This window comes from Gilliamella sp. B14384G12, assembly GCF_016101825.1.
Lineage (GTDB): Bacteria > Pseudomonadota > Gammaproteobacteria > Enterobacterales > Orbaceae > Gilliamella > Gilliamella apicola_N.
Genome location: NZ_JACFPU010000012.1, coordinates 26833 through 84503 on the forward strand (window position 1 = coordinate 26833; position 57671 = coordinate 84503).

Here is a 57671-nt window from a genome sequence, read left to right on the forward strand (position 1 = left end):
CCAATTGATTGTTTTTTAGATAACACTTACTTGAGTTTATTCATGTTTATCTGTAAAAATAATTCAGGAGTCTATACCGTTTCATTAAGTTTTGAATATAAGAAAAGGATTATAAGATAAAAAAGTTGATAAAGATTCACTATACTTTTTAATTCAAAGTTATTTTAGGCAGTGACATTATTCTTCATTGTTGTCAGCAAATATCCCAATTGATTGTTTTTTAGATAACACTTACTTGAGTTTATTCATGTTTATCTGTAAAAATAATTCAGGAGTCTATACCGTTTCATTGAGTTTTGGATATGTGAAATGAGCGTTACCTGTTTTGATTGTCGATTTGATATTTTATATCAAAACAGATAACGCCCTCTGTTGTTAGCTTTTTATCCAGTTCAATCTAAACTAACACATTAAATTATTATTACTTAGTTATTTTACTGCCTTTTTCTTTAATAATATCAGATCCTTTTTCTACCTTAATTGTCGTTTTACTGAACTCTACGGAGGCATTACGAATTTTAAAACCAAGTTCAGATTCAATATTAATGTTAGAAAATTTGATATTATCAAATGGTTTTTCAGGGGTTCCAATGATAAAACCTGCATAATTGGTTTTACCTTTAACTGTAAGATTATTAAAGCTTATGTTATTAAAGTAAGGTGTTTCGTTTTCTTTATACTCTTTCGGTTGTTCATTATCAGCAGGATAGATTTGGTCGCCTAGCATAAATCCACCTGCAAATTCGCCTTCTTGCAACGCTTTCACTCTCGCATCTTTAGTTGTTGGTCCTCCTTTATAATAAGCTGACAGTACAATTGGTGTTTTTACATTAATCATTGTGTTGTTGTTATATTGAATATCTTTGACTTCGCCACCTTTACCTCGAGGAGATTTTATTCGAATACCATACATTGCATCGGTGAAAGTATTATTTTCAGCAAGCAGATTACTCACGCCACCATTTGTTTCTGAGCCAATAGATAACCCACGCCCAAGCATAAAGTTATTATCAGCAATATAAAAATCATGGCTAAGGTTGTTTACGGTCGCTTTGATTGCAACGTGATCATCGCCAACACTAATATTGTTTTTGGTAATGCTGACTCTTCTACTATTCATTGGATCAATTGCATCAGTATTTTGCCACCAAGCAGGAGCGGATATGGTTGTTTTGTTAATCGTAATATCTTCTACATTTTTAAAAACGATATGAAAACTTGGTGAATTCTGTATAGTGACGCCTTCAATTAAGATATTATTTGCGTCTTTAAATAAAAGTAAACGTGGACGATTTGTTGGTCCTTTTTTTCCTGCCTTACGAGTCTCCGCGCGATATTTTTCTAAAAGCGTTGAACCCTGTCCATCAATAATACCTTCACCAGTGATAGCAATATTCTTTTCTTCTGCAATATTAATAAAGCCAATCCATTGTTCAGCCAATGGCAATGATTTAGCCGAGCTTGACCATTTTTGTTGTTTTTCTGTGGGATGATAAGCACTTTCTTCAGCAGAAGCTTGTAAAACAGCACCTTTTTCTAAATGAAATTCAATATTACTTTTTAAAAAAAGGGGTTCTGATAAGTAATAACCTTCAGGGACAATAATTTTACCTCCGCCTTTTTGAACACAATCATCGATAGCCGCTTGAAATGCTTTTGTGTCATACCAAATACCTGTTGCTTCAGCACCATAGTCTCTAACATTACATTGTTTATTAGGAATATTTAATTTTTCTAAAGTAACAGGGGAAAATGAAGGCGATGCAAAAACACCAAAACTAGCTGTGAGGGATAATAGACCAATAGATAATCCATTTTTTATAGTTAACCGATACATAATTTTTCCTTAATCAAAAGTAAAAAAGACAAAATAGTGAATATACAAATGATTATCTAGGTTAACTGTAAAAGAATCTGTTAATAGAATCACAAAACAGGAAAATAGTTTATAAAAATTGAAATGAAGTTTTATTTTTTGATGTATGTTAACTATCTATTCGATTATCTAATGGCTTAATTAGCTAATTGATTGGCCATTTCATCACTAATGACTAATATATCAATATAATTTGCATTTAACGCCGCAATCAAACTATTGAGTTTTTCCGCATCACCACTCGCACATATTTTTAAAGGAATTTTTTTGAGATTTTCTAAGGTAACACCAATGATTTGATCATGAAAAGGGGTTTGTAATTCCTTACCGTTTTTATCGTAAAATCGTGACAAAATATCTCCGACAATTTTTTTGTTAGTAATTTTTTGAAAAAGTTCACCATAAAAACCATACCAAATGGAGTTTTTGGATATTGCAGGACAGCCTATACTAAATAAAGCAACGGTAATTTTATTCCACCAATTATTAAGTTCCTTCATATGCTGAGTTTTTTCGATTTCAGTTTTCAAATTAGCGGTATCGACGATGGCAGGGTAGTCAATTAATATCGCGTTACTTTTAAGTTTATCCGAAAGTTTATAAGCTATATTATTTACATGGTATTTTGTTTCGATCTTGCCAGATGGGCCACCAATCATTGGTACGATGGTAACGTTTTCGAATGTAGCATTATCATTTTTTAAGCTATTAACTATATAATTGATCGATCGACCCCAAGACACACCAATTACATCATTCTCGGTAATATTTTTGAGTAGAACATTTGAAGCGACATTACAAACAATCTGATTTTTACTTTCATTGTCTATATCAAGATTGACTGGTACGACAATAACTTGTTTTAAATGATATTTCTTACGAATTTTTTCTTCTAACGCGATATCGGGTAACAAATTATAATTAATCGAAATCGAAACAATACCGAGCTCGCGTATTGTTTTTAACATGCGACTAATGCTTGAACGATGTATATTCACAATTTTTGCTATTTCTGATTGTGTTTTATTTTCTTCATAATACAACTGAGCAATCTTAATTAACATCTTGTGTTGTTCAAACTCGTCGTTGCGAAAATTTTGATTAATCATAGTAGCGTTATCTTATTATTTTTAGTTATTAAAAAACTCCGTGTTTTTATTCACATCAAGAAGTCATTTTTGTATGACAACTTGAAGTGAATAGAGTATACCAAAAAATCAAGAATCGATATCAGGAAAATAGTTTAAAACATAATCTTCGGCCTCTTTTGACCAAATGCCATGATTTTTAGACAATATCTTGTGTAAAGCAACATCATCTGCATCATCATTTAATGATTCCAAATTTTTAAGATCAAACTTTTTATGAGTATAAACTAATTTTTTTCCTCCTTTAATCTGGTCTTGAATTTGAGTGATGTTACTGGCGTGATCAATACCCATAATATGCGATACGATTTTTGCCACATCGACTGCTCCCGATTCAATAAGTTTAACCGCTTCGCGCATGTCATTAGTATTACCGCCTGAAGTGCCAACGATATGGGTAAAGTTATAATGAACATCGTAGAAATTAATTTCAGCAGAAAAGTTTTTGTCTTGTGGACCGGCAAAAAAGTTAAGGCAACCGTCAATTGCCAATAATTGAGAGGCAAGTTGAATCAACTCTTGCGAAGGTAAGAAAACAAAAACATCATCGAAACTGCCTGTTGTTGATTTATTTTTTAATAGGGTAACTTGATCATCGGTCTTTGAGATATCCACAAATTCTAATTCAATACCATTGCTGGATTGGTAAAGGGTTTTTAAGTGTTCTATTTTTTCTTTACTGCGACCGGTTACGACTATCTTTTTAGGTGCAATAGGACCACCTAATGCATAATCTATTGCCAGCATTCCCATCGGACCGGTACCACCTAAAATAATCAAATTACCATTAGGTTTTATACCCATAATATGTTCATAACTATTGGATTTTAAGTGAAAATTAGCATTAAATGCGCCAATAATACATGATAAAGGTTCAATTAATGCACCTTCGAAATAAGTTTGTCCATCATAAGGAATCAAACAGTCTTGTTTTAATACATCATGGTTGATTATCATGTACGTTGCACAACCACCAGTATAAGGATAGGAGTATCCTACGCAATATGGACTATCCGTCAGTTGCAAATTGGCTTGAACAACATATTTTTGTCCGGGCTTAAATTTATGTTGCCAATTTTTTCCAACCTGTATAATTTCACCACAACATTCATGGCCAATAATGATTGGATTATTTTTTAAATCAGGTGGTGTCTTTTTATGATTTTCACCTTGATTGACTAGTTTTAATGAAGACATACACATACTATCAACAATGACTGTCACTAGAATTTCATCATCAGTAATTTTGGGAAGTTCAAATGACTCCAATCGCAAATCATTTTTTCCATATAGTCTAACTGCATGAGTTTTCATATATTCCTCTTATTTTTAAAATTGATTAAATTTGCTCAGTAAAAAAGGTTCAAAGTAACTGTATTACTGGTTAAAAATTAGTGTTATCCGATCACTTTGTAATGACTTTGAACCTGTTAATTAATTTTGGGCGGTGAAGTTTTTGTTTTGAATCTATCTTTTAACCAAGAATACCTAAACCATAGCCAATAATGCCTACCGCAAATAATGCAAAGATTAAAGTTATTGGACTAACTTTTTTTCTTAATAATTTCATCATTAACAGTGTTAATGCTAAAGGGAGTAATCCTGGCACCAGATCGTTAAGGATGCCTTGTACTGTCATAGTGACCTCTTCACCATTCATGCCCGTAGTTTGTGACACAATAAGTGGGACATTAATCGAGGTCCATTTGGTGACCAATACGCCCATTATGAATAACCCTAAAATAGATGCACCTTCAGTTAATTTTGGAAGAATATTACCGGATAGATCTTTAACGATTCCGATTCCTTTCGATAACCCATAAGTTAAGCCATACCATTTCATCGCAATTCGAATTAAGTTAAAGAGGATAAAAAACAGTAATGGACCAGCGATATTTCCAGTAAGCGCTAATGATGCACCAAGAGCGGCGGTAATTGGACGTAATGTGCCCCAAACTAATGGATCTCCCACACCCGCTAAAGGCCCCATAAGACCAACTTTTAAACTGTTAATCGTGCCATCAGAAATATCTGCGCCATTTGCTCTGGCCTCTTCCATTGCCATGGTGACGCCTAAAACAGGCCCACACATTGCAGGTGTTGTATTGAAAAAGGTTAGATGTCTTTTTAATGCTTCTCTTTGCTCTTCTTTTGTTTTGTATACCCGTTTAATTGTCGGAATCATATCGACACAAAAAGCTAAGGCATGAATTCGTTCATAGTTGAAAGATGCTTGTTGAAAATTAGATCGAATAAATGTGCTGACAATATCTTTCTTTTGTATAGTATTTAATACTTCTTTCATAATAAAACCCTTTACTTATTAATCATCTAATTCATCATCAGCAATGATTGAATGGTTATTGGTCACGACATTAATGTTTGTTTCATTACTTTTAGTTGTATTAAATTTAGAATTTAATTGAACATAAATAATGGCAAAAATGACGCCTAAAATGCCAAATGACAGTAAACTAAAATTCAAATACCCACCAAGAACAAACCCTAAATAGAAGAAAGGGGCCAGATATTTAACCATCATCATGTTCAAGACCATTGCATAACCAACCACAACAATAAAACCACCGGCAACAGCAAGACCTCCCGTCACAATATCTGGTAACAGATTTAATAAGCTTTTGACGGTGTTTGCATCAACATAAATGGCAACTAAAGTTGCAGGTATTGCCACTCGCAATGCTTGTACAAACAGCGCACTAAAATGCAAAAGCTCTATTTTTTTGAATTGAACTTTTTCAGCAGCGTTATCCGCTTCATGTTGAAAGGCAACCGTGATGGTTCTTGCAAATACCGTTAAAACTTGTCCAGCGGCAGCAACGGGTAGGGCGATTGCAATTCCGGTTTGAATATCTTGTTTACCAACGACAACTAAAATTGCTGATATAACACTAGCGAGTGCTGAATCGGGTGATTGAGCGGCACCTATATTCATCCAACCTAATGCTATCAATTCAAGCGTACCGCCCAAAATAATACCTGTTTTTATATCGCCTAAGATTAAACCTATCACGGTACAAGCAATTAATGGCCGATGGGTTTGAAACTCATCAAGTACACTTCCCATTCCTGCGATACAAGAAAAAATAAAAATTAATACAATTTGAAATAATGAAATTTCCATTTTCTACCTCCTTATTTATTACTAATGATGGTTGTTAATATGGAAATTCTTGGTCAAGCAATTTGATAAAATCGACGGTAGGATCGGTAATCACCACTTTTAAGCACAGATCAACCCCCATCTGATGCATTTTTCTAAATGCTGATACATCGTTTTCATCGAGTGAAACAGCTTTAGTAATCTGCTTTTTGCCTGTTTTGAAAGACATACCGCCAATATTGATACTTTTAATTGGTACACCTTCTTCAATCAGTCGCATGACATCTGTTGGGTTGGTAAAAAGATAAAACACCGTATCATTTTCATATTTAGGGTTTTTATAAACAGCCGCCGCTTTAGCAATACTCACCACAGAAACTTTAATTCCAGGAGGAGCCGCTTGTTTAACTAAAGTGGAACGAATTTCGTCATTAGCCACTTCATCACTAACAACAATTATTCTTTCTGCTTTGGCCTCTTTGGTCCAAACAGTCGTGACTTGACCATGTATTAAACGGTCATCAATACGGACTAAATTTATAATCATTTAAAATTCCTCATGTTTAGCGATGTTTTTGGATAGTTGACTGAAAGATTTGATAAAATCTGCTTTCATGTCGTTAAGTTGTTCAAAAGTTTCTTCTAAGCTGATTGAGGCGTAATCAATATGTAATAACGCTAAACAAAGTGGTAAGGATAAGCCACTGATGACTTCAATATTGCCATTTTGCATTGCCAACATTGCCGCTGCGTTATAGGGGCTACCGGAAAAGATATCAGTAATAATAATGAATGGTTGCTCAGTTGATTGACTAATAATTTTTAGGTATTTATCTTTTAAACTCTCAATACCTTCACCTAATTGAAAAGTAATAGCATGTAGGTTTGCATATTCTCCAGCTATCATTTCAATACTCTTCTTCATTTCAATAGCAATGTTTCCATGGCCAGCTAATATAAAGTTCATATCACACCTCTTTCACAAATTCTCTTGTTGCTTCACAAATGTTTAGGTGAATTTATATTCACAAATAATCAAAGTAAATCACAAATGTGAAGAAATGTGATTTAGATTTGATTTTCTTGCAAAATAAAAGAAATTTCTTTTATGGTGATATAAAAAAGTAGTAATTTGTAAGGTTAAACTTTATAAAATTGAGGGGGAAAATTGAATTATGATTATTCTTTAATAAAAGAAAATGTTGCGTTTTGTAGAATCTGTAAAGTAAAAGATTTTTTAAGATAGAATCCTCTTGGACGTGTTAGGATAATTTGTCCATTTTCACCAATCGCTTCAGTTAATGCTTTTCCATTTGCTGCTTTAGGTCTGATTTGTAGATAAGTACCATAGCGAGCGGTAATCTTTTCCACTTGACCCAGTGCTATCATATCCATCAATTCTTGCCAATCTTGCTTAAGCTGTTGCTCTTGTTCGTGCGTTGGTGTCCATAAAATAGGATGCCCCACTTTTCTATCTGCAAGAGGAATGGTTCTTTCTCCTTCAATTGGGATCCAAAGTACTTTACTGAGTTTATATTTGACATGACTCGTTTCCCAAATCACACCATGATTCGCCATTAATGGCGTAACACTAACAAAGGTCGTTTCTAATGGTTTACCTTGTTTGTTGATTGGAATTGTTTTTAGTTCAATGCCTAAATTAGCAAAATCGCGTTCCGCTTTACTTCCAGCATTCGCACCTAAAAAGGTCTCAATAAGATTACCCGCCCAGCCTTTTTGCTTATTAAGATTATTCGGTACCGGCATATTGAGATAATGGGCTATTTCACCAAACGTATAACCCGCAACTAATTGGGCACGGTTTAATAATTGTTGTTCATTGGTTGGAAAATAAATTGTTGTCATGTCAAAACTTTATCAATTGCAAAATAAACCCACAGTTAATTAGAACTGTGGGTACTCAATAAAACATAATTAACTTAACTTTTCAACCCAATGTGCATAACTGTTGATAATAGCAAAAAGAAATTCTTTGGTTTTCTCGTTCATATTCCCATTTTCATCAAAAGCGTTATTAATATTTCCTATATAGGCCTCAGGTTGTTGTAAGGTTGGCATATCAAGAAAAACGAATGATTGTCGTAATTGATGATTAGCACCAAAACCGCCTATAGCGCCTTGTGATACAGAAATTACCGCCGCAGGTTTTTTGGACCAAACACTTTTACCATAAGGACGAGAGCCGACATCCAAAGCATTTTTAATTACGGCTGGTAAACCTCGGTTATATTCTGGGGTAACAAAAATTACACCATTACAATTGGCAATTTCTTGACGAAAACGAACGTAGGATTGGGGTGGGGTGTCTGTATCAATATCTTCATTATAAAAAGGTAAATCGCCGATCTCGATAATATCGAGTGACAGTGATTGTGGTGCAATTTGCTTAAATACCTTCGCTACTTTTAAATTGAAAGAATCTTTACGTAAACTACCAACAAGTACAGCTATTTTTTTACTCATTTGTAATTCCCCTTAATAGAAAGATAAAGAGACACAATAGTGTGTCTCTTATTAGGGATAATGATTCAACATTACTAAATTTTTAGTGACCTGAAGAATCCAATTTACGACTGGTTTCAAACAAAAACCAAGCACGTTTTTCAGTTTGATCTATCCACTCTTCAATTAAACTTGCTGTTGCCGAATCGTTATATTTATCACAAATATCATGTGCAACCCGCATACGAGTGGTAAGTTTAATATTATCTTGGCAGAGTTCAGCAATCATATCTGACGGTTCAACAAAATCCGCATCATTATCAGAAATACTTTGTAATTTTGAAATGTGACCAATAGAGCGCAATGTTGTGCCACCTAATTTACGCACACGTTCAGCAATTGGATCGGTCATTGCGAATAATTCGTCACCATGATCATCTAACATTAAGTGATAATCACGAAAATGAGGACCACTTACATGCCAATGAAAGTTTTTAGTTTTTAAATATAAAGCAAATACATCTGCTAATACAGAGTTCATTGCGCCGGAAATATCTTTTGATGCTTTTTGACCTAAATCAGTAGGGAACAAAATTGCTGCTTGCTGTAGTTTCTTTGCGCTAGCTGCTTTTTTAGATTTAGAAGAGGTAATACTTTTAGCCATGATATTCTCCTTAAGTTGAAAAACAAAATAAGTGTGTATTTACAAATTACGCTAACTGACAATCAAAGTCCAATCAAAATGAGCTATTGTTGGCTATCACTGCTATTTTAGCAATCTATGGATAACACTCATTTCATACACTTTCCTTTTTTTAATTATTTTCTAATAAATTTCTTTCACAATAAAAGAAAATATTTCAAAATGTGATCAAGTTAAAAGTTATTTGTTTTTGAAGTTGATAGTATTTAATCGAAATTTAACTCAATAGGAGACATTATGATTGATGCTATTTCATTTGGTGCCGAATGGTTTATTGGTTTATTCCAAGAAGGAGGCAAAGTTTTTGTGGGGATGGTAACGTCGATTTTACCATTATTAATTTCATTACTCGTTGTGATGAACGCACTTATTAAATTTATCGGACAAGAACGTATCGAACGTTTAGCTCAAGCTTGTGCTGGTAATCCTGTTTCTCGTTATTTAATTTTACCGTTAATCGGTACTTTTGTGTTTTGTAATCCAATGACATTAAGTTTAGGTCGCTTTATGCCAGAGTTTTATAAACCAAGTTATTACGCTGCTTCATCTTATAGCTGCCATTCAATGAATGGTTTATTTCCTCATGTTAACCCTGGTGAACTTTTTGTTTATTTAGGGGTCGCAGCTGGCTTAACCACTTTAAATTTACCGTTAGGTCCTTTAGCGGTTAGCTATTTCCTTGTCGGTTTAGGCACCAACTTCTTTAGAGGTTGGATCACAGACTTTTGTACTGCCATTTTTGAAAAAAAAATGGGCATTAAATTAGATAGAAAAGTGCATTTATAACAATGGTAAGGAACACAAAATGGCTAAATTTATTCGTATAGAAAAAGGTGAATCGGGTTGGGGCGGACCTTTAGAACTTCCTATCATTGCAGGAAAAAAAATCGTCTATATTGCAGCCGGTACGCGACCAGCAATCGTTGACACACTCACTCAATTAACAGGCTGGCAAGCAATTGATGGTTTTAAAGAGGGAGAACCACCTAAAGAAGAAATTGGCGTGGCGGTTATTGATTGCGGTGGCACATTACGTTGCGGTATTTATCCAAAAAATCGTATACCAACGATTAATATTCATGCAACGGGCAAATCCGGGCCTCTTGCTCAATATATTGTTGAAGACATCTATGTTTCAGCCGTAAAACCAAACAATATCACATTAATTGAAAAAGAGGGGGATGCTGTTAACCAAGCTGCATCGCAAGCGAGCAAAACCACTTCTGAATTTAAAGATTATGATAGCAGTAAAAAAATTACTGAACAAAGTGATGGTTTACTAGCAAAAATCGGTATCGGAATGGGATCGGGTGTTGCCGTTTTCTTCCAAGCGGGTCGTGACACTATCGATACCGTACTTAAAACCATTCTTCCCTTTATGGCGTTTGTATCGGCATTAATCGGAATTATCATCGCATCTGGGTTAGGCGACTTTATTGCACATGGTCTTGTGCCATTAGCTAATAATCCACTTGGTCTAGTTATATTGGCGCTAATCTGTTCTTTCCCTTTGCTTTCACCGTTCTTAGGACCGGGCGCGGTTATTGCACAAGTTATTGGAACCCTAGTTGGGGTGCAAATAGGGCTGGGTAATATTCCACCTCATCTCGCTTTACCAGCATTATTTGCCATTAATGCGCAAGCAGCATGTGACTTTATACCGGTTGGTTTGTCACTAGCAGAAGCTAAGCAAGATACCGTTAGAGTTGGCGTACCTTCGGTACTTGTTAGTCGCTTTTTAACGGGAGCACCAACCGTATTAATTGCTTGGGGCGTTTCATTATTTATCTATCAATAAACCGATTAAAAAATGGGATTGCGCATCCCGTTTTAAGCTAACAATCGCAATAAAAATGAGTGTTTAGTACAGAAAATAAGAAGGTTAAGAATGTCAAATGTTATCTATCAATCAAACATTAATCAAATTGGTGAATTTGCGTCAGAAGCATTAGCTGATGGCATGCTAATTCTATTTAAAACCGGTGCGCCAGCCGATTTAGCCGATTACTGCTTTATTCATAGTCATGATGTTTTAAAGCAGGATTTACAAGTCGGACAAGTGATTCATTTAGGTCATCATATTTATAACATTACAGCGGTAGGTGATGTAGCAAATGTTAATTTTCAACAATTAGGACATATCACAATAAGGTTTGATGGTAATCGTCAAGCTGAATTACCCGGAACGGTGCATGTAAAGGGTGAAATCCCTGAAAAACTTTTTGTAGGTGATGAAATTAAAATTTTAAATAATTAAGGAAAATAAAAGATGAAACAAGTAGCAGTTATTGTAGGTGGTGGTCAAACTTTAGGTGAATTTTTATGTAAGGGTATTGCTGATGCTGGATACAAGGTTGCCGTTGCTGATTTAAATATCGCAAACGCCAATAAAGTTGCAGACGAGATAAACCAAAAGCATGGTGCAGGTACTGCTAAAGGTTTTGGGGTTGATGCAACAAACGAAGAAAGTGTTATTCAGTTGGCAAATGATGTTAATGATACTTTTAAACGTGCGGATTTAATGGTGTACAGCGCCGGCGTTGCTAAAGCTGCGCCAATTACTAATTTCGTATTAAGCGATTTTCAACTATCAGTGAATGTAAACCTTACTGGTTATTTCTTATGTGCACGTGAATTTGCTAAATTAATGGTAAATCATAAAATCCCGGGTCGAATTATTCAAATTAACTCTAAATCAGGTAAAGTCGGCAGTAAACATAACTCTGGATACAGTGCGGCTAAATTTGGCGGTGTTGGGTTAACTCAATCATTGGCGCTGGATCTTGCTGATTATGGAATTACAGTCAACTCATTAATGTTAGGTAATTTATTAAAATCGCCAATGTTCCAATCATTAATACCTCAGTATGCTAAAAAGTTAGGTATTGCAGAAGATCAAGTTGAGCAAGTTTATATTGATAAAGTACCCCTTAAACGTGGTTGTGATTATCAAGATGTACTTAATGTCTTATTATTTTATGCAAGTGACAAAGCCTCTTATTGTACAGGACAATCAATTAATATAACGGGTGGTCAAGTGATGTTTTAATGAGAATAAAGTGCGTAAGTTAATTTAAAACTTATCGCACTTTATTATTCAATTTATATAAAAAGGATTAATCATGAATATGACCAATACGCTAATTGTCATGGCATTGATTGCGTGGTGTATCCAAATTATTTTTAGTTGGTTTCAAATACGCCGTTTTAATCATGCTTTTTTATCCTTGAAAAAAGGTATGTACTTGGGAGTTGGTCGTAGTAAAAATAAACGTTTTAAACCCAGAGTATTAATTGCGATTTCGTTAGATGAAAATCAGGTAGTCATTGATTCAGTTATTATGAAAGGGATTACGGTTTTTGCTATACCCAAACCTATCTCACAATTACATGGATTGTCGGTTTTAGATATCATACCTGAAAAGATATTTCCTAATGAGCCATCTTCACAAAGTGCATTAACTGTCGCTTTGACTGCCAATAAATGAAAATTAACTTTTATTTTGAAAAGTATTTTCTTTCATTATAAAGTATAATAATTATATAAAATAAAAATTTTTATACGCTAGTTATAGTGATGGGATCCAAGCATGAAGGTAAGGCAAAGACAGACAGCTATTTTAGAATATTTGCAAAGTCATGGACAAGTTAGTGTTGATGAACTGGTTGAACACTTTAAAACTACTGGCACAACTATCCGTAAAGATCTTACACAACTTCATGAAAGTGGTTTAGTTTTGCGTACTTATGGTGGTGCTATGCTAAACCGCGAAATTGGTGACCGAGCCATCGATCATAAAACTTACATTAATACTGCTCAAAAAAAGGCGATTGCCGAAGAAGCCTCTAAATTGATCCATGAAGGTGATTCAATCATTTTTGATGCTGGTAGCACGGTTGCTCAAATGATCCCTATGCTTGCTAGATTCAATAATTTAACTATTATGACCAATAGCTTACATATGGTAAATGAACTGGTCGCTAATGATAATGACCAAACTATTATCTTAACGGGCGGAACATTTCGCCGTAAATCAGCCTCATTCCATAGCAATAATGCGTCCGCCATTGCTGCTTTTGAATCCTACACGTTTGATAAACTCTTTATGGGTGCAGATGGCGTAGATTTAGTTGGTGGAGTTACTACATTTAATGAAAGCTATCATGGTAGTGTTGCAATGAGTAAAGCGGCTGCGAAATTAATCTTATTAGCGGATTCTTCAAAATTTGGAAGACGCAGTCCAAATGTGGTGTGTGATTTAAGTGCTGTCGATACCATCATTACAGATAATAATTTAGATGATAAATATTATGATGCATTAATGCAAAAGGGCATTAAAGTAATAAAAGTAAAGCCGTTAACCAAATAAAAAATCCAGATAAAAAATCTTAAAAAGGGTTCAGCCCAAAGTTATGCATCAAACCTAATAATGAATATCAAAGCTTATTAAAATTGGTTTAATAATAAGCTTTGAGTCTTTAACCGTTTTAGATCATTTCCGACAGTATAGATATACGCTCAAACGTTTTTTATTCATTAAATCCTTTGAAAAAGGATCATTGGAACATATCGCTAAGATAAATTAAAATAATAATCTAGCTCGAATGGTACCATCTACATTTTTTAATTTTACTAATAACTCTTCGGCTTTGCTTTGTTCTACTCTATCGATATCAATAACAACATAACCAATTAAAGGATCGGTTTGCAAATATTGTGCTGATATGTTCAAGCCTTGTTCTGCAAATAACGTATTAATTGCTGTTAATACGCCAGGTTGATTGTGATGAATATTGATAAAACGACTTGAACCTTTTGCTGGAATTGGCAAAGCAGCTTTAGGAAAATTAACTGCGGAAAGTGTAGCCCCTGTGTCTGAATATTTAGCAAGTTTTGTTGCTACTTCAATACCAATATTTTCTTGAGCTTCACTGGTTGAACCGCCAATATGAGGAGTAATAATGACATTATCAAATTTACATAATGGCGATTCAAATGGATCACTGTTGCTAGCAGGTTCAGTTGGAAATACATCAATTGCTGCACCACTAAGCTTATTAGCTTCTAGCGCTTGAGTGAGTGCATCAATATCGATCACACTGCCACGGGAAGCATTAAGCAAAATTGCACCTGATTTCATCATATCAATTTCTGATTTGCCAATCATTTTAATTGTCGTCGCATTTTCAGGAACATGCATACTCACAATATCACTCATAGCAAGTAATTCTTTCATGGTTGCAATTTGTTTGGCGTTTCCTAATGGCAATTTGGTTTCAATATCATAAAAGTAAACATTCATACCTAATGATTCAGCAAGTACACTCAATTGACTACCAATATGACCGTAACCAATGATGCCTAAATTTTTACCTCGTGCTTCGTGAGAACCTGTAGCTATTTTGTTCCATTTGCCTTGATGAGCTCTAGCATTGGCTTCTGGTACTCGACGAAGTAATAAAATCGCTTCAGCTAATACGAGCTCTGCAACTGAACGAGTATTAGAAAATGGTGCATTAAAAACAGGAATTCCTTTAACGGTAGCAGCCTCTAGTTCAACTTGATTGGTTCCAATACAGAAACAACCAATTCCAGCAAGTTTAGGTGCAGCATCAATGATATCTTTTGTTAAATGTGTCCTTGAGCGAATACCAATAAATCTTGCATCTTTTAATACGTCTTTAAGTTCAGATTTAGATAATGCACCTTTATGATATTCAATGTTGTTATAACCTGCTGATTTAAGTGTTTCAACCGCACTAGGGTGGATCCCTTCAAGTAATACAAACTTGTTTTCATCTTTCGTTAACGCCTGAACAACCATTATTTCCTCTCTATCCATCAAAATATAATAGGTATTTACTATAATTTTTTAAAAATTAAATAATTTTATTTAACTCTTTTACACCTGAGCTGCATCCAACTAGTGCGATATCTGCCCCTCTATTGGCAAATAATCCAACGGTTACCACACCAGCAATATTATTAATACGATGTTCTAATTCCACCGGATTGGTAATAAGAAGATCATGCACATCTAAAATAACATTGCCATTATCGGTCACGACCCCTTGTCGATATATTGGTTTACCGCCAAGTTTAACTAACTCACGGGCAACATAGGAACGAGCCATCGGAATTACCTCTACAGGTAATGGGAATTTTCCTAATACATCGACAACCTTTGATTCATCCACAATACAGATAAACTGTTTTGCAAGTGCTGAAACTATTTTCTCACGTGTTAAAGCGGCTCCTCCGCCTTTGATCATTTGTAATTGTTGATTGATTTCGTCAGCGCCATCAACATATACATCTAAGCTATCAACATCATTACAGTCTAGTACTGGAATACCATAGCTCTTCAATTTTTGTGTCGAAGCTTCCGAACTTGAAACGGTGCCTTTAATCTGATCTTTGATTGTCGCTAACGCATCAATAAAATGAGATGCTGTAGAGCCCGTTCCTACTCCAACATATGAATCTGGTTTAATATATTTTAAGGCTGACCAGCCTACCGCCTTTTTTAATTCGTCTTGTGTCATGATATCATCCTATGTTAAGGATACTTTTTCTTAAAAAAATAAAATTTTAAAAGAAAAATTATTAAAGATATGGCATAGTACCCAATTGGAAAGCAAAAATCATTAGTATTTTAATAAATATATTAATTTTCGATAGGTTAAAAATTTTTACGATATTAAAGTAGCTTTAATATCCAAGCAATGATCAAATCATTAGTAAAGAGATTATGAAGCGTCCAGATTATAGAGCATTACAAGCATTAGATGCAGTGATAAAAGAACGGGGATTTGAACGTGCAGCTGATAAATTGTGTATCACACAACCAGCCGTATCGCAACGTATCAAACAATTAGAAAGCTTTTTCGGTCAACAATTATTAGTTAGAACGATACCGCCGAAAGCCACCAAGCAAGGAGAGCATCTTCTAGGATTATTGCATCAAGTTGAATTATTGGAACAGCAATGGTTAGGTGATAATGAACAAAACACAACACCATTGTCGTTATCGATTGCAATTAATGCTGACTCTTTAGCAACATGGCTTTTACCAGCTTTAAAGCCCGTATTGGATAAAAATATTCTTCGTTTTGATATTCAAGTAAGGGATGAAGAACATACTTTAGAACTACTGCGTTTAGGTACAGTAGTTGCAGCAATCAGTATTCAACCTAATCCATTACCTGGTTGCTTATCTGATTTATTAGGGGCACTTGATTATATTTTTGTGGCATCGCCTGAGTTTGCTAAAAAATACTTTCCCAATGGGGTAACTCGATCTTCGCTTTTAAAAGCACCTGCGGTTGCTTTTGACCATTTGGATGATATGCATCAAGCTTTTCTACAAGAAAACTTTAATCTAACGCCTGGTAGTGTAATTTGTCATATTACCAGTTCATCTGAAGCCTTTGTTCAGCTTGCTAAGCAGGGATCTGCTTGTTGTATGATACCGATGTTACAGGTTGAGCAAGAGTTAAAAAATGGTGAATTAGTCAATCTGACTGAAGGTTTATACCAAAGACGAATGCTTTATTGGCATCGGTTTGCACCTGAAAGTAGTGTAATGCAAAATATTTCTGAGACTTTAATTCGTTATGCACAACGTTCTTTATCTCAACCACAAGATAGGAAGTAGTAAGTAAAATTTAATGTTTTTTACTAAAACGTAATGCTAACCTGAAACTTTTTTACAAAGTGCAATAACCACTTACAGAGCAGATAATATGAGTCAATTAAAAAATGATCGTTATTTACGCGCATTACAGTGTTTACCTGTTGATTACACCCCTATTTGGATGATGCGGCAAGCCGGTCGTTATCTGCCTGAGTATCGACAGTTACGAGCCAAAGCGGGTGATTTTATGACGATGTGTCAAACACCAGAATTGGCATGTGAAGTGACATTACAACCTTTGCATCGGTTTGACCTTGATGCAGCTATTATTTTTTCGGATATATTAACCATTCCCGATGCAATGGGACTTGGATTGTATTTTGAAGCAGGCGAAGGCCCCAAATTTACTAAATCCCTATCTCAATTATCTGAGATTGAAAAATTACCGATTCCCGATCCGCAGTTATCTCTTGGCTATGTAATGGATGCAATACGTCTGACTAAAAAAGAGTTAAATGGCAAAGTTCCTTTAATTGGTTTTTCTGGCAGTCCTTGGACGTTAGCTACTTATATGATTGAAGGGGGGAGCAGTAAAACCTTTACCAAAATAAAAAAGATGCTTTATAGTCATCCCAAAGCACTGCATCTATTACTTGAAAAATTGGCGACGAGTGTTGCTTTGTATTTAAATGCACAAATTGAAGCGGGAGCTCAATCAATAATGATATTTGATACTTGGGGTGGCGTGTTAAGTCATCAAAGTTATCAAGAGTTTTCTTTAAACTATATGCAATTAATCTTATCAAAGTTAAAACGAGGCAATAAAACTCAGGATGTCACCTCATATGTGCCTGTTACTTTTTTTACCAAGGGTGGCGGATTATGGTTAGATAATATTGCTAACACTGGCTGTGATGCTATTGGTGTTGATTGGACAGTTAATTTGAGTGATATTCGACAAAAAGGTAAAATTGCCGTGCAAGGTAATTTAGATCCGTCAGTTTTGTATGCTGATAGACAAACAATAGAATCTAATGTTGATACTGTTCTTAAAGAATATGGTACTCATAATGGGCATATTTTTAATTTAGGGCACGGTATTCATCAAGATACTCCAGTAGAACATGTACAATATTTAATTGAGGCTGTACATCAACGCTCCAAAAGGTTTCATCATGATTAAAAATCCAGTTCAGTTAAGAATCGAAAAATTAGCATTATGGCAACAACGCTTATTCATGCTTTGTTTGTGTGAAAGAATGTACCCAAATTTTGTCTTTTACGCAAAACAACAGAAAAATGAGGAAGATGCTAAAAGTTATAAGAAAATACTTGATCTGATGTGGGAATCATTATTAGTTGAGAATGTAAAAATCAATTTTGATTTACAGCTGGAAAAGTTAGAAGTGATTATTCCTAGTATTACCGAAGATAGTCCTTATATTATTTACCCTGCTATTGATGCATGTCAGGCATTAAGTGAGGTTTTACACTCATATTTAACCGGTGAAGTAACCGAACACACAGCAAAAGTGAGTAGTATATCGGCAACAACCGTTGCAGAATTTGAAATGACAAAATCAAATATTGTTCTAAGTGAAGATGAACAACAAACTTTACCTAGTGTGATCGATGAATTTGATTTTCAATGGGAAATTTTTCGAATTTTACGAGATGAAAATAACGATATGATTGACTTAATAAAAGGTTTAAAAGCAGATATTCGAGAATCTGCAATAAGTAATATTGGTGTTTTTTTGAGCAATTAAGCTTTTAAATGTGTCATTTTTTTATTTTTTACCAAATTTTCCTTTAACATTGGAGGAATATAGACTACATTTAATAGCAATGTAATCTAACGTTGTTTACAGAAGCAAAGTTGATTTTCGGCATTGCTTATAATGTTAACTTTAACAATAAAATAATTATGTAAGGATATTTCCATGAATAAAACAGAACTTGTCGATGCTATTGCTAGCAAAGCAGATATTACAAAAGTTGCTGCAAAAACAGCTCTAGAAGCAACATTAGCTGCTATTACTGAATCATTAAAAGCTGGTGAGCCAGTGCAACTAGTTGGTTTTGGTACATTTAAAGTTAATGAAAGAAAAGCTCGTATTGGTCGTAATCCAAAAACTGGTAAAGAAATCAAAATTGCCGAAAGTAAAGTTCCAGCATTTGTATCTGGTAAAAGCTTAAAAGAAGCAATCAAATAAGTTTGTTTATTTCTTCCTATTTTATTATATTGATGGGATGTACTTTTGGTCATAAGACGTTGTCTTGTGGCCATGTTTTTTTATCTAATTTTTAACACACAGAGATTTATTAAAAAATAAAAGCGGATACAAGCAAGGTTAAGATTTTATCTCTACAAATTTTGCATTTAAAACTTTTGCTAAATCTTGCGCGATGAGTTCTATTTCTAATCCTCTTCTTCCTCCCGAAATAAACATTTTTTCTAGTTGAACTGCACTTGAATCAATAAGAGTGGGTAATTGCTTTTTTTGCCCTAATGGGCTAATACCGCCGACTAAATAACCTGTAGTTTTTTGAGCTAAATTAGGATCGGCTAACTCTACTTTTTTGCAGTTCAGTGCTTTAGCCACTTTTTTAAGATCTAAGTGATTATCAACCGGTAATACACAAACTGCTAACATTTTATCGTTACCATTTAAACTTACTATTAATGTTTTAAACACTTGTGTAGCAACTACGTTTAAACTTGGATCGAGTTTATTTAAAGCTTCTTGTCCATAGTATGTATCATTAGGATCATGCTCATATTGGTGAATTTTAAATGTGATATTTAACTTTTTAAGAAGCTTAATCGCAGGTGTCATAGTGATGTCTACTGTAATTAAATAAAATAGGTTAATGATTGAATTTTAGTTACCCTATTAACAAAATTAATAGGGTAACTAAACGTAATGGCTATTTTTAAATAATTAAACTGTTATTTTGCTCAGGTGGTTCAAGCGTTGATTTGTTACTTGTTAATAGCATATTCAAACGATAAAAGAAGCAAATTGTAAAAATATTTAAGATCGTTAATAGTGTTGAATAAATAACTGATAAAAAGATATTATTGTCCACAGCATTAAAAAGCGAAATAACTAAAGCCACAAGAAAATATATTAACATCATCGGAAGAGCAAAACGCCAATGAGTTAATGTAGATCTGTTACATTCAGCGAATTTTTCGAAAAAAGTTTTAGTTGTTGGTTGAGCAATTAATCCACAAAAATTGTAGTAAATCGCATTAAAAAATATGGCAAACACAATCGCGACGACTGCAAATAGGAAAATGACTAGGGTCTTTGGAATAATTAATCCCAAAATCATAAATATTAATCCCGCAAATAGGAAAATTATTGGCAATATGATTAAGAAAATCAACTCAAAACCAATCATATTTAGTACATTGGGTAGCATTCTGGATAATACTGTATTTAAATTAAGATATTCATTGACAGAATAGTTATAAATAACAGCAATTAAAATCGCATCAATTATTATAAATAACACTAATTTAATCACTAGCATTTTTAATAAAAGTGGAAATGCGTTTGGACTATTTGCTTGAAGTAATTGAGTAATAATTGTAGGATCAACAGTATTTTTTAAAATTAATGAAGCGACTATATTTAATAATAAACTGATTAGCGCAATTGACCAAAACCGATTTCGAATAAAATTAGTAGTCTGAGTAAAAACTATGGAAAAAGAGAGATCTGTTTGCATATTTACATTCTTACCTTATTAGTGGTAACCAGAAAGCTACCACTAAATATAATTAACGAAAGGGATATTATTGTAAAAGTGAAATATCAGCAACTTTTAAAAATAAATTTTGTAGTTTTTTCAAAAGAGCTAGACGATTAAGTTTCACTTGTTCATCATCTACCATCACCATTACATTTTCAAAGAAAGCATCAATCGGTGTTTTAAGTGCGGCTAATTCAACTAAAGCCTCTTGATAACGTCCATCGTTAAAGTAAGGAGCTAATTTATCCGTTAATATCGCTACATGTTTGGCTAATTCCCCTTCAGCACCCTCTACCAATAGGGCGGCATTAACATGTTCAGAAATAACACTGTCGGTTTTAGATAAAATATTAGAAACACGCTTATTGGCTTCCGCTAATGATGATGCTTCTGATAGTGTTCGAAAATGCGTTACTGCCTTGACTCTTGCATCAAAATCGGCAGGTTTCGTCGGATTAAGTGCTAATACCGCTTGAATGGTATCAATGGTAAAGCCTTGTTCTTGGTACCAAGCACGGAATCGACCTTGCATAAAGCTAACAATATCTTCAACAACATTTTTGTTATTTAGCTTCTCACCATATAGTGATACTGCATAAGTTGACAATTCGGCCAAATCTAATGGTAACGCTTTTTCGACAATAATACGTAGCACACCGATAGCCGCACGACGTAATGCAAATGGGTCTTTATCCCCCTTAGGGTGTTGACCAATACCGAAAATACCCGCTAAAGTATCCATTTTCTCGGCAATTGACACGGCGCATGATACGTAAGTGCTTGGCAATTCATCACCCGCAAAACGAGGTTTGTATTGCTCCTCAATGGCCGTTGCAACTTCAATACATTCCCCATCTTTAAGTGCTAGATAGCGACCCATTATACCTTGCGTTTCAGGGAACTCGAAGACGGTATTTGTCACTAAGTCACATTTAGTCAGTTTACCTGCACGTTTTGCTTGCTCAACGTTAGCGCCAATTTTGTCGGCAATAAAACCAGACAATGCTTCTATCCGTAACGCTTTATCTTTAACCGTTCCTAATTGTTGTTGAAATAGAACGGTTTCAAGGCGAGGTAAACGATCTTCTAAACGTTGTTTTAAATCAGTTTGGTAAAAGAATTCTGCATCGGCTAGGCGAGGGCGAACCACCTTTTCATTACCTGAAATCACCACTTGCGGGTCTTTTGATTCAATATTTGCCACAAAAATAAAATTCGGCAGCAGTTTGCCTTGCTTATCGTAAACTGGAAAATATTTTTGATCACCTTTCATGGTATAAACCAGTGATTCGGCAGGGACAGCCAAAAAGCGTTCTTCGAATTTAGCTGTTAATACAACCGGCCATTCAACTAAAGAAGAGACTTCCTCAAGTAAACTATCGGTTAAATCTGCTTTACCATTTAATTTCGTTGCGGCGTCTTGCGCTTGTTGTTTGATAATAGCTTTACGTTTATCATAATCCGCAATGACTTTACCTCGTTGTTCTAAAATATCTGGGTATTGATCTGCATTATCAATAGTAAATTCTTGCTCACCCATAAAGCGATGACCTCGAATCACTCGATTTGATTCAATGTCTAAAATAGTGCCAGGCACTAAATCTTCACCATAAAGCATTGTTACAGTGTGGCAAGGTCGAATAAATTCAACTTGTCGAGCCGCCCAACGCATTGGTTTAGGAATAGGTAATTTGCTTAATGCGTTTTTTACCATATCACACAATAAATTAACGACAGGCTGACCTTTTTGATTTTGCGTATAACAAAGCCATTCTCCCTTATCTGTTTGAATGCGCTGAGCCTGATCGACACTAATACCACATCCGCGAGCCCATCCTTCAGCGGCTTTAGTTGGATTGCCATTTGCATCAAATGCTGCGCTTACCGCTGGGCCACGTTTAACGATTTGGCTATCTGGCTGCGTGTCATTTAAATTTAAAACTTTTAATGCTAAACGACGAGGCGATGCATACCAAAGCACTTCACCATGTTCCAATTTAGCATTATCAAGTTGTTCAATAAAATTAGCTGCAAAACTTTCAGCTAATGTTCGGAGTGATTTTGGAGGTAACTCTTCAGTACCAATTTCCACTAAAAATGTTTTTTGCATAATCTTTAAATTCCTACTTTGCTGCGCTTGGGTTAGAACGTGAATTTTGGCACATAGGGAAGCCAAGAGCTTCGCGTGATGCATAGTATGCTTCTGCTACCATTTTAGTTAATGTTCTAATGCGTAAAATATATCGTTGTCTTTCAGTAACTGAAATTGCTTTACGTGCATCAAGTAAATTAAAACAGTGAGCAGCTTTTAAAATACGTTCATAAGCCGGTAATGGCAGTGGTTTTTCAAGTTCAAGTAAAAATTTAGCTTCTTTTTCATGTTGTTCAAAACAGTAAAATAAGAATTCGGTATTGGCATATTCAAAATTATAAGTTGATTGTTCAACTTCATTTTGGTGAAACACATCGCCATAAGTTGTTTTACCAAAAGCACCGTCACTCCAAACTAAATCGTATACGCTATCCACACCTTGAATATACATAGCGAGTCGTTCAAGACCATAAGTGATCTCACCTGTAACAGGTTTACACTCAAGTCCTCCAACTTGTTGAAAATAAGTGAATTGGGTGACTTCCATACCATTTAACCAAACTTCCCAACCTAGTCCCCATGCACCTAAAGTAGGATTTTCCCAGTTGTCTTCAACAAAACGAATATCATTAATTGTTGGATCAAGACCTAACTCTTTTAATGAACCTAAATATAACTCTTGAATATTGTCAGGAGAAGGTTTTAAGATAACTTGAAATTGATAATAATGTTGTAGCCTATTTGGGTTTTCACCATAGCGACCATCGGTAGGGCGACGCGATGGTTGAACATAAGCCGCATTAATTGGCTCAGGACCAAGTGCTCGTAAGCAAGTCATAGGGTGCGAAGTGCCTGCACCAACTTCCATATCTAACGGCTGAATCACCGTACAACCTTGATTAGCCCAGTAATCTTGTAACGTTAGTATTAACCCTTGAAAGGTTTTGACATTAAACTTTTGCATGATGTTATCTTTATGGTTGAATTGATTTTTTGGTAATTTAAATAGTGTTGTATTTTATACTTTTTATCCGTGCTTGTGAAATGTCTAATATACTATATGCCGTAATTATTCTTAAACTCGCTTAGATGGTATACATTTTGCATATTTAGTTATTTATATGTATAGTGGTTTATCTTTTACGCTTGATAATAAATCCTAATTACAATTCTATGGCTATTTATCAAAAATTTCTTATCCTTATTTTAATTGGATTAATGTATGCCAACCCTTTGTATGCGATTGATGATAATCAAAAATTACAAAATTTGCGCCAGTCAATTAAAGAACAAGAAATTCGTTTAGCTGAACAGAAAAAGGAAAGGACACAATTAGTTAATGATCTCAAACAACAAGAAACCGAGATAGCTAAACTGCTGACGTCAATTGAAAAAAATAATGCTACACTAAATAAACTTAATAAGGAAATTGCTCAGTTAATCAAGCAAATCGATGAGTTAAACGTTAAACAACAGCAACAAAGACGCGCATTGGCTAAGCAGCTTGAAACCGCTTTTAAGCTAGGCAAAAACACAGGCTTTGAGCTTATTTTTGCTAGTGAACAAAGTGAACGTAATGAACGTCTTATCACCTATTTTGGTTACATTAATGACGCCAGAGAACAACATATTAATGCTTTGCGTGAAACGCAAGTGCAACTCAACGAAAAAAAATTAGCTTTACAAAAGAAGCAAGTTTCTCAACAGGCATTACAAACAAAACGCAAGCAGGAGCAGGTTGGGCTTGAAAAAAATCGCCAAGATAGAAAAAAAACGATTACCTCATTAGAATCATCCATGCAAGTTAATCAACAAAAACTAGCTCAATTGCATGAAAATGAGGCCAAACTACAAGCAAAAATTGCTGAAGCAGAGAGAGAAAGCCGACGTATAGCAGAAGAAGAAGCAAGGCAAGCAAAAAATATTCAAGCAAAACAAAAAAATAATAATTATACTTTAAGCCCAGAAGAGCGATCGCTCATGGCTCGAGTTAGTGGCATTGGTAAACCTAAACGTCAATTTAATTGGCCAGTAAGTGGATCTGTCTTGCATCGATTTGGCGAATCATTACATGGTGAACTGTATTGGAAAGGAATGGTAATCAATGCTAAAGATGGTACACAAGTAAAAGCGATAACCGATGGACGCGTAATATTAGCAAGCTGGTTACAAGGTTATGGTTTTGTTGTTGCAATTGATCATGGTAAAGGTGATATGAGTTTGTATGGGTATAATCAAAGAGTGCTTGTGGCAGTCGGTGATAAAATTTATAGTGGTCAACCCATTGCGTTAGTGGGCTCAAGTGGCGGACAAAATAGTTCAGGATTATATTTTGAAATTCGTCGAGATGGAAAAGCTTTAAATCCTAGTGGATGGTTAAAATAGTGGTTCGTTTACTCATTTCAATGGCCATTGGTCTATTATTACAAACAAGCAATGTATGGGCAGCAGAGTTAGCAATTGTTATTGATGATTTTGGCTATAGACAACATAATGAAGAGCAAATTATTAAACTTTCGCCTAATATTACGGTGGCGGTGTTGCCTAATTCTCCAAATGCACATCGTATTGCCAATATTGCTCATGAGCATGGCAATGATGTGATGATTCACTTACCAATGGCTCCCTTTGGTAAGCAGCCGTTAGAGAAAGATACGTTGTATCCTTATATGGAAGAAGAGGAAGTTGATCGTATTGTAGCAAATGCGGTAGCGCATGTACCTTATGCAATTGGAGTTAATAACCACATGGGCAGCTTAATGACATCGAGCCAAATTGGAATGGAAAATGTTATGAAAGCGCTAAGTTACCACTCAATGTTTTTTTTAGATAGTAAAACCGTCGGAAAAACAGCCGTCAAAGAAGCGGCAAGTCTTTATAATATTCCAGTTGTAGAACGAGATGTATTTTTAGACGATAAGCAAAATGAGGCCATTATCAGTCAACAATTCGATTTAGCTATTAGAGTTGCACGTAAAAAAGGTTCTGCCATCGCGATTGGGCATCCACATCCACAGACGCTCAATGTGCTTAAAAATAAATTGGCTAACTTACCACCTGATATTGAACTAATCAAAATCAGTCAACTTGTGGCGCCATTAACAATAGAATCTAAACCGAAAGTAACATTAAAATATATTTTTGAAAACTGCATAAAATCTTTAGAAGATGCATGGAATTTCAATAATGATCTCAATAAATAATTACTTTTTTTCTAATGTTCGATGGCGAATTTGTATTTGTTTATTTTGTGCTTTAAAAAATTCAGCTAATTGCTCTGCAATGAAAACGGAACGATGTTGTCCCCCAGTACAACCAATCGCGATAGTTAAATAACTTCGATTATTTTTCTCTAACATTGGCAACCATTGTTGCAAATAATTAGCTGTTTGATAGATAAAATTGGTTACATCATCTTGTTTTGATAGATAATTAATTACAGGCTCATCTAATCCTGTCAAGGGTCTTAAATTGATATCCCAATGAGGATTAGGTAAAAAACGGACATCAAATACAAAATCGGCTTCAACAGGCAAACCGTGTTTAAACCCAAATGATTCAAAAATCATTGTTAATTCACGCTCTTTTTTACCTAAAATACGCGCTCTTAAAATATCAGATAATTGGTGAACAGAAAGATTATCTGTATTAATAACCAAACTGGCATGCGATTTTAATGACTCTAAATAACTTTCTTCAAGATCGATTGCTTCTTCAAGTGAATGCTTTTGATTGGCTAAAGGATGTATTCGTCTTGTTTCACTATAACGACGGATAAGAGTGTTACGGCTACAATCTAAGAAAATAATTTCAGGTGTTACTGATTCAGGAAGTTTTTGCAGTATATCGTAATCAAATTCGAAATTGATAGGCAAATTGCGAATATCAATGCTAACAGCGACAGGCGTATCATTGTTTTTTAATGAATCGGCTAATTGTGGTAATAAAGCGACAGGAATATTATCAACACAATAAAATCCCATATCTTCTAGCGCCCGTAATGCAATTGATTTGCCAGAGCCGGAACGGCCACTCACTATCATCAGAATCACAATTCAACCTCCATTATTGATGGTTTGTGTAAGTATATACTGTTTGTTTGTAAAGATACAATTTAGTAAATATAGAATACTGGTTTAATATTCGTTTTTAATCTTCGCAATAAGTTGTTTAAGCGCTTGTCCTCGATGTGAAATCTGACTTTTATGCTCTTTTGTTAACTCTGCAGCGCTACAATTTAGTTCGGGTACATAAAATAAAGGATCATAACCGAAGCCACCTTCACCTCGTGTTTCATTTAAAATGATGCCATTCCACTTTCCTAAACAAATAATGGGTGTTGGATCATTTTCATGTCGCATGAACGCTAATGCGCAATAAAAATAAGCGGTACGTTTTTCACTTGGTACATTTTTTAACTCTTGCAATAATTTTTGATTATTGCTTGCATCGTTACCATGTTCGCCTGCATAACGGGCAGAATAGATCCCTGGTGCGCCACCAAGCGCATTAACCACTAATCCAGAATCATCAGCGATTGCTGGTAATTTAGTAAATTTAGCTGTATGTCTTGCTTTTAATATCGCATTTTCAATAAAGGTTAAACCAGTTTCATCCACCTCAGGTACATTGAACTCTTTTTGTGCAACAACATTAAAACCAGCATCGGCTAACAGGTTTTGTAGCTCATTAACTTTACCTTGATTATTCGTTGCTAAAACAATTTTTTGCATTTTAATTTCCTTACCATAACTGGTTTGTCAAATATTACCATTAGTGAATTTTATGTAACAGCCGTTATTTAATATATGAATATTTTCAAAAATCAGGCTCGCATGTAAAAGTCATGCTTTCCCCTGTTTTAGGATGATTAATTGTCAGTGATTGGGCATGTAACAACAATCTTTGAGACATCGAAAATGCCTCAGGATGTGCATAAAATTTATCTCCCAAAATTGGATGCCCAATAGCTTGCATATGCACACGTAATTGATGTGAACGTCCCGTAAACGGAAATAATTTAACTCGGGTAGTATTATTCTCATTTCGTGAAATAACTTGATATTCAGTTAATGCATGTTTACCGTTTTCAAGATCCACCATTTGCCTTGGACGATTCGGCCAATCACAAATTAAAGGTAGTTCAACTTGTCCGGTATCTTGCTCAAGATGCCCATATACCACAGCAATATAGGTTTTTTTGGGGATCCGTTCACGAAATTGTTTTTTTATGTCTCGATCGGCTAATTTAGATAGCGCTGCAACCATAATACCACTGGTTGCCATATCTAAACGATGAACCGATTCAACATAGCTGTATTTTTGTTGTAACCGGTGAATAATACTATCAATAAATTGAGGTTTATTACCTGATACAGATAATATCCCAGGCTGTTTATTAACAACGACAATATGGTCATCTTGATGTAGGATAGAAAGCCAAGGGTCAATAGGGGGATGATATTCCAAAAGCATTTATATATGACAATTCTTAAAATAAAATTGTCATATATTCTAGCAAACTCAACAAAAAGCGCCAGTTTTATAAAAGCGGCGCTGGTTTCAAATTATATTTTCTTTGCTGGAAAGAATTGGGAAATTAATATGGTTAGACCGACAAAAAGATAACAAGCAAAAATAATAATCATCCATTGAGACATTTCGATGGTTAAAAAAGTCCAAATTTTATCGGCACATGAGCCATAGGCATTAAACATACTTGGTAACCATTGATTTAAAGGTAACCAAGATGGAAACTGAACATTAATTGCACAGGTATCACTGAAATTAGGTTCAAATTGTAAATGAGCGTGAAATGTTGCTAACATAAATCCTTTATACGCACTAAATAACCAAACCAAAATTCCGACTAATCGAAAAATATAATTATTAGGCTTAATTAGTCCGATAATACTTGCGATCATAATTCCAAAAATAGCACAGCGTTGATAAATGCATAATGTACAAGGGGCTAGATCTAACACATGTTGAAAAAAGAGCGCTGTTAATTCAAAAATAAAGGTAGAAAGGAATAATAAAAACCAAGCAGCTCTGCCATTTGAGTAATGATTGAGTAGTGATAACATACTATTTTATTCCTCCATATTCCGTTATAATTACTTATCTTTAATTATATCGAAAGTAATCTATCTAATTTTTAAGTGATGCTAGTGTAGTTTATTTTCGGATAATGTAAACGACTTTTATATATTGATGGCGGATTAATCACTTCTTATGGATTCAAACGTTCCACAAACAAAATTGCAAGTCTCATTTGTCACAATTTCTGAAGAAAATGCGACACAACGAATTGATAACTTTTTAATTACACACTTAAAAGGTGTACCTAAAAGTATGATTTATCGCATACTAAGAAAGGGTGAGGTGAGAGTTAACAAAAAACGCGTTAAACCTGAATATAAATTAAATAATGGCGATGAGATTCGTATTCCTCCTATACGAGTTGCTGAAAAAACAACACCCGAAATTTCAACTAAGCTTAATAAAGTTGCTGATCTGGAAAAAGCAATCATCTATGAAGATGATGTGATTTTAGCCATTAATAAGCCTTCTGGTATTGCCGTTCATGGCGGTAGTGGTTTAAGTTTTGGTGTCATTGAGGGGTTACGCGCATTAAGACCCGAAGCAAAGTTTTTAGAATTAGTTCATCGAATTGATCGTGAAACATCGGGTGTACTATTAATAGCTAAAAAACGTTCCGCATTAAAAGCGTTACATGAGCAGCTTAGACTTAAACAGATGCAAAAAAATTATTTGGCATTAGTAAAAGGAAATTGGCCGTCAGAATGTAAAGTGGTGCAGGCGCCATTACTTAAAAACGTATTAAAAAGTGGTGAACGTGTTGTCAAAGTTGATAAAGAAGGAAAGCCTTCTGAAACGCGATTTAAAGTTGAAGAGCGATTTGATTTTGCAACTTTAATTAAAGCCAGTCCAGTTACAGGACGTACTCATCAAATTCGAGTTCATACTCAATATGCTAACCATCCAATTGCTTTTGATGATCGTTATGGTGATAACCAATTTGATATGCAACTGGCAAATACCAAGCTTAACCGATTATTTTTACACGCGGCTAATGTGAAATTTATTCATCCGAAAACTTTACAAGAAATGCAGTTACATGCACCTATGGATGATAAGTTGCAAGCATGTTTAAATCAGCTTAGAAATGATAAATATCAACAAACAGAATCATTAAAATAAAAAGGTAGTAAGTGCGAATGAAAGATCTCAATTTATACTTAATTAGACATGGGCAAACAGAGTGGAATATTAAAGATCAGATGCAAGGATCGCAAAACTCTCCTCTTACAGAACAAGGCGTTTTAGGGGCTAAAATAACAGGGCAATATTTAAAAGATGTCCCTTTTTTGCAAGCATATTCCAGTACTCAACAACGTGCTATAGAAACACGTAATTATATCGCTAAGGAAAATATTAAAGATATTCCAACATTTGAACTGTCTGATTTGCAAGAAATGGATTTTGGTGATTGGGAGGGTAAACATGTACCGACTCTTAAAAAGGAAGTGCCAGAATTTACGACTTATTTAACCGATCCTGCTAATTTTGATGCTTCTGTCAATAAAGGTGAAAATTATCTTGATGTTCTAACGCGTATGAAACAAGGACTCAATACGATAATCCAAAATGCACCACAAAATACGGGTAATATTTTAGTCGTTTCGCATGGAACGGTATTGCGGTTATTACTTTGCGTATTAAATGGAGGTGATTGGCGTTTACACCGTGATGATCAATACTTTCCGCGCATGTTAAATACCAGCATAAGTGTTGTTAATTATCAACAAGCGGATGATGAGTCAGAAGGAAAATTTACGGTTAAATACTATAACAATGTCGATCATTTAACGGATAAATAATCGGTGATGTAAATTTTTTATTATCTCTCAAATAATGTGTTTAATAACATAAAATGAGAGATAATAAGCCTATCTAGCGTTTATCTTTTACTGTATTGTGCGTAACGTTGTTGTAGCTGTTGTAACTGTTTAATTCGAGCCTCAATCCTCGAAATCATGATTTGATCGCCTTTCGTTTGGTTTTTAGCGTTTTGTAATATTTGGATTGATCGTTGAAATTGTCCTTCAAGTGCAATCAGTTCTGCTTGAGCACTCATTTCTCTTGCTCTTGAATGCGATCCCCCATAAGCTAAAATCAGCAACTCCCAACCATTAGTATCATCATTGTGATCAAAAGTATATCGATGAAGTAGACTTATGGCTTGTTGATAATTTTTATTTTTCACATAAGCATTAGCCAAATTGAGTTGTAATGCTGAGCTATTTGGCGATTTTTTTAATGCCGTTTGTAATCGATTAATTGCATCATTATTGTTATTTGTACTTAAATCAATATCCGTCATTAAATCTATATACCAAATATTATTAGGATCATTATCTAATAATGGTTGCAGTTGTTGTTTTGCTCTTTGATAATTGCCACTTCGGTAATCTGCTAGTGCATAACCATAAACGATGGCAATTTTGCTTTGTTCATTATTGAGTTTTTTGTAATCTTCGAGTAACAATTTGCCTGTATTGATATTATTACTCATTAAAATAGCTAATCTTGCTTTAGCTAAATAATAATTGAGTGATGGGGCAATATCTTTTTTAGAATATTGCATTGAGCGATTTCGAATATCGGATAAACGGCTATTGGGTAATGGGTGAGTAAGTAAAATTTCTGGCGGCTTACTACTAAAACGAGTTTCATCAGCTAACTTTTGCAAAAACTCCGATGAAGCATATGGATCAAATCCTGCTTTAGCAAGTGTTCTTAGACCAACACGATCGGCTTCTTGTTCATTACTTTGTGTAAAACTAATCATGCTTTGCGTTGAACCCGCCATAGCACCTGTCATTACCATCATCCCAGCTTCTGGATTGGCTAATGCTAATAATAAAGAACCTAATGTGGCACCCCAGACATAAGGGCTGTTGCGATTTTGGTTTTCCATTGCCCTAGCTAAATGGCGTTGAGTAACATGACCAATCTCGTGAGCCATGACAGAGGCTAGTTGGCTTTCATTATTGGTATCCAATATTAATCTAGAGTGAATAACCACATTACCGCCAAAAAAAGCAAATGCATTAAGTACATTGCTTTTCATAATATAAAAGTGAAAAGGTGTTTGTACTGATTCCGATTTTAAAACTAATCTTTTACCTAAATCATTGATATATTGATTTAAAACAGGATCATTAATGATAGGGGCATCAGCGCGTAATAGCCGCATATAATAATCACCCATCTCCATCTCTTGCCCTATACTTAATGTTGAAGCAGCAGCAGTACCTATATCAGGAAGGTTGATGTTATCGGCATAAACTAATGGGGCATTTTGTAATAATAACGATGTAGATAGTACCAATGCGACTGCTTTTTTTAACATTGTTTCAACCTATAGAGATAAGAATATTAACTGATTACTATTTTAGCCGAAAAAAAGGACAATTTCACTTTGAATTGCTCATCAACTGTTAGGTATATCAGGGGTTAATGATAAAAAATAATAAATTATTGGAATACTGCGGCTCGAATTTTTTCGATATCAACATTTTCGATGTATTTGACAATATTAGGGTAAACATTATAGTGATGACCAAATTCAGGTTTCATTAATTCATTAATAGCTTGAGATTTTGACCAATTTTGGAAGACTATACGATACATAGCTACAGCAACACCCGTGCGATCACTACCATGCCAACAATGAATTAATATTGGTTTGGGCGATTGATTAATGGCTTTTAGTATCTCAATTATTTTTTCGTCAGAAATATTTCCTGCTCGTATTTTGATCCAAACTTCAGAAAGATCCGTATTTTCTAATTTATCGCGATCACTATGCAGTAACCGTAAGTTAATTATGGTTTTAAAGCCTAACTTTTCAAGATATTGTATCTGTTTTCTGGTTGGCTGTTCTGATCGTGAAAGATCATCGGATATTTTATAAAAATTATCGGGTAAATTATCACTCGGTTTCATATTAGATTGACAGCCTATTATCATCAAGCAGACACAACACAGCATTAATGAATTTGCTAATTTTACTTTGATAAAATCATAACAAGATCTTAATTGTTGTGTTGTGTATAGCATAAATAGATACAATTTATTAATTTTTAAGCCAATTGACGACGGTTTTGGATAAATTCAATGATGTTTTCAATTTTCACCATCTCTTTATCACCACCACAACGATGTTTATATTCCACTTCGCCATTATCCAGATTTCGTTCACCAATAACAATAGTATGCGGGATCCCAATTAACTCAGCATCTGCAAACATCACACCTGGTCGCTCTTTACGATCGTCAAACAACACATCAATACCTGTTGCTTGTAAATCCGCATAAAGTTTTTCTGCCGTTGCTTGTACTTTTTCAGATTTATGCATGTTCATAGGAATAATGACAACACTAAATGGCGCGATGGCTTCTGGCCATACAATTCCACGCTCATCGTGACATTGTTCAATCGCTGCAGCTACAATACGACTTACGCCAATGCCATAACAACCCATGATCATAACGTGGTTTTGTCCATCCTCACCTTGAACGGTTGCTTTCATCGCTTCTGAATACTTCGTTCCAAGTTGGAAAATATGCCCAACTTCAATGCCACGTTTAATTTGCAATGTGCCTTTACCATCTGGACTAATGTCTCCTTCAACCACATTACGAATATCTTCAATGCGCGGTAGGGCAACGTCTCGTTCCCAATTGATATTAAAGTAATGTTTATGATCAATATTGGCACCCGCACTAAAATCACTCATTACTGCGACATCTCGGTCAATAATGATTGGCATATTAAGGTTGATTGGACCTAATGATCCAGGGCCAGCATTGACAATAGCGCGAATTTCTTCGTCAGTTGCAAATTCTAGTGGTGAAGCAACAATGTCAATTTTTTCAGCTTTGATTTCATTTAAAGTATGATCACCACGTACCAATAATGCAACTAATTGATGACCACTTTCTTTAGTTGCTTTTACCATTAATGTTTTAACGGTTTTTTCAATTGGTAAATTGAACTGTTGAACTAATTCATCAATGGTTTTGGCGTTTGGTGTATCAACAATTTCCATTGTTTTAGTCGGTGCTGCACGGTTTTGAGTTGGCGCTAATGCTTGTGCCATTTCGATATTGGCTGCATAATCCGATTCAGTTGAAAAGACAATATCATCCTCACCACTATCAGCTAAAACTTGGAATTCGTGTGACCAATTACCTCCAATAGATCCTGTATCGGCGCGTACGACTCTAAAGTTTAAGCCAGCACGAGTAAACACGGCACTATAAGCTTTGTACATGTCATCATAAGTTTCTTGTAATGATGCTTGTGAAGTATGGAATGAATAAGCATCTTTCATAATAAACTCACGTGAACGCATTACCCCAAATCTCGGGCGAACTTCATCACGAAATTTGGTTTGAATTTGATAAACATTCAACGGCAATTGTTTATATGAACTAACTTCATTGCGTAGTAAGTCGGTAATTACTTCCTCATGCGTTGGTCCTAATACAAAGTCACGATTACCTCGGTCTTTAATACGTAATAGTTCTGGACCATATTGTTCCCAACGTCCACTTTCTTGCCAAATATCAGCAGGTTGAACAACAGGCATTAATACCTCAATTGCTCCCGCTTTATTCATCTCTTCTCGGACAATGTTTTCAACTTTTTTAAGTACACGATAACCAGTTGGCAACCAAGTATATAAACCGGCCGCAACTTTTCGGATCATACCGGCACGTAACATTAATTGATGACTAATTACTTCAGCATCAGCTGGTGTTTCTTTTAACGTAGAAAGAAGATATTTACTGGTTCGCATGAATTTATCCCGAAAAATAATTTACTTATAAATATACTAAAAATGCTTGCTAGTTTAGCAGTACCCAGCGCAACACTAAAGTAATTTTATCGTTATTTTTGATGTGAAATAGATAATAAGACCATCAAAACAGTATCAAACAAAGCAAGTTACTTGCGATAAACGCCAAATCTAATTCAAAAGTATCATGCATTATAAATTGGGGGGTATTGTGAAATTGCAGGCAATTTTATAAAAATTTAGTATTAAAACTGATACTTTAATTTTTTGGGACACAATAAGTATCAAAATAGATATTTTTTCAAAAATATATCATGTTGATTATATTAAATTTTTTTAGTGTTTGTGTGACGTAGATCACGTTGATAAAGAGATTAAATTGATATCATACGCGCAAAATTTTAGACAAAGGAGTAGTTCAATATGGGCCAATTAACCATTAACGAGGGTATAACAACTTCTAAAGAGGATGCTGCGTTATCTAAATGGCGTAAAAGCGATACTTTATGGATGTTGAGCCTTTATGGTACTGCAATTGGTGCAGGGGTATTATTTTTACCAATTAATGCAGGTGTAGGTGGTTTGATTCCATTATTAGTGATGTTAATTCTCGCTTTTCCTATGACCTTTTTTGCTCACCGTGCTTTATGCCGTTTTGTATTGTCAGGTAAAAGTAGAGACGGGGATATCACAGTCGTAGTTGAAGAAGCGTTTGGTCGCACGGCAGGAAATTGGATAACGGTACTTTATTTTTTTGCTATTTACCCCATTTTATTAGTATATAGTGTAGGTATTACTAATACCGTCGATAGTTTTATGGTGCACCAACTGGGTATGGCGTCACTACCAAGAGCTTTGTTATCATTTATTTTGGTCGCTTTTTTAATGTCGATTGTCCATTTTGGTGAAGAGCTTATTGTAAAAGTTATGTCCATTCTGGTGTTTCCTTTCATCGCGGTATTAATGATTTTGGCATTATTTTTAATTCCTGAATGGAATGGCGAAATTTTTAATAATATTTCTTTTAGCAGCAATGGTTACAGTGGACACGGTATTTTAATGACACTTTGGTTGGTTATTCCTGTTATGGTTTTTGCTTTTAATCATTCGCCAATCATTTCTTCTTTAGCTGTTGCTAAACGTAAAGAATACGGTGAAAATTATGCCGAATCAAAATGTACTAAAATTATTGCAGCAAGTAATATTATGATGGTTGCAACGGTGATGTTTTTTGTGTTTAGTTGTGCACTTTGTTTATCGCCTGCAGAACTTTTAGAAGCAAAAGCGCAAAATCTTTCAACGTTATCTTATTTAGCGAATCGTTTTAATTCGCCAGTTATTGAGTATATTGGTCCACCAATTGCATTTATTGCTATGGCTAAATCGTTTTTGGGGCACTATTTAGGTGCGAAAGAAGGATTTAATGGTATCGTGAATAAAGCTTTACGTAGTCGTAATAAAACACTATCTGAAAAGAAACTTGAAAAACTTGCTGTAACATTTATGTTTTTAACAGCATGGGGCATTGCAACGCTCAATCCAAGTATTTTAGGTTTAATTGAATCACTAGGTGGCCCAATTCTTGCAGTACTATTGTTTATAATGCCAATGTATGCAATTCATAAATTACCCGCATTAGCACAATATCGTGGCAAACTCAGTAATGGGTTTATTGTGATTATGGGATTTATTGCGATTTCAGCCGCTATTTATAATTTAGTTTAAAAGATCCCATTATTTATCATAGTTGATTTGATTTTTTATGAACAAAACCATCGGCATTAGCCGATGGCTCGTATTCTTTAATAGGCAAAATAGTTTTAATAGTAAATTTGCTCCTTGTCCATTTCGTTGCAATAGTAAATTTATGAAGATTTAAACTTACGCAACACAGTTGCGTAAGTATCAAAAAGGGAAAAATATGAGTTCGGTATTTGAAATATTTAAAATTGGTATTGGTCCTTCAAGTTCACATACGGTTGGCCCGATGAGAGCCGGGAAGGCATTTATTGATCAACTGATTAGTAATAACATGATGTCATCGGTAACCAAAATTGTGGCTGATGTCTATGGCTCTTTATCGCTAACTGGTAAAGGTCACCAAACAGATATCGCTATCATTATGGGACTTGCTGGCGAAAAACCTGATATGGTGAATATTGATAATATTCCATCTTTTATCGAAAAAATCAGTCAGACACATCGCTTACCGATTTATGATAATCGCTACGAAATCGATTTTCCTCTTGCTAGTTGTATGGTGTTTCATTCTAAATTTTTACCTCTCCATGAAAATGGTATGACGTTGAGTGCCTATAATGGTGAAACGCTCCTGTTTCAGAAAACCTATTATTCAGTAGGGGGCGGTAAAATTGTAGAAGAAGAACAATTTGCAAAGCAAAAAACCGAATCAGTAAAACTGCCTTATCGTTTTTCTTCTGCTGCACAATTATTGAAACATTGTGAAGATAATTCTTTATCAATTTCCAGTATTATGATGAAAAATGAGCTGCAATTTCATTCGTATGAAGAAATTGAAGATTACTTTTCACGCGTAGGGCAAACTATTTTAGAATGTATCAAACGAGGTATGAATACAGAAGGTTTATTACCTGGGCCACTTAAAGTGCCACGCCGAGCTTTTTCTCTTTATCGACAGCTATCTACAACCAAAGATCAGATCATTAGTGATCCAATGGTGATCATTGATTGGGTTAATATGTTTGCACTTGCTGTGAGTGAAGAAAACGCAGCAGGGGGGCGTGTGGTTACGGCTCCAACTAATGGTGCTTGCGGTATTATTCCAGCGGTATTGGGTTATTATGATAAATTTATTAACCCAGTTACGCCTGATATCTATATTCGATTCTTTTTAACTTGTGGTGCAATTGGTCAACTTTATCAAATGAACGCTTCTATTTCGGGCGCGGAAGTTGGTTGCCAAGGTGAGGTAGGTGTAGCTTGCTCAATGGCTGCGGCAGGATTAGCTGAGCTTTTAGGCGGAAATCCCGAGCAAGTTTGTATGGCTGCCGAAATTGCGATGGAACATAATTTAGGTTTGACTTGCGATCCTGTCGCTGGACAAGTGCAAGTGCCATGTATTGAGCGTAATGCTATTGCAGCGGTGAAAGCTATCAATGCCACAAGAATGGCGTTGAGACGAATAACGGCAGCAAAAGTAACTTTAGATAAAGTAATTAAAACAATGTATGAAACGGGTAAAGATATGAATGCTAAATATCGAGAAACATCTCGAGGTGGATTGGCAATTACGGTACATTGTAGTTAAGAGCCCATTTATTATCTTCGCCTTTTTTATAATTGGCGAAGATAAAAATTACGTTATATCCTTAGTTTTAGCGTTTTATTTTTTGAATTTTTTTTAGTATTTCCAGCGCATGGTATTCACTTTAGAGCGCAAAAAATCATTTTCAACAAGTACGTCAACGTTTTCTGTGTTTGTTGCTCGTTTTTTTCTTTTCCGTTTTGGTTGGTCTGCTGAGGTTTTGTGAATGACTTCGTTGTAGGCAAGTAAGTTATTAAGCTGATCGAGTTCGCCTAATCCTTTAAGAACTGAAATTAATGTTTGTAATGTGATTGATTCGCCTTGCTCAATACGTTTTATTGTTGCTATACCAATTTGAGATTTGTCGGCAAGTTCTTGTTGCGATAAATTTTTTTCGATTCTAGCCATTTTTATTCGGCGACATAACAATTTTATCATGTCGTTAATTTCATTCATGAATAATCCTTACTGGGTAAACTAAAATTTAAGGTTATTTTTATAGCTAAACATGTAATATATCATTTAAACTTTCAATGATATCACTGGCTAATAAACTATATTTATTATGTCTTTTTAAAGCAGCATCACCGGCTAATCCATGTAAGTAAACACTTACTGGGGCTGCTTTTGTCGGCGATAAATGTTGAGCGATAAGTCCTGCTATTATTCCCGTTAAAACATCGCCCGTCCCCCCGGTAGACATACCATTATTTCCGGATTGGTTAATATAAGTGGCGTGTTCAGGTATTGCGACAATGGTTTTTGCATCTTTTAGAACACAGATTACGTCAAAGTCTTGTGCAAATTTTTTAGCTGTTGTGATGAGATTAGATTTAATATTTTCAATCGGTAGATTGACTAACCTAGACATTTCGCCCAGATGTGGCGTGACAATAACCGTTGACTGAGCTTGTTGAAGTAATTTTAAATTGGTAGCCAAGGTATTAAGTCCATCAGCATCAATAATTATAGGAATTGTAGCGTATTGCAATACGTGCGCTAGGATTTTATGAGTATCATCGGATACGCCCATTCCTGGTCCAATCACAATGACTGAAGCCCAATTTATTAATTCTTCGAGGTTTTTTATATCAATTTTATTGGGAATATATGGCGTAAGTAATACTTCAGGTAGTTGTGTCAATAAAATATCACGATTGCATATTGGTGTGTAAATACGTACTAACCCTGCACCGGTTTTATAAGCGGCTTTAGCCGAAAAGAACGCCGCTCCGGACATATTTTCTGAACCAGCAATAATCAAAACTTTACCATAGCTACCCTTATGGCTATTATTTGAACGGCATGGCAGTAATTGACTCAACTCATTAGATTGATAAGTATAATGACTTGCTGGGGTATTTGCATAGATACCAATATCTGCAATCGTGACTTCACCAGCTAATTCAGCTCCAGGATAAAGTGATAAACCAATTTTTGAATAGGCAAACGTTACCGTTTGTTTGGCCTTGACTGCAATACCAAGAATTTTACCTGTATTGCTACAAAGTCCTGAGGGAATATCAACAGCAAGCACTTCAGCATTACTTTGATTAATCAATTCAATCGTATGAAGAAAGTCGCCAGTGACAATACGATTAAGTCCTATACCAAAAATGGCATCAACAATAGTTGTATATTTGGCAAACGAATCAATGGGTGATGTTACAAAGGTAATATTATAATGCTGGGCTATTTTAAGTTGCTGTAATGTTTCATCGGAAGCATTTTCTGGCTTACCAATTAAATAAACATCCACATCAATATGTTGCAATTTAAGTAGGCGAGCAACAGCAATACCATCACCACCATTGTTACCGTATCCACATACTACAGCTACTTTATTTAAATTATAGTTATTGAGTTGGTTCACAACGGCTAGTGCCGCGCGTTCCATGAGTACTAGAGAGGGTAAGCCAATTTCATTTGAGGTATAAGCATCGTAATGCTTCATTTCAGACGAGGTAACTAAGTATTGCATGATACTGCCTCTTTCTGTAAATGAGATGCCACATTAAGTGGCAAAATCATACAGGTAAATTAATCAATGATTAGATTAATGATTGTTCATTCATTTGCTTTTTTAACTGTTGTTTTTTTAGGCTTTCTAATATTTTATTATGTATTCCGCTAAAACCGCCATTACTCATAATTAAAATGGCATCAGTCGGTTTAGCCGATTTTGTTATCATTTCGACAAGTAAATCGATATCGCCAGACCAATATGCAGGCTGAATACAACCATCAACAACATCCGCTACTAACCATGGTAATTGTTCAGGTTGGAATAAGTAAACTTCATCAGCACGACCAAGTGATGGCGCCAACTCATCTTTTGATACTCCAAGCTTCATTGTATTTGAACGAGGTTCAAGAACGGCTAAAATTCGGCGATTAGCGCCAATTTTACTACGTAATGCTTCAAGTGTTGCCAAAATTGCAGTTGGATGATGGGCAAAATCGTCATATATTTCAATATTATTAACTTCACCATAAAGTTCTAACCGTCTTTTGGCATTGATAAATGAACCGAGTGCTGCACAAGCATCTGTCGGCTTAATACCAACATTATGAGCTGCAGCAATAGCCATCAACGCATTATGCATGTTATATTCACCGACTAAAGAATATTTTACTTCGCCCACTTTTTCGCTATTGTAATAAACCGCAAAATGGCTGGCATCACTGTTAATACGTTGCGCTAACCAACCTGTTTCAGATTCCGTAAAGCTTTGTTCGCTCCAGCAACCTTTAGCTAGTACTTGTTTTAAATTAACATCATCTTGTGGCGTGATGATAAGTCCTTTACTTGGTACTAAACGAACTAAGTGGTGAAACTGCTTTTGGATTGCAGCAAGATCATCAAAAATATCAGCATGATCAAATTCTAAATTATTCATGATTAATGTTTTAGGGCAGTAATGCATGAATTTTGAGCGTTTGTCAAAAAATGAACAATCGTATTCGTCAGCTTCAATAACAAAAAAATTACCTTCGCCTAATCTTGCCGATACATCAAAATTACCAGGTACACCACCAATAACAAAACCTTGCTTATAACCTTGTTTTTCTAAAATCCAATTGACCATTCCAGCAGTGGTTGTTTTACCATGTGTACCTGCAACCGCGATAACCCAACGATCGCGTAAGACATTGTCATGTAACCATTGAGGAGCTGAAATATAAGGAATATTATTATCAAGCACATATTCAACACAAGGGTTACCTCTTGATAACGCATTACCAATGATCACTAGATCAGGGGTAGGAGTCAGTTGTGAGGGATCATATCCTTCAATAATATCAATATGCTCTTTTTGTAAGAGTGTACTCATCGGCGGGTAAACATTTTTGTCTGAACCCGTTACGTGATGACCCTGCGAACGGGCTATTAATGCAATTCCTGTCATAAATGTGCCACAAATTCCTAGAATATGAATATGCATTTTTAGTCCTTAACTTTAATAAAATGTACTGATAATAATATCTGTTTTGTTATCACTGTCGTTTTGATTGGCAATTGGATGTAATTCCGAAATGTCCAGATAATTATAGTCGATTTTTATGGCTTATGCGATAGGCCATAAATATCGAATCAATAATTTTGCCATTTGATTACCTCGAAATTCATCTACCATCAGATGATAAACGATTTTGACATTTTTTAATGATTGATCTGGCCATTGTTGCAAATTAGCATTAAATAATATCCCTTCAATCACCGGTCCCCCTTTTTGGGGTTCCAAAACCAATCTAAGATGTTTTTCTGCAAATAAGCGCTGTTGATGAATGATAAATTCTCCATCAAAAATAGGCTCAGCAAACCCTTCTCCCCAAGGTCCTGCTTCTTTTATATGTTTTGCGATCGCATAATTAAAATCTTTACCATCAATTTCACCATCGGTTTCAATAATTGGTTCTAGTGATGTCTTAATTAATTTTGTATTGATTAACTCTTCAAAACAATTTTTAAATTGTTCAAAATCTTCTTCACGAATGGTTAAACCTACCGCCATTGCATGACCACCAAAACTTACAATTAAATTAGGGTATTTCTGATCAAATTCATCTAATAAATCACGGAAATGTATTCCTGCAATTGATCTTCCCGATCCTTTTAAAAAACCGTCTGATGTTGAAGCAAATGAGATAACGGGTCGATAATACTTATCTTTTAATCGGGCAGATAAAATACCAATAATACCTTGATGCCATTCAGGATGATAAACAATAAGTATGTCAGGAATGGCTGTTGCTTGATTTTCAATTTTTTGAATAAATGATAATGCTTCTTTATGCATAGTTTGCTCAATCAACTTGCGATCATTATTGAGCATATCAAGATTTTTGGCTTGTTCTAAAGCAGTATCAAAATCATCACAAAGTAACAATTCAACACCTAAAGACATATTATCCATTCTTCCTGCCGCATTTAATCGGGGGGCCACATAAAAAGCGAGATCGGTTGCAGTGAAAGAAGACTGCTCTTTTTTAGCAATTTGCAATAAAGCTTTTATTCCTTCACAACAATAGCCTGATCGAATTCGATTTATGCCTTGATGGACTAATATTCGATTATTGTGATCAAGTTTTACTACATCAGCAATAGTACCTAAAGCTACTAAATCGAGTAAATTAGTAACATTGTATGGCGTTAAATTTTTCTTTGTATACCAATCTTCCTTACGTAATTTTGCCCTTAATGCTAGCATAAAATAAAAGGCTACCCCGACGCCCGCCAAATGTTTAGATGGAAAAGCACAATCAGGTAAATTAGGATTGATTATGGCATCAGCATTGGGTAACTGTTCTGGACAGAGATGATGATCAGTAATAATCACCATTAAATTAGCTTGCTTTGCATACTCGACCGCTTCAACAGCAGCAATACCATTATCAACAGTGATAATTAAATCCGTGTGTTGTGAAATAGCTTTTTTTACTACGCTTATACTTAATCCATAGCCATCTTCAAAGCGATCTGGAATAATATAATCAACAAATTGACAGCCCATTTTTCTAAGTGCTGTGACCATTAATGCCGTACTTGTTGCCCCATCGGTATCGAAATCACCGACAACGACAATGCGTTTATTCTCTTTCATTGCCGAATAAAGAATTTCAACAGCGTTTTGTGTCCCATCCAATTTATCAAAATTGCATAAATTTTGCGTAGTATAATCAAGTTCATGCATGGTTTTAATACCACGCAATGCGTATATTCGTTGCAATAATCGCGGAATATCTTGTGATAACTCAGGAAAAATTTCAGGTAATTTTCGATGTAATATTTTGGTTTTATTCATATTATAAATGTTAGCGTCAAAACGCTAACATATGTCTTTATATTCGTTTTAATTAATGATTAAAATTGATTAGTTAAATATTACTTAACCGATTTTTTATTTAAAATAGTCAGTAATTTATCAGCAGGAACATAGCCAGAAACAAGTTGACCATCAGCTAAAACAATGGCAGGTGTGCCAGTAATACCAATTTGTTTGCCAACGTTAAATTGTTGGGTTACATAAGGTATCATACTGCTTGCCGGAGAGATAGGATTATCTTTGTAAGCATTTTCAAAAGCAGCTTTACGATCCGCTACACTCCAGATTGATTGCATGTTTTTCCCAACTTCGCTATCTGCACCAGCACGAGGAAAAGCAAAATAGTGCACTGAAATACCCGCATCTAAATATTTATTAATATTTTCATGCAATAACTTACAATAATGACAAGTATAATCGGTAAATACCGAAATAACATATTTTTCATTGTTAGCTTTATAGACAATAGCATCTTTCTCAATAGATTTAATTAATTTAACATTGTTACTATTGGCTATATTTTGTGGTTCATCACCTTGTACATCAAAAATAGGTCCTTGAGTTAAGTATTTACCATCATCAGAAACATAAAAAATACCATCAGGCGTAATCACGGTTTTAAATCCATTTACTGGACTATTCTCAATTTTTATATCTTTGGATTCATAACCTAATCGGTTTAAGCTTTTTGTAATATCTGTATTAGCTGCTAGTACTGAAGTTGAGATTAATGCCAAACCTATACTTAAAACTATTTTCTTCATTTAATTATCCTTATTTTGTTGAGAACTACGCTCGAGGATGATGTTTGCTGTGTAACTGCTTTAATCTTTCCGTTGCTACATGTGTGTAAATTTGAGTGGTTGATAAGCTACTATGACCGAGTAGCATTTGTACCACGCGCAAATCCGCGCCATGATTAAGCAAATGGGTTGCAAAAGCATGTCGAAGTACATGGGGGGAAAGAGCCTCAATATTAATGCCGGTTAGTATGGCATAATATTTGATTCTATGCCAGAAAGTCTGTCTGGTCATTTTTTTTCCTAATCTGCTTGGAAAAAGTACATCAATTGCACCATTTTTCAAAAGATCATTTCGAGCATATTTAAAATAATATTCTAACCAATAAATCGCTTCTTCACCAAGTGGTACTAAACGTTCTTTGTTACCTTTACCGATGATTCGAACGACACCTTGACGTAAACTGACATCACTTATTTCTAAATTAACCAATTCAGAAACACGTAAACCTGTGGCGTAAATAACTTCTAACATGGCTTTGTCGCGAAGCTCGATAGGGTCTTCAATACTAGGTGATTCAAGCAAAGCATCAACTTGTGATTCAGTTAAATCTTTAGGCAGTTTTTTGGGTAATTTAGGTGATGATAAAACTGCAGAAGGATCATCAGTACGATAGTTTTCTTGATAAAGATACTGAAAAAATCGTTTAGTTGCACTGAGTAAACGTGCAGAGCTGCTGGCTTTATACCCATCTTGAACTCTCTGCATTAAAAAATTCTGTAAATTATCCGTTTGTGCGGTCAATAACGTTACATCTTGTTGTTGCAGTGATTGACTTAATGCTATTAAATCAAGTTTATAAGATGCAATAGTATTTTCAGCTAAATTGCGTTCTAGCCATAGTGCATCTAAAAATTGTTGTATTAACAGTTTATTTTGTGCTGGTATATTTTTATCAGATATCAAAAGTCATCTCTACTATTAATTTATGATAATTATTATATACCAACTGAGGATAAGTTGCAGATAGGTTCAGATTATAGGCTGGTATAATACTTTTTCGATATTCAATTATTCTATTTACCCCATTTTTTTACTTAAACGTATAGTTAACCTGAAACTTTTTGACAAAATCATTTTATTAAGCGGGTTATACTAATTTTTGTAAACACATTAGCATCTATTTTTTTATTGTATACCATTAACTGCATAACGTTACTTAATGTCTAAAGTTTTAAAATAAACAGATCTAAAAAGTTTGATATCGGTTTTTTGTTCAAATATCATTACTTTTATAATTAATCCTTGCTAAGAACATCAATCTTTTCAATTCGAATTTTGTTACAGCATACCTTTTAGTAAAATGATCTATTTTGATTATAAACCCACATTTCGTAATATATTTATAGGTTCACTTACAGTTAAATTTATAAACAATTATCATTAATACTATTAAATAAATAATGATTTTTTTGAATCATTATTTATAACATTTATCTATAATAACTTTTTCTTCAATTGATTTTTCAGGGTTGTTACTTAAATCATCTAAAATTTCACCTAAACATTGACTGCGTTGCTTACTTACTTGCAGCATATTTTGTTCACTTAATGTTAGATTGCTCTTTTTCTCTAACATGATAATAATAATTTTATATATTTGAAAAATTCTTATATATTTATTAAATATTAAAGACTCAACATCATCAAAAGAAATTTTCGTTTTATTATATTCCTTTCTTTTATCATCTTCCTCACTCAATTGAAGGTCAGTAAACAAAACTTCAGGAGTTGGATAATTACGTAATAAAGGAATAAAAAACTCAGGGTAAGGGTAATCCTTTTTTATTTTCTCAAAATCTTTTTGAAAAGACTGTTTTTGTTCTGACGAAAGTGATGATATTTTTTCTTCAAAAAAATTTGCACATTCTTCAATATCGTAACTAACAACCAAATTCAGATTGCAATAAGAATGAGTGTGTGCAAATGATTGGTTATTAATAAAAACAAACAATAAGGGTATTAAGATTTTATTCATCAACTTGCAAAGTTGCGACAATATTATCTCCATTTATACTCACTATCAACACCCTTACTGTTCTATTCTAGATGGATAATGACTATCATCGTATCTTAAAATTTAACCTATTCATAAAATAATTCTTTATCTTTTGGTTGCCAAAAGAAAGCAAAGTAATTTTCACCGACAAAAAAGAGTTTATTGTCCATATAAATCGCCTGATTGCCATTCAATAAAAAATTAGTTAATCGGGTATTTTCAATATTTTGGAAAGTGATATATTGCAACTCATTACTTATATCAATACCTACTTTCTTAAAATTTTCAACCTGTTGTTGGTATAAATTTTCATTATTGAAAAACTTTTTAGCATTGATTTTATTCAGAGTTATTGGAAAAGACTGTTGATAATTGAGACAAAAAATATTTTCTTCAATATTTAGTGTCATAGTCATATCATAGAAATCATTTTTATCCTCAAGATAAGAGCGTAAATAGTTATTGGCTTGAAAGTTTGATAATAAAAGACTTTTTGAGGAGTGCTTATTTTTATCTTTAGGTGGAAATTGATTATAACATTCCGATGTCACAGGAATTTCTTTAAATTTCCCATTTTGGTTTACTTGATAATGTTGGATTTCAATAGTTTCATCTTCAAAACGTTGCCGACGTTCAATTGAATAGTTTTTATCTATGTTAAAATAACGATAGCCAACAGGAAGCCCGTATCCTCCAGGCCCGCCCCTTGTCGTGGTTATATAACTAAAAATTAATAGTTTATCTAACACGTTATCATTGTCTGAAAATAAATATAAATACGAATCCCTTTCTCCACTTTCCATAACATAACTAATAATATATGGATTAATATTTGAAGAAATTGAAGGTAATTTCGCTGCTAATATATCTTCTCCCTCGTACGAAGGAATATCCAAATACTTTTTATAATGGACAGGTATTTCTTTTAATGAGTCTTCCTTATCTAATTCATACAAATCATAATCATTTAAAGGAGTGTCAATAATCGGTAGTTGTGTCAACTCTTTTGAAAATGATTTGTCATTTGATTGAGAGAGATCTTTTTCTAAGTTTTCTGAAAAAATGAGTAAATATCCTGGTTTAGTCATGAAAACCATAAAATTACCTGTTTTTATTAAGTCTGTAAATTCCTCTTTAAAACAGGGATAATTTTCATTTTCATAGTTATTTCTTGTTACTTCTATTTGGTTTTCTAGTGGGATTTTTTCTTCTATAAAAATTTTTTTATACTTGTCTGTTAGTTCGGGAGATTTCCAATATGATAAAGGTGTTTCAATATCAGTCGTTGTCTCATGTGGCATAGTACAAATTTTATCTAATGTTAAATCGCCATCAATTAAGATTAGTTTAGTTTCTGAATATTTATCTATTAAACGCTCTCTTTCAGAATCTGATTCATAATCTAAAGCTGTATTTTTCGAAACTTTATAAAAATACCATGTTTCGGGTGGTTCGGTTGCATAGACAATGTTTATTGATAAAAATAACACCGTAATAATTTTTAAAAAGATTTTTTTTAATTTCATAATGGTTCTTTCATCGTAAATCATAGATTAGGTATATTTTGCTAAATAAACTCAATTAATATGTATTTTTACATACATGCTTTACATGTAAAGTAAAACTTTAATAAAACCAATTGGTAAGTTATTTATTATCTAACCCAAATTTTCCTGTTTCGGGATTAATTTTATATTTAATCCAACTTCCAGTAGTTGTGGATTCTAAATCATAAATAAAATACAGTGTCCATAAATTATAATCTTCTAGATAATACAGTTTTTCTACGGCCAAACTATCATTTGGATTATTTTTGTATTCATAACATATTAAAGAATCCACTTTTTTATTATTCTTATATGAGATTAATTCGATAGTTATTAAAAATTCGTTTTGAGTTTCTTCTTTTTTTAATTTTAATTCAATATTATTCTTAAGTTTCGATATAGTTATTTCATCATTGTTTAGGTCACGAAATTGCTGATAATAACTTTTTTTTATCTTCGAAAGAGTACATGTGTCATCATCTTCACAAGTTCTATTTACAGATTGTACAAATTCTTTACTTGATATTAATTTTTCACCAGCAAACGAATTGGTTATTAAGATTTCATTTTTTATAGTATTTGCAATTGCTTTATTAACGTTTACAAACACAATAAAACAGATAATAATCAGATAAATTAACTGTTTCATTCTTTGATTCCCTTAACTTTCTTCATATCATAATATTGAACATGTAAATAATGCTTGTGATTTGTAGTTTCTATTGGATTTTGGTTTAAAAAGTATACTTTACCCTTTATGGAGTAACTCCAACCTAACATTTTTTATCACTTAATATTGAGTGACCTAACAAATTTAATTGTTGATTTAATCCTTTAGCTGATAATAATCTGTCTTTTTCTAAGTTTTTCTAAAGAAATAAATATTTTGTTGGGTCATAAAAATCATAAAATTTACTTTTTTATCAATTACGTATTTCCCCATTTTTATCAATGTAATAATAAGTTACTTTAGTCTGTTCCGATAATAATCTATCATTTTCTTCTATATCTAAGCATTTTTCTTTTTCTATAATTTCAAAATTTCTATTTTTATATAAACGAATTCTTTTGTTAATTGAACATTCTGCTAAAGCTCCATCGACAACAATTATTTTGTCTATAAAATTATAATTTTTATCAAAAATCTGCATTTCGATTGTAAATAAATTTAAATATGAATCTTGTTCATCTGGATCTAAATATGCAAAGAGCAAAATTTTTAAATTTTTATCCAGATGTATTTCTTTAAAAAATTTAGCTTCACCTGTATAAGGCTTTCTATGATTAACCATACTATTCAATGGGGTATTTGGTTGAAAAAGTGAATTTAATGAATTATTTTCATCATATACAACATGATTATCATTGAAAAAATTTTTTAACGTATATTCAGGGGATGAGACCTTTGACGAATATTCTTTAAACTCATAAAGAATTTTATTACTAAATTTATCTTGAGCTTTAACTTGAAAAACTAATAAAGTTACTACAAAAAAAATACCAAACCGCTTAATCTTGATCATATTTTACACTTATATTATTAAAATTATTATATATCATTTATAGTTACACTTTTTATTCACTACCAGATAATGATTAAAACTACAAATAGAATTGACTGTAGGTGCTGAATAGTAAACAAAGTGCTACTAGATAATGTGAGTATTTCATCTGTTAACCGTTAATCCTTTCCTTATTTTTGAAAAAGTTGCGTTTAAAAATCACAACTTTTTCTCTGTAATCATCTAACTTACTGGCTAAAATATGATTTAATAAAAACACTACTAACCATTATAAAGTTTCGTATTTTTATATTAGTACGATCTAGACTCTAATAATTTAAAATGTCCAGTATTATCAATTTTATAATGCCTCCATTTTGTAACATGATGAATTGAATCATCCCCATAATAATTTAATAACCAAACATTTTTTAATTTTTTATCAATATAGTAATATTGTATGAAAGCGGCTGATTCTAAAATATTTTCCTTATAGATGGGTAAACGGTCTATTATTTTATTATTCTTTTCAATATTCAAATATATTTCGTATTCAAATTCTTTTATTTGATTTTTAGTAAAATAGAATTTATCTTTATTATTCTCAAAACTATATTCTTTTTCAGCTTGTAATTTGTTTATTACACGGACAAAATATATATGTAATTCTGTTAGTGGACATTTGTTATAACTATCATACTCATAAGTACCATCACCAGGAAAATTACACTCTTTATTCATTTTATTAACATTTTTTTTATCAATTAACATTGGGTGACCTAACAAATTTAATGGTTGATCTAATCCTCTATATGTGGCTGATGATAATCTGTCTTTTTCTAAATTTTTTGAAAAAATAATTATATATCCTGGTTCGGTCATAAATACCATAAAATTTCCTGTTTTTATTAAGGCGGTAAGATCCTGTTTAGAGCAGGGCGAACCTTTATCATTTAAGTCATTTTTTATTATGTGAATTTGGTTTTCGAGTGGGATTCTCTCTTCTGAAAAAATTTTCTGGTACTTATCTACTTGCTCTGGCGACTTCCAATACGATAATGGTGTAACGATTTCGTTCGTTGCGCCCTCTGGAATAGTGCAAGCTTTATCGATTACTACCTCTTTGTCGCTTATTGTTAGTTTCGTTTGCCAATATCTATATATTAATCGCTCTCTTTCAAAAGTTGGCTCTCCGCCCAAAACAGTATTTTTGGAAACTTTATAAAAATACCATGTTTCGGGTGGTTCGGTTGCATAGACAATATTTATTGATAAAATAAAAAACAAGACTAAATTTAGCAAAATTTTTATTTTCATAATTTTCCACAATTTAATTTATCGACTTTTACATCCATAGATAGTTATATTTTTATCAATTCAATAAGTAATTTCTTTTATTGAAGCAAAGTCAAACTTTTCTGAATGTAAATGAGAGTTATGTAAACCTAAACCATCCTTTGTACCCTTAAGGTCTTCAAAATCTGATTCATACATTAATGTACCAATTCTAAATATAGTAAAATGAAATTTATACAGAGCTTGTACAAATGCTCTGTCTTTATTCCAGTTTGATAAATTATTAACTTTTCGAATATATTTAGTATCAATACTTTGACCATTAATATGTAAAGCACTAGGAAAACAAGAACCTTGCTCGTAAGCACTACCTGTGACTAGAATATTTTCCTTAATCTCAGCTAGTGCGCCTATAAAACCCGCCATAATGTCAGGATTAGTATATTTTCGATAGGTTTCTGTTAGTTCACATTTAATAGTCACATCATCATTTTCATAATTTATAATTTCAGGAATTTTTATTAATTGAGCTTCCTCTTGTTGTTGAGTATATAATTTCCAAATGTTTCCTGGTTTTCCATTATTTGCTGTATCGTGAATCCCATATTCTGCAATATCACCATTAGCCATTGTAAGCCGCTGATAGATGCTAACTCCTTTTTCTTTAACTACCCATTCATGAATATCACCATTGGTGTATTTAGCTCTAGCAACCATATATCCGTCATTAACATTTGTTTTAGACTCTGATACAGTACCATGATTTGGATATGAATAAGTTCCTCCTGCTTTTGAAGATAAGATCTTCTTTTTAATAGTATGCCAATCACAAATGCATATTTCATGTTCATTATTCTTTTCATCATGATAAACATACTTATATTTTTGCTTGTAGTCTTTCGATATTTCCTGTGGTATATGTTTTTCAATTTTTCCATCGTGGTAAATATGATATGTCACTATACCTGGGCTTATAAATCTACCCATCACTGAGACTGGATGAATAAACCATGCTTTGCCATCAGCCGAAAGATTGCTTAGTGCGGGTGTTTGTGGTGTTTGGTTGTTTGATGATTGGGTTGCTTGAGATTGTGCTACTTCTCGCCACCAAAGGGAGGGTTTAATGCGTTGCTCTTTTTCCAGTTGCCAATATATTTTGGTTTCCTCGTGTGCTTCATCAACACTGTTTAAAGCTGAGTTTCGCTTATAAGGCATGGTTATGTTATTGTCATCTAACCATTTTTCAATTAATTTTTTTTGTTTCTGTGTTTCTTTCTCAAATAAACTATCTATTTCGTTCCATTTGGTTAGCGCTTCGTCTGCATACCATTCACTTTCATATTTTATTATTAAGTGACCTATCATTTCGGCTATCCAACTATTGCGTAGGCCATCTTTCAGAAATTCAATAGTAAAAGGTGGCAGTCCTTTTTTTCGCTGAACAGAATATAAAAGTGATTCAATTAAGATTTTATGCATAGCTTTCATTGAATCAGTATATTCTTTAATGTCCAATGTTCCTGCTCGGTTATCGTTTATTTTAGTATAAAATTCTCCCACACTAGCTTTTTCGATTACTGTCTCAAATCCTTGCCAATGCCAGGGACTGATTCGTTTAACGTGCTCTTGAGCATCTTTTTTGATGTTTACCCAACCTGTTATTGACCTACGCTCTTCATTTCCTGCGTAAACATTTTGACAATTAAACTTATTTACACACATTCATCTCTTTTCTTTCTTTAAAAAGATAATGACATTTAATGGATTCTTGTAATTTAAATTTGCCATTATTTTCTACTGAATATTTACCCCAAAAGTTTAGCGTTTGCCCTTCTTCTAATATATTAGAACTTAATACATAGATATAATTATCAATGAAATAGTATTGTGATTTTGCATAATAACTTTCCATATCATACTCATTAGAGTAAATGATTAGCTGATCAATTACTTTATCATTCATTTCTGTATATATTTTAACTTCATCATCTAATAAGTTTTTCGGATAATTTGGTTCTTTCGTTTTTTTTAAAAATAAATTGACACCGTTTATAGGTGTTAAATATATTTTTTCATTTAATTTTATATTGTCTACTATATTTTCATAATCAAAAGTCACCTTAGAAAAGATACATTTTTTTCTCTCTTCATTGATTTCTTTATCAATTCCTCCATATGGATGAGCCACATTGCAAGATAAATCTATTGTTTTAGCAAACTCTTTTTTACTTATAAGTTCATCACCTATGTAGTTCTTAGAATCGAGAATTAACTTAGATTTTATACTGGTATCTTTTATCTCTGCATGAATATTAAAGAAGAAAAAACAAAGCAACATTATAAATAGTTTTTCTTTCATAATTTATAATCCTTACACATAATTAATCATTAGAATAATTTAATCTCTTTTACTTTAGTATTATCAAAATCGCCTGAGTGTAAATGAGTATGGAGAAGTGCATCTTATTGTTTAGTATTATTATTTTTATTCTCTATAAACATCTAACTTTTTATTAAATAATGAGAAAGTGCTTTTTTGCTTTAGATTTTTTGACTACTAATGCCATGTTCTTTTTGCTTCTTTAAGATAATATGTAAAAGTATTTTTGCTATTGCATTAAATATCAAATTCTTCTAAATACTGTTGAACTGGGTTTTTATCGTAATCTGAATTGAAAAATACAATCAAATTATCAGGAAAATTTATTTGTACATTAAGGTTATTAACTTTTAATGCCCCATAAATTTATCCAACACCCTTCTCGGCAATGTCATGATCTAATAACCAAATATTAAGTTGCTAATAATTAACTAAATGCATATATAAAACTTAGATCATCGACTTTCTAATATTTAATCGATTTTTTCAATCCTTTTGTTCAATTGCTCGGTTAAACATTTAGTGATGGTAAAGGTAAAATTCTCTGCTTCAAAATGATCATCCGGCTCAGTTATTGATAAACATATTTTATTGATTTCCTTATCAATTATTTCTATCGATTGTTTATTATTTATATTTTTTTCTTTTAACTTCTCAAGTTTTTGAGACAAAATATTATGGTAAAAACGATACGAATCAATACTACAACGTGTCGAATATTCTTTTTGATAACATGTTTTTAATTTGTCAACTTCATAATTTGATTCTTCTAATGAACCTTCAAGAATTTTAAAATGATCTGGATAAATGATTTCATATTTATATCCATTATCGATCAACAGTTCTGAAAGTTTAAAATGTAAATTTTCTTTGTCTATTTGATAGTGTTTCCAAAATATAGGCTCCACATTACCATCTATATCCTTGACTGATAATGTATAAATATCCCCGCTATCACTAATATAATAATATTGATTGATTAACCAATAATAACCTTCCACATCATAATAACTCTTCGCTAAAGTAATTTTATCTATAAAATTTGTTTTATTAAAAATGGATAAATTGAGCGCTTTAATGGGGTATTTTATATTGTTAATTATTTTGGCAGAGGTAGTTTTCTCAATAATAAGATCTAGTTTCTCAGAACTATAAATATTTTTTTTATTGTTAATTGTTTCATATAAATTTTCAAAATAGAAAGCAATTTGATTAATTGGACAATTTTCTCTTATCCTTTCTCGTTCAGAATTTGTCATCTGCCAAAAATCAATTGTTTTACGGCAATCTTTTTCTAATTGAATTATATCCATTGAAGGAATATTAGATTTACCTTTATAATCATCCGCCACATTAAATTGCTCAGCATAGCTATTAAAAATAAGCAAATTCATTATCACCGCTATATATATTGATTTTTTCATAAACTACTCCTTTGTTGAATTAAAAATACCAGAAGGAGTCATTTGAAATTCTACAGTTTTGGTATCGATTTGATTATTTTTTGGCTCCTCATCGTCCTCAAAAAGGTTTTCTTGCTGATATTGAGTTATCAAAATTTTTCCATTTGGATTTATAATAAAGTCATTCCAGTATGATATTTCACCACCCTCAACTTTATAAAGTAATATTGCATCAATAACCTCCCCTTGATTATCATAACTATATAATTGAAAAGTAAAAACTTTACCATCATTTTCACCTGTCGCCATCTGTATAACGCCTTTATATAAAATATTTTTATAATAAAAATAACAATGAGGAAAATAAAATGTCGTTTTAGCGAGATAATCAAATAATTTAGGTTTATATGAAAATTCTTTATTAGTGAACCTGAGAGGAAACGGCATATCAGGAGACAAATACAACCCATATTCTCCCCAATAATAGTATTTTTTTAATTCATTAGAGGAATAAGGTAAGTTTATTTTTTTATAGTAATTTAATTCACTTGTTACATTTGTTGAAAATGCATAATTTATAGATAAATAACTTATAAAAAAAATAATTAAATATTTTCTGAATAATTTCATTATGTTATTTCCTCTAAACTTTAAAATTGAATTTTCTATTTTTCATTTTATCTCCTGAAATTAAAAAATAATAAATTAATTCCAAAAAATTCAAATCAATCTTGTTTTTTTATGATCAAATTAAAATCAAAACCACAAATATGTAAATGATGATAGTGCTCATATCCACCTTTACCCTCTTTGTGCATATGTTTAGTATAAGAAAGTAATGTGTTAGCTTTTTTGTTATAAGTAAAGTATTCAGAATACATTAACGAAGTTCTTGCCCAACCAAATTTATGTAATGCTATATTAAATTTTTCTTGTTCATTAAAATCAAAGGTGGAATAACTTAACCAAGTTAATTCTCCATTTCTTTTTGTTGATATATACCTTAAATCTCCAGCGACGCCATTAATATGAGACTTACTTTGAACTGACTTAGCATCATATGTACTAAATCCATTGAATCCTAAATAGTCAACATTTAATTCAAGCATGGCTCCAAGTAATCCTGCAAAACAATCGGGATTTATATACCATCTTTTACTATCACTATTAAATGTTTTAAATTTTGCTTTAACATTTCCTTCTTTTGAACTATATCCTTCTTCAAACTCCTTTACATTGATTAATTCTACATCATAATCTAAAGCTACATTTCCTCTTTCCATTGCTTTTGTTTTATGTATATTAAAAATACCAATTTCATGTTGATTTTTATTTACATCATGATAAACATACTTATATTTTTGCTTGTAGTCTTTCGATATTTCCTGTGGTATATGTTTTTCAATTTTTCCATCGTGGTAAATATGATATGTCACTATACCTGGGCTTATAAATCTACCCATCACTGAGACTGGATGAATAAACCATGCTTTGCCATCAGCCGAAAGATTGCTTAGTGCGGGTGTTTGTGGTGTTTGGTTGTTTGATGATTGGGTTGCTTGAGATTGTGCTACTTCTCGCCACCAAAGGGAGGGTTTAATACGTTGCTCTTTTTCCAGTTGCCAATATATTTTGGTTTCCTCGTGTGCTTCATCAACACTGTTTAAAGCTGAGTTTCGCTTATAAGGCATGGTTATGTTATTGTCATCTAACCATTTTTCAATTAATTTTTTTTGTTTATGTGTTTCTTTATCAAATAAATCATCTATTTCTTTCCATTTGGTTAGCGCTTCGTCTGCATACCATTCACTTTCATATTTTATTATTAAGTGACCTATCATTTCGGCTATCCAACTATTGCGTAGGCCATCTTTCAGAAATTCAATAGTAAAAGGTGGCAGTCCTTTTTTTCGCTGAACAGAATATAAAAGTGATTCAATTAAGATTTTATGCATAGCTTTCATTGAATCAGTATATTCTTTAATGTCCAATGTTCCTGCTCGGTTATCGTTTATTTTAGTATAAAATTCTCCCACAGAAGCTTTTTCGATTACTGTCTCAAATCCTTGCCAATGCCAGGGACTGATTCGTTTAACGTGCTCTTGAGCATCTTTTTTGATGTTTACCCAACCTGTTATTGACCAACGCTCTTCATTTCCTGCGGTGACTTTTACCCAAATTGAATCCGTGCTTTCGTCTTCTATAGTGATTAAATTCTCATTACTTAATGAATCTAATGATACTGTCCGTGGAAAATGTACCGTGTTATCTTTAGTTGCAGGAGGTAAATTATCAAATGATAGCGGAAAATTATTCCAATAAGGAATTACGGTATTGAGTGTCCCATCTTGTCCAAATAAGTGAGAGACATCTTTTGACGCTATCCAATAATGTTTAGTATTCACACAAAAACGTATTTTGACAGATGAACTATTGTGATCAACTTCAACAAGTTCAACCTTATCCGGAATATCAGACTTGGTTAACTGCGGATAAGTTTTATTATATCTATTTTCTAACTGTTCTTTATTGTCGGCTGTTAAAGTGATTTCTAAAGTCTTATTCGATAAGTCGTTATCATTTTCTTCAATTTTTTCATCAACTTTAGATTGTGCAGCCAGATTGTTATCAGCATAGTATTCCTTTGAATTTAAAGTATATTCCAAGTTAATTTTAACGTAATAATTATATTTTTCACTGATAAACTTTATCCCTAATCCTGAATTTAATTTTCCATCCGCTTCTGATGCTTGTATCAATCTTGCACCTTTTTCAACCTGAATTAAGTTTTTTTCACTTTCGGGTAAATTATCGGCTAAAGCACGGGTTTGGGTAATAAATGCTGATAAATCCTCACAGGTAAATAATTCAACATGTAACAGTTGCGGTAATTTTTTATCTGATGGTCGTTTTATTGTGGATATAGATGCTTGTATAGGCTCGTTAAAACTATTTTTTTTGAGTTGATTATGCCCGATATAACCAATAAAATCGCCACTTGAAATTGCAATCGGCGATTTTAATACCACAATGTCATTGAATTTTTCAGGTTTAAATGTGAATGAAGTCAGTGAGGTTACTTTGACATAACCTTTATGTGGTGCGTCTGTACTGTCATTTTCTTTTAATAAGTTTGGAACGTCACAATCATTAATTTTACTAATTTTAGCGTATCCGTTTTCTTGCCCATCTAATTCAAATGTTGCTTTTGGTGGTAAATAAGTCAATTTTTGTTTATCATCTGCAGCTTCATATACCGCTATGCCCTTTACTTTCACATTTGACTTACCAACAGTGTTATTGTCTTCTTTTACAACTTCATAATCTTGATTGGTATCTGCCGTGTTTCCGGTTGGTAGCGGCGATAGGTCCTTATGCCAAACATAACCGGTAATATCACTTAATTGCTGTTTAAATTCGGTTGAGGTTAC

Annotated in this window: 55 protein-coding genes (1 of these 55 running past the window's edge); 16 read left to right on the forward strand and 39 right to left on the reverse strand. The window is 33.4% G+C overall.

What is annotated here, in order from left to right:
• Positions 1-421 precede the first annotated feature (421 nt).
• The 10 genes from H3S73_RS11305 to H3S73_RS11350 form a co-directional block, all read right to left on the reverse strand.
• Complete coding sequence (locus H3S73_RS11305) at positions 422-1837, reverse strand: glycoside hydrolase family 28 protein (protein ID WP_198236668.1); 1416 nt, start codon at positions 1835-1837, stop codon at positions 422-424.
• A gap of 176 nt (positions 1838-2013) precedes the next feature.
• Positions 2014-2985 (reverse strand): sugar-binding transcriptional regulator, encoded by a 972-nt coding sequence (locus H3S73_RS11310; protein WP_065738373.1) that lies wholly within the window; start codon positions 2983-2985, stop codon positions 2014-2016.
• Positions 2986-3093: 108 nt separating this feature from the next.
• A complete protein-coding gene (locus tag H3S73_RS11315; protein ID WP_198236669.1) occupies positions 3094-4338 on the reverse strand; it encodes a zinc-binding dehydrogenase in 1245 nt (414 codons plus the stop codon).
• A 160-nt stretch (positions 4339-4498) separates the two neighbouring features.
• Positions 4499-5329 (reverse strand): mannose/fructose/sorbose PTS transporter subunit IID, encoded by an 831-nt coding sequence (locus H3S73_RS11320; protein ID WP_198228617.1) that lies wholly within the window; start codon positions 5327-5329, stop codon positions 4499-4501.
• 18 nt (positions 5330-5347) lie between these two features.
• Positions 5348-6166 (reverse strand): PTS mannose/fructose/sorbose transporter subunit IIC, encoded by an 819-nt coding sequence (locus H3S73_RS11325; protein ID WP_198236670.1) that lies wholly within the window; start codon positions 6164-6166, stop codon positions 5348-5350.
• Between the two features lie 34 nt (positions 6167-6200).
• Entirely contained in the window at positions 6201-6692 is a 492-nt protein-coding gene (locus tag H3S73_RS11330; RefSeq protein WP_065738377.1) for a mannose/fructose/sorbose PTS transporter subunit IIB, read from the reverse strand.
• The gene (locus tag H3S73_RS11335) at positions 6693-7112 is read right to left on the reverse strand and encodes a PTS sugar transporter subunit IIA (protein WP_039129369.1); all 420 of its coding nucleotides are present in this window, start codon (positions 7110-7112) and stop codon (positions 6693-6695) included.
• A gap of 212 nt (positions 7113-7324) precedes the next feature.
• On the reverse strand, positions 7325-8011 hold the full coding sequence (mutH, locus tag H3S73_RS11340; RefSeq protein WP_198236671.1) for a DNA mismatch repair endonuclease MutH: 687 nt from the start codon (positions 8009-8011) through the stop codon (positions 7325-7327).
• 69 nt (positions 8012-8080) lie between these two features.
• Complete coding sequence (locus tag H3S73_RS11345) at positions 8081-8629, reverse strand: NADPH-dependent FMN reductase (protein ID WP_198236672.1); 549 nt, start codon at positions 8627-8629, stop codon at positions 8081-8083.
• An 82-nt stretch (positions 8630-8711) separates the two neighbouring features.
• Positions 8712-9272 (reverse strand): Dps family protein, encoded by a 561-nt coding sequence (locus H3S73_RS11350; protein ID WP_025314541.1) that lies wholly within the window; start codon positions 9270-9272, stop codon positions 8712-8714.
• A 276-nt stretch (positions 9273-9548) separates the two neighbouring features.
• Between H3S73_RS11350 and srlA the strand changes: the two genes are divergently transcribed.
• From srlA to H3S73_RS11380, 6 genes are all read left to right on the forward strand, one after another.
• Positions 9549-10097 carry a glucitol/sorbitol-specific PTS transporter subunit IIC gene (gene srlA / locus H3S73_RS11355; RefSeq protein WP_065738381.1) on the forward strand — a complete coding sequence of 183 codons (549 nt, stop codon included), beginning with the start codon at positions 9549-9551 and terminating at the stop codon, positions 10095-10097.
• 19 nt (positions 10098-10116) lie between these two features.
• Entirely contained in the window at positions 10117-11109 is a 993-nt protein-coding gene (locus H3S73_RS11360; protein WP_086327296.1) for a PTS glucitol/sorbitol transporter subunit IIB, read from the forward strand.
• Between the two features lie 90 nt (positions 11110-11199).
• Positions 11200-11568 (forward strand): PTS glucitol/sorbitol transporter subunit IIA, encoded by a 369-nt coding sequence (srlB, locus tag H3S73_RS11365; protein WP_039128977.1) that lies wholly within the window; start codon positions 11200-11202, stop codon positions 11566-11568.
• 12 nt (positions 11569-11580) lie between these two features.
• On the forward strand, positions 11581-12360 hold the full coding sequence (gene srlD / locus H3S73_RS11370) for a sorbitol-6-phosphate dehydrogenase (protein ID WP_039128979.1): 780 nt from the start codon (positions 11581-11583) through the stop codon (positions 12358-12360).
• Positions 12361-12433: 73 nt separating this feature from the next.
• Positions 12434-12799, forward strand: coding sequence for a transcriptional regulator GutM (gene gutM, locus H3S73_RS11375; protein WP_172398420.1), 366 nt, complete (start codon positions 12434-12436; stop codon positions 12797-12799).
• A 102-nt stretch (positions 12800-12901) separates the two neighbouring features.
• Positions 12902-13681 carry a DNA-binding transcriptional repressor gene (locus H3S73_RS11380; RefSeq protein WP_039128984.1) on the forward strand — a complete coding sequence of 260 codons (780 nt, stop codon included), beginning with the start codon at positions 12902-12904 and terminating at the stop codon, positions 13679-13681.
• Positions 13682-13894: 213 nt separating this feature from the next.
• Here the strand turns inward: H3S73_RS11380 and serA are convergent, their stop codons facing one another.
• Positions 13895-15136: a phosphoglycerate dehydrogenase gene (gene serA, locus H3S73_RS11385; protein WP_198236673.1), complete on the reverse strand. Its 1242-nt coding sequence runs from the start codon at positions 15134-15136 to the stop codon at positions 13895-13897.
• A gap of 55 nt (positions 15137-15191) precedes the next feature.
• Positions 15192-15857, reverse strand: coding sequence for a ribose-5-phosphate isomerase RpiA (gene rpiA, locus H3S73_RS11390; protein WP_198236674.1), 666 nt, complete (start codon positions 15855-15857; stop codon positions 15192-15194).
• A gap of 206 nt (positions 15858-16063) precedes the next feature.
• Here rpiA and H3S73_RS11395 point away from each other — a divergent pair, with 206 nt between their 5' ends.
• From H3S73_RS11395 to H3S73_RS11410, 4 genes are all read left to right on the forward strand, one after another.
• Positions 16064-16969: a LysR family transcriptional regulator ArgP gene (locus tag H3S73_RS11395; RefSeq protein WP_039128992.1), complete on the forward strand. Its 906-nt coding sequence runs from the start codon at positions 16064-16066 to the stop codon at positions 16967-16969.
• An 88-nt stretch (positions 16970-17057) separates the two neighbouring features.
• A complete protein-coding gene (gene hemE, locus H3S73_RS11400; protein WP_198236675.1) occupies positions 17058-18131 on the forward strand; it encodes a uroporphyrinogen decarboxylase in 1074 nt (357 codons plus the stop codon).
• Entirely contained in the window at positions 18124-18717 is a 594-nt protein-coding gene (locus tag H3S73_RS11405) for a YjaG family protein (RefSeq protein ID WP_198228624.1), read from the forward strand. Before hemE ends, H3S73_RS11405 begins: the two co-directional genes overlap by 8 nt.
• A 174-nt stretch (positions 18718-18891) precedes the next feature.
• Positions 18892-19164, forward strand: coding sequence for an HU family DNA-binding protein (locus H3S73_RS11410; RefSeq protein WP_065738392.1), 273 nt, complete (start codon positions 18892-18894; stop codon positions 19162-19164).
• A gap of 138 nt (positions 19165-19302) precedes the next feature.
• On the opposite strand, the gene ybaK is transcribed toward H3S73_RS11410, so the two are convergent.
• The 4 genes from ybaK to glyQ form a co-directional block, all read right to left on the reverse strand.
• On the reverse strand, positions 19303-19788 hold the full coding sequence (gene ybaK / locus H3S73_RS11415; RefSeq protein WP_198236676.1) for a Cys-tRNA(Pro) deacylase: 486 nt from the start codon (positions 19786-19788) through the stop codon (positions 19303-19305).
• Positions 19789-19885: 97 nt separating this feature from the next.
• Complete coding sequence (locus tag H3S73_RS11420) at positions 19886-20689, reverse strand: hypothetical protein (protein WP_198236677.1); 804 nt, start codon at positions 20687-20689, stop codon at positions 19886-19888.
• Positions 20690-20756: 67 nt separating this feature from the next.
• The gene (gene glyS / locus H3S73_RS11425) at positions 20757-22826 is read right to left on the reverse strand and encodes a glycine--tRNA ligase subunit beta (RefSeq protein ID WP_370528599.1); all 2070 of its coding nucleotides are present in this window, start codon (positions 22824-22826) and stop codon (positions 20757-20759) included.
• A 10-nt stretch (positions 22827-22836) separates the two neighbouring features.
• On the reverse strand, positions 22837-23769 hold the full coding sequence (gene glyQ, locus H3S73_RS11430; protein ID WP_084810878.1) for a glycine--tRNA ligase subunit alpha: 933 nt from the start codon (positions 23767-23769) through the stop codon (positions 22837-22839).
• 209 nt (positions 23770-23978) lie between these two features.
• Between glyQ and envC the strand changes: the two genes are divergently transcribed.
• Together envC and H3S73_RS11440 are read left to right on the forward strand one after the other, a co-directional pair.
• Positions 23979-25190, forward strand: coding sequence for a murein hydrolase activator EnvC (envC, locus tag H3S73_RS11435; RefSeq protein WP_198236678.1), 1212 nt, complete (start codon positions 23979-23981; stop codon positions 25188-25190).
• Positions 25190-26008 (forward strand): divergent polysaccharide deacetylase family protein, encoded by an 819-nt coding sequence (locus tag H3S73_RS11440; RefSeq protein WP_198236679.1) that lies wholly within the window; start codon positions 25190-25192, stop codon positions 26006-26008. The genes envC and H3S73_RS11440 overlap by 1 nt, the downstream gene beginning before the upstream one ends.
• On the opposite strand, the gene rapZ is transcribed toward H3S73_RS11440, so the two are convergent.
• From rapZ to dsbB, 4 genes are all read right to left on the reverse strand, one after another.
• On the reverse strand, positions 26009-26857 hold the full coding sequence (gene rapZ, locus H3S73_RS11445) for an RNase adapter RapZ (protein WP_198228630.1): 849 nt from the start codon (positions 26855-26857) through the stop codon (positions 26009-26011).
• Between the two features lie 84 nt (positions 26858-26941).
• The gene (locus H3S73_RS11450) at positions 26942-27538 is read right to left on the reverse strand and encodes an XTP/dITP diphosphatase (RefSeq protein ID WP_198228631.1); all 597 of its coding nucleotides are present in this window, start codon (positions 27536-27538) and stop codon (positions 26942-26944) included.
• An 85-nt stretch (positions 27539-27623) separates the two neighbouring features.
• Entirely contained in the window at positions 27624-28280 is a 657-nt protein-coding gene (gene rluA, locus H3S73_RS11455; protein ID WP_144093266.1) for a bifunctional tRNA pseudouridine(32) synthase/23S rRNA pseudouridine(746) synthase RluA, read from the reverse strand.
• 92 nt (positions 28281-28372) lie between these two features.
• Positions 28373-28891 carry a disulfide bond formation protein DsbB gene (gene dsbB, locus H3S73_RS11460; protein WP_065738401.1) on the reverse strand — a complete coding sequence of 173 codons (519 nt, stop codon included), beginning with the start codon at positions 28889-28891 and terminating at the stop codon, positions 28373-28375.
• Between the two features lie 148 nt (positions 28892-29039).
• On the opposite strand from dsbB, the gene rluC reads away from it, so the two are divergent.
• Positions 29040-30029: a 23S rRNA pseudouridine(955/2504/2580) synthase RluC gene (rluC, locus tag H3S73_RS11465; RefSeq protein WP_086326235.1), complete on the forward strand. Its 990-nt coding sequence runs from the start codon at positions 29040-29042 to the stop codon at positions 30027-30029.
• Positions 30030-30046: 17 nt separating this feature from the next.
• Positions 30047-30709, forward strand: coding sequence for a histidine phosphatase family protein (locus tag H3S73_RS11470; RefSeq protein ID WP_198236680.1), 663 nt, complete (start codon positions 30047-30049; stop codon positions 30707-30709).
• Positions 30710-30789: 80 nt separating this feature from the next.
• Here H3S73_RS11470 and H3S73_RS11475 read toward each other — a convergent pair whose 3' ends face one another.
• The 3 genes from H3S73_RS11475 to proS form a co-directional block, all read right to left on the reverse strand.
• Positions 30790-32244 carry a M48 family metalloprotease gene (locus H3S73_RS11475; protein WP_198236681.1) on the reverse strand — a complete coding sequence of 485 codons (1455 nt, stop codon included), beginning with the start codon at positions 32242-32244 and terminating at the stop codon, positions 30790-30792.
• 125 nt (positions 32245-32369) lie between these two features.
• Complete coding sequence (locus H3S73_RS11480) at positions 32370-32840, reverse strand: tyrosine-protein phosphatase (protein WP_172398422.1); 471 nt, start codon at positions 32838-32840, stop codon at positions 32370-32372.
• Positions 32841-32977: 137 nt separating this feature from the next.
• Positions 32978-34699: a proline--tRNA ligase gene (proS, locus tag H3S73_RS11485; protein WP_198236682.1), complete on the reverse strand. Its 1722-nt coding sequence runs from the start codon at positions 34697-34699 to the stop codon at positions 32978-32980.
• Between the two features lie 423 nt (positions 34700-35122).
• Here proS and H3S73_RS11490 point away from each other — a divergent pair, with 423 nt between their 5' ends.
• Both H3S73_RS11490 and H3S73_RS11495 read left to right on the forward strand, forming a co-directional pair.
• Positions 35123-36424, forward strand: coding sequence for a serine/threonine transporter (locus H3S73_RS11490; protein WP_144093274.1), 1302 nt, complete (start codon positions 35123-35125; stop codon positions 36422-36424).
• Between the two features lie 196 nt (positions 36425-36620).
• On the forward strand, positions 36621-37988 hold the full coding sequence (locus H3S73_RS11495; protein WP_198228635.1) for an L-serine ammonia-lyase: 1368 nt from the start codon (positions 36621-36623) through the stop codon (positions 37986-37988).
• A 93-nt stretch (positions 37989-38081) separates the two neighbouring features.
• On the opposite strand, the gene H3S73_RS11500 is transcribed toward H3S73_RS11495, so the two are convergent.
• The 16 genes from H3S73_RS11500 to H3S73_RS11575 form a co-directional block, all read right to left on the reverse strand.
• Positions 38082-38441, reverse strand: coding sequence for a helix-turn-helix domain-containing protein (locus tag H3S73_RS11500; protein ID WP_086326914.1), 360 nt, complete (start codon positions 38439-38441; stop codon positions 38082-38084).
• A 46-nt stretch (positions 38442-38487) separates the two neighbouring features.
• On the reverse strand, positions 38488-39966 hold the full coding sequence (locus H3S73_RS11505) for an NAD(P)H-hydrate dehydratase (RefSeq protein ID WP_198236683.1): 1479 nt from the start codon (positions 39964-39966) through the stop codon (positions 38488-38490).
• Between the two features lie 70 nt (positions 39967-40036).
• A complete protein-coding gene (gene mpl / locus H3S73_RS11510; protein ID WP_198228637.1) occupies positions 40037-41431 on the reverse strand; it encodes a UDP-N-acetylmuramate:L-alanyl-gamma-D-glutamyl-meso-diaminopimelate ligase in 1395 nt (464 codons plus the stop codon).
• Between the two features lie 123 nt (positions 41432-41554).
• Complete coding sequence (gene recJ, locus H3S73_RS11515) at positions 41555-43291, reverse strand: single-stranded-DNA-specific exonuclease RecJ (protein WP_198236684.1); 1737 nt, start codon at positions 43289-43291, stop codon at positions 41555-41557.
• 80 nt (positions 43292-43371) lie between these two features.
• Positions 43372-44076 carry a bifunctional protein-disulfide isomerase/oxidoreductase DsbC gene (gene dsbC / locus H3S73_RS11520; protein ID WP_086326910.1) on the reverse strand — a complete coding sequence of 235 codons (705 nt, stop codon included), beginning with the start codon at positions 44074-44076 and terminating at the stop codon, positions 43372-43374.
• 25 nt (positions 44077-44101) lie between these two features.
• Positions 44102-45001 carry a site-specific tyrosine recombinase XerD gene (gene xerD / locus H3S73_RS11525; protein WP_198236699.1) on the reverse strand — a complete coding sequence of 300 codons (900 nt, stop codon included), beginning with the start codon at positions 44999-45001 and terminating at the stop codon, positions 44102-44104.
• Between the two features lie 532 nt (positions 45002-45533).
• On the reverse strand, positions 45534-46091 hold the full coding sequence (locus H3S73_RS11530; protein WP_198236685.1) for a hypothetical protein: 558 nt from the start codon (positions 46089-46091) through the stop codon (positions 45534-45536).
• 107 nt (positions 46092-46198) lie between these two features.
• The gene (locus H3S73_RS11535) at positions 46199-47638 is read right to left on the reverse strand and encodes a hypothetical protein (protein ID WP_198236686.1); all 1440 of its coding nucleotides are present in this window, start codon (positions 47636-47638) and stop codon (positions 46199-46201) included.
• Between the two features lie 121 nt (positions 47639-47759).
• Positions 47760-48308, reverse strand: a complete 549-nt coding sequence (locus tag H3S73_RS11540) for a hypothetical protein (protein ID WP_198236687.1) — start codon at positions 48306-48308, stop codon at positions 47760-47762.
• 274 nt (positions 48309-48582) lie between these two features.
• Positions 48583-49182, reverse strand: coding sequence for a hypothetical protein (locus H3S73_RS11545; RefSeq protein WP_086301156.1), 600 nt, complete (start codon positions 49180-49182; stop codon positions 48583-48585).
• A 291-nt stretch (positions 49183-49473) separates the two neighbouring features.
• On the reverse strand, positions 49474-50478 hold the full coding sequence (locus tag H3S73_RS11550; protein WP_198236688.1) for a hypothetical protein: 1005 nt from the start codon (positions 50476-50478) through the stop codon (positions 49474-49476).
• 60 nt (positions 50479-50538) lie between these two features.
• Complete coding sequence (locus H3S73_RS11555; RefSeq protein ID WP_198236689.1) at positions 50539-52179, reverse strand: hypothetical protein; 1641 nt, start codon at positions 52177-52179, stop codon at positions 50539-50541.
• Positions 52166-52816: a hypothetical protein gene (locus tag H3S73_RS11560; RefSeq protein WP_198236690.1), complete on the reverse strand. Its 651-nt coding sequence runs from the start codon at positions 52814-52816 to the stop codon at positions 52166-52168. Before H3S73_RS11560 ends, H3S73_RS11555 begins: the two co-directional genes overlap by 14 nt.
• 494 nt (positions 52817-53310) lie before the next feature.
• Positions 53311-54261 carry a hypothetical protein gene (locus H3S73_RS11565; protein WP_198228645.1) on the reverse strand — a complete coding sequence of 317 codons (951 nt, stop codon included), beginning with the start codon at positions 54259-54261 and terminating at the stop codon, positions 53311-53313.
• A gap of 3 nt (positions 54262-54264) precedes the next feature.
• A complete protein-coding gene (locus H3S73_RS11570) occupies positions 54265-54870 on the reverse strand; it encodes a hypothetical protein (protein ID WP_198236691.1) in 606 nt (201 codons plus the stop codon).
• A gap of 95 nt (positions 54871-54965) precedes the next feature.
• Positions 54966-57671, reverse strand: partial view of a hypothetical protein gene (locus H3S73_RS11575; protein ID WP_198236692.1) — the 3' portion only. The gene runs 672 nt beyond the window's last position; only the last 2706 of its 3378 coding nucleotides appear in the window; its start codon lies beyond the right edge, outside the window; its stop codon occupies positions 54966-54968.

Excerpts from the sequence above, each read along its gene's own strand:
- proS (WP_198236682.1), bottom strand. The coding sequence starts at position 34,699 with ATGCGAACCAGTAAATATCTTCTTTCTACGTTAAAAGAAACACCAGCT.
- dsbC (WP_086326910.1), bottom strand. The coding sequence starts at position 44,076 with ATGAAGAAAATAGTTTTAAGTATAGGTTTGGCATTAATCTCAACTTCA.
- H3S73_RS11330 (WP_065738377.1), bottom strand. The coding sequence starts at position 6,692 with ATGATTATAAATTTAGTCCGTATTGATGACCGTTTAATACATGGTCAA.
- H3S73_RS11315 (WP_198236669.1), bottom strand. The coding sequence starts at position 4,338 with ATGAAAACTCATGCAGTTAGACTATATGGAAAAAATGATTTGCGATTG.
- H3S73_RS11345 (WP_198236672.1), bottom strand. The coding sequence starts at position 8,629 with ATGAGTAAAAAAATAGCTGTACTTGTTGGTAGTTTACGTAAAGATTCT.
- H3S73_RS11395 (WP_039128992.1), top strand. The coding sequence starts at position 16,064 with ATGAAGCGTCCAGATTATAGAGCATTACAAGCATTAGATGCAGTGATA.
- dsbB (WP_065738401.1), bottom strand. The coding sequence starts at position 28,891 with ATGTTATCACTACTCAATCATTACTCAAATGGCAGAGCTGCTTGGTTT.
- glyQ (WP_084810878.1), bottom strand. The coding sequence starts at position 23,769 with ATGCAAAAGTTTAATGTCAAAACCTTTCAAGGGTTAATACTAACGTTA.
- H3S73_RS11470 (WP_198236680.1), top strand. The coding sequence starts at position 30,047 with ATGAAAGATCTCAATTTATACTTAATTAGACATGGGCAAACAGAGTGG.
- H3S73_RS11310 (WP_065738373.1), bottom strand. The coding sequence starts at position 2,985 with ATGATTAATCAAAATTTTCGCAACGACGAGTTTGAACAACACAAGATG.
- H3S73_RS11570 (WP_198236691.1), bottom strand. The coding sequence starts at position 54,870 with ATGAAATTATTCAGAAAATATTTAATTATTTTTTTTATAAGTTATTTA.
- H3S73_RS11480 (WP_172398422.1), bottom strand. The coding sequence starts at position 32,840 with ATGAAACCGAGTGATAATTTACCCGATAATTTTTATAAAATATCCGAT.
- H3S73_RS11335 (WP_039129369.1), bottom strand. The coding sequence starts at position 7,112 with ATGAACTTTATATTAGCTGGCCATGGAAACATTGCTATTGAAATGAAG.
- H3S73_RS11565 (WP_198228645.1), bottom strand. The coding sequence starts at position 54,261 with ATGAAAAAATCAATATATATAGCGGTGATAATGAATTTGCTTATTTTT.
- H3S73_RS11325 (WP_198236670.1), bottom strand. The coding sequence starts at position 6,166 with ATGGAAATTTCATTATTTCAAATTGTATTAATTTTTATTTTTTCTTGT.
- mpl (WP_198228637.1), bottom strand. The coding sequence starts at position 41,431 with ATGCATATTCATATTCTAGGAATTTGTGGCACATTTATGACAGGAATT.
- H3S73_RS11410 (WP_065738392.1), top strand. The coding sequence starts at position 18,892 with ATGAATAAAACAGAACTTGTCGATGCTATTGCTAGCAAAGCAGATATT.
- H3S73_RS11305 (WP_198236668.1), bottom strand. The coding sequence starts at position 1,837 with ATGTATCGGTTAACTATAAAAAATGGATTATCTATTGGTCTATTATCC.
- H3S73_RS11560 (WP_198236690.1), bottom strand. The coding sequence starts at position 52,816 with ATGAAAGAAAAACTATTTATAATGTTGCTTTGTTTTTTCTTCTTTAAT.
- H3S73_RS11500 (WP_086326914.1), bottom strand. The coding sequence starts at position 38,441 with ATGAATGAAATTAACGACATGATAAAATTGTTATGTCGCCGAATAAAA.
- srlB (WP_039128977.1), top strand. The coding sequence starts at position 11,200 with ATGTCAAATGTTATCTATCAATCAAACATTAATCAAATTGGTGAATTT.
- rpiA (WP_198236674.1), bottom strand. The coding sequence starts at position 15,857 with ATGACACAAGACGAATTAAAAAAGGCGGTAGGCTGGTCAGCCTTAAAA.
- H3S73_RS11350 (WP_025314541.1), bottom strand. The coding sequence starts at position 9,272 with ATGGCTAAAAGTATTACCTCTTCTAAATCTAAAAAAGCAGCTAGCGCA.
- ybaK (WP_198236676.1), bottom strand. The coding sequence starts at position 19,788 with ATGACACCTGCGATTAAGCTTCTTAAAAAGTTAAATATCACATTTAAA.
- hemE (WP_198236675.1), top strand. The coding sequence starts at position 17,058 with ATGAGTCAATTAAAAAATGATCGTTATTTACGCGCATTACAGTGTTTA.
- mutH (WP_198236671.1), bottom strand. The coding sequence starts at position 8,011 with ATGACAACAATTTATTTTCCAACCAATGAACAACAATTATTAAACCGT.
- envC (WP_198236678.1), top strand. The coding sequence starts at position 23,979 with ATGGCTATTTATCAAAAATTTCTTATCCTTATTTTAATTGGATTAATG.
- H3S73_RS11540 (WP_198236687.1), bottom strand. The coding sequence starts at position 48,308 with ATGAAACAGTTAATTTATCTGATTATTATCTGTTTTATTGTGTTTGTA.
- rluA (WP_144093266.1), bottom strand. The coding sequence starts at position 28,280 with ATGCTTTTGGAATATCATCCCCCTATTGACCCTTGGCTTTCTATCCTA.
- H3S73_RS11530 (WP_198236685.1), bottom strand. The coding sequence starts at position 46,091 with ATGAATAAAATCTTAATACCCTTATTGTTTGTTTTTATTAATAACCAA.
- srlA (WP_065738381.1), top strand. The coding sequence starts at position 9,549 with ATGATTGATGCTATTTCATTTGGTGCCGAATGGTTTATTGGTTTATTC.
- H3S73_RS11380 (WP_039128984.1), top strand. The coding sequence starts at position 12,902 with ATGAAGGTAAGGCAAAGACAGACAGCTATTTTAGAATATTTGCAAAGT.
- H3S73_RS11550 (WP_198236688.1), bottom strand. The coding sequence starts at position 50,478 with ATGAAAATAAAAATTTTGCTAAATTTAGTCTTGTTTTTTATTTTATCA.
- serA (WP_198236673.1), bottom strand. The coding sequence starts at position 15,136 with ATGGTTGTTCAGGCGTTAACGAAAGATGAAAACAAGTTTGTATTACTT.
- srlD (WP_039128979.1), top strand. The coding sequence starts at position 11,581 with ATGAAACAAGTAGCAGTTATTGTAGGTGGTGGTCAAACTTTAGGTGAA.
- H3S73_RS11545 (WP_086301156.1), bottom strand. The coding sequence starts at position 49,182 with ATGATCAAGATTAAGCGGTTTGGTATTTTTTTTGTAGTAACTTTATTA.
- H3S73_RS11535 (WP_198236686.1), bottom strand. The coding sequence starts at position 47,638 with ATGAAATTAAAAAAAATCTTTTTAAAAATTATTACGGTGTTATTTTTA.
- recJ (WP_198236684.1), bottom strand. The coding sequence starts at position 43,291 with ATGAATAAAACCAAAATATTACATCGAAAATTACCTGAAATTTTTCCT.
- H3S73_RS11405 (WP_198228624.1), top strand. The coding sequence starts at position 18,124 with ATGATTAAAAATCCAGTTCAGTTAAGAATCGAAAAATTAGCATTATGG.
- H3S73_RS11555 (WP_198236689.1), bottom strand. The coding sequence starts at position 52,179 with ATGTGTGTAAATAAGTTTAATTGTCAAAATGTTTACGCAGGAAATGAA.
- H3S73_RS11420 (WP_198236677.1), bottom strand. The coding sequence starts at position 20,689 with ATGCAAACAGATCTCTCTTTTTCCATAGTTTTTACTCAGACTACTAAT.
- H3S73_RS11450 (WP_198228631.1), bottom strand. The coding sequence starts at position 27,538 with ATGCAAAAAATTGTTTTAGCAACGAATAATCAAGGTAAAGTTAATGAG.
- H3S73_RS11475 (WP_198236681.1), bottom strand. The coding sequence starts at position 32,244 with ATGTTAAAAAAAGCAGTCGCATTGGTACTATCTACATCGTTATTATTA.
- H3S73_RS11320 (WP_198228617.1), bottom strand. The coding sequence starts at position 5,329 with ATGAAAGAAGTATTAAATACTATACAAAAGAAAGATATTGTCAGCACA.
- H3S73_RS11505 (WP_198236683.1), bottom strand. The coding sequence starts at position 39,966 with ATGCAATACTTAGTTACCTCGTCTGAAATGAAGCATTACGATGCTTAT.
- H3S73_RS11490 (WP_144093274.1), top strand. The coding sequence starts at position 35,123 with ATGGGCCAATTAACCATTAACGAGGGTATAACAACTTCTAAAGAGGAT.
- gutM (WP_172398420.1), top strand. The coding sequence starts at position 12,434 with ATGAATATGACCAATACGCTAATTGTCATGGCATTGATTGCGTGGTGT.
- H3S73_RS11360 (WP_086327296.1), top strand. The coding sequence starts at position 10,117 with ATGGCTAAATTTATTCGTATAGAAAAAGGTGAATCGGGTTGGGGCGGA.
- H3S73_RS11495 (WP_198228635.1), top strand. The coding sequence starts at position 36,621 with ATGAGTTCGGTATTTGAAATATTTAAAATTGGTATTGGTCCTTCAAGT.
- rluC (WP_086326235.1), top strand. The coding sequence starts at position 29,040 with ATGGATTCAAACGTTCCACAAACAAAATTGCAAGTCTCATTTGTCACA.